The organism is Alcanivorax xiamenensis (assembly GCF_009846745.1).
In the GTDB taxonomy this organism is placed as follows: Bacteria; Pseudomonadota; Gammaproteobacteria; order Pseudomonadales; family Alcanivoracaceae; genus Alloalcanivorax; species Alloalcanivorax xiamenensis.
Window position 1 is genome coordinate 1 of record NZ_AQPF01000011.1, and the last position, 57671, is coordinate 57671.

Here is a 57671-nt window from a genome sequence, read left to right on the forward strand (position 1 = left end):
CGGCGTCCGGCGTCCGGCGTCCGACGGCTCTAACTATCCCTTTGATTCGGCGGCGTCAGCCCGTGCTTGCGCATACGACGGTAGACGGTGGGACGGGATACGCCCAGTTCCCGGGCCACCGCGCTGATCATCCAGTGGTGGCGTTTCAGGATCGACAGCAGGCCGGCGCGTTGCGGGTCGCCATCGTCGTCATTCTCCGTGGTGGCCGGCGTGGTGCCGGGGCCGATCACCTGGGCCAGACATTCTTCCGGCAGATCGTTCACCGTGATCTGTTCGCCATCACAAGTGGCCTCGGCGAAATTCAGGGCGTTCACCAATTGGCGGATATTGCCGGGCCACGGGCAGGCCAGCAACGCGCTCATGGCGTCCGCGCGTAACTGCAGCCGCGGTTGCCCGACGGCGCGGGCCAGCTCACTCATCACCGACACGATCACATGCTGTTTATCCGCCCGCTCCCTGAGCGCCGGCAGCCTTAGCGTGGCGCCGTTGAGCCGGTAGTAAAGATCCTCGCGAAAAGAGCCGTCGGCGATCAATCTGGCCGGATCCCGGTGCGTGGCGGCGATCACCCGGCAGTCCACCGATATCGGCCGTTCCGAGCCCAGCGGCAGCACTTCCCCCTCCGCCAATACCCTTAGCAGCCGGGTCTGTAACGTCAATGGCATGTCGCCAATTTCGTCCAGAAACAGGGTGCCGCCGTGGGCTTGCTGGATCAGGCCGCGCATGCCCTTGGCCCGGGCGCCAGTGAAGGTGCCGGGACTGTAGCCGAATAATTCGCTTTCGATCAGGGATTCAGGAATGGCGGCGCAGTTCACCGCCACGAACGGTTTGTGCCGGCGCGGCCCGGCGTCATGAATGGCCCGTGCCAGCACTTCCTTGCCGGTGCCGGTTTCCCCCAGGATCAACAGGCTCACGTCCCGTTGCCGCAGACGCTTGGCCAGCTTCAGAGTGCGGCGCATGGCGGGATCGTCGGCGGCAAGGCGGTCCAGTTCCGGCACCGGTTCTTCCGGCATCAGTGGCTGCGGCGCGGCCGGCCGGGTGGGGCGGCGTGGCTCGATCAGGCTGCCGAACAGGGTACTGCCCAGGGCCTGCACCCGGAAGGCACGAACCTGATCCTCGCAGGCATAGGGAATCGACCAGATATCCCGAGCATCACAGTCAAACAGCTCCGGCAGGGTGACCTCGCCATCGTCCGTGCGGGTCCGGGCCAGCAACTGCCGGCCAACGCCGTTGGCGGCCAGCACCCGGCCATCACCGTCAAGCGCGAACAGATACTGGCCGTTGACCTGCACCAGCTCCCGCGAGGTGTCGCAGCGGAACACCGTATGGTTGCGGTAATGGCGCAGGAAGTAGGCGTCCTCGATCATGCGCGCGTACAGGCGGATCAAATGCAAGGCGAAGTTCTGGCTGTCCCGTGTCGGCGCGGAATCCAGAGCGGAGATATCCAGCACCGCCAGCAGACGTCCCTGAGGATCGGTGATCGGAGCCGAGGTGCAGGTGAGGCCGATGTGGGTGGCATCGAAATGGTCCTGGCGATGGCAGGTGAGCGCCTCGCCTTCGCGGATGCAGGTGCCCACGGCGCAGGTGCCGGCGTGGTGCTCGTTCCAGTCGGCGCCAAGATAGAGCCCGGCCTGGCGCAGCCTCTGGTCGTGCCGGCGGTCACCAAGGAACTGCACGGTAATGCCGCGCTGATCGGTGAGCAGCAGCACATAACCGAGCCGGGCGATCTGGCCGTACAACTGCTCGACCCCGGCCCGTGCCACATTGAGAAACTCGTCGGCGCTTTCCTGATGTTCCCGCAGGGTTTGATGGGTAACGATGCGGGCCGGCCGGGGCCGCGCCGGGTCCAGGCCGTATTCTTCGATACAGCGTTTCCAGGAGCGGGCGATCATGACGTCGCCGGGGGACACGGTGGGACGGTAACCGCCTCCCGCGTATCGCAGGATGTCGTCGATGTGGCGACGTTGTTGCGCGTGCAGGCTGCTCATTCTCGGGCCTCCGCGGTGGATTGTTGTTCTGCTTTTTGCCTGGGATTCAGACTAGCTCCGCGCTCCCGGCGGCTCCATCCGACTTGAGTACTAAATACACCCCGGGAGCTTTACACCTGTAACGACGGGCGTTGCGCGCCGTTACGTTTGTGATGGCGTCAGGCCTCCGTTCAAGGACCGCTGCCCGAGGCAAAATTCTTATTTAAATCAAGGCCCTGAAACCGATTAACGGCCCATGGGGAAGATTGGCACGGCTCCTGCTCTTGTCCCCGCATCCGTGCCGGCGTTCGCATCGACCGCGACGCCGGTGATGGAACACAAACAACAACAACGCATGCGAGGAGCACATCATGAGCACGACAAATACGCCGAACCGTCAAGTGGAACACTGGCTTGGTGAATGGGAGCGGACGCTGAGCGGTGATGATCCCGTCGCCGCCGCCGGGCTGTTCGAACAGAACGGTTACTGGCGCGATCTGGTTTCCTTCACCTGGAATATCAAAACCGTGGAGGGACACGCCGCGCTGCGCGACATGATCGGCGCCACCATCGCCAACACCCGGCCTTCCGACTGGTGCCTGGCCGGCGATGCCCGTGAGGAGAACGGTGTGGTGGAGGCCTGGATCACATTCCAGACCGCGGTGGGACGAGGCCATGGCCACTTGCGTCTGCGTGACGGCAAGGCCTGGACTCTGCTGACCACGCTAAAGGAACTGCGGGACTATCCGGAGCAACGTAACGCCCTGCGGCCCAAAGGTGCGCGTCACGGCGTGTTCAAGAACCGTAAAAGCTGGCTGGAGGAGCGCCGCGAGGAGGAAGCGGAGCTGGGTTACAGCCGTCAGCCTTATTGTGTGATTATCGGCGGCGGCCAGGGCGGTATCGGTCTGGCGGCGCGCCTGCGGCAATTGAATGTCCCCACCATCGTGGTGGAAAAGAACCCGCGCCCTGGCGATTCCTGGCGCAACCGCTACAAATCCCTGTGTCTGCACGATCCGGTCTGGTATGACCACATGCCGTACCTGCCGTTTCCCGATCACTGGCCGGTGTTTTCGCCCAAGGACAAAATCGGCGACTGGCTGGAGATGTACACCCGGATCATGGAGATCAACTACTGGGGGTCCACTGAATGCACCGGTGCCCGTTATGACGAACAGGCCGGTGAATGGGTGGTGGACGTGAATCGCGATGGTGAGCGCGTCACCTTGCGGCCACGACAGCTGGTGCTGGCCACCGGTATGTCCGGTATGCCGAACGTGCCGGAAATTCCGGGCATGGAAGACTTCCAGGGTGAGCAGCATCACTCCAGCAAGCACCCGGGTGGCGAAGCCTATGCCGGCAAGAAATGCGTGGTGCTGGGTGCCAACAACTCGGCCCATGATATCTGCGCGGCACTGTGGGAGCATGGCGCCGACGTCACCATGGTACAGCGTTCCTCCACCCACGTGATCAAATCGGAAACGTTGATGGATCTGGTATTGGGGCCGCTGTATTCCGAGGAAGCGGTGAACAACGGTATCACCACGGAAATGGCGGACATGACCTTCGCTTCCATTCCCTACAAGGTGATGCCTCAGTTTCACGTCCCGGTGTATGAGCAGGTGGCGGAAAAGGACGCGGATTTCTACCGCCGCCTGCGCGAGGCCGGTTTCATGCTGGACTTCGGCGATGACGGTTCCGGCCTGTTCATGAAATACCTGCGCCGTGGTTCCGGCTACTACATTGATGTAGGCGCCTGCGAACTGGTGGCCAACGGCGATATCAAGTTGAAAAGCGGTGTCGGTATCGAACGTATCAACGCGCATTCGGTGACGCTGACCGACGGTTCCGAGCTGCCGGCGGATCTGATCGTCTACGCCACCGGCTACGGTTCCATGAACGGCTGGGCGGCGCGCATTATTTCCCAGGACGTGGCGGACAAAGTGGGTAAGTGCTGGGGCATGGGCTCGGACACCACCAAGGACCCGGGGCCCTGGGAAGGCGAACTGCGCAATATGTGGAAGCCCACCCGGCAGCCGTCGCTCTGGTTCCATGGCGGCAATCTGCACCAGTCCCGATTCTACTCCCAGTTCCTGGCGCTGCAGTTGAAAGCGCGGATGGAAGGTCTGGACACGCCGGTGTATGGGCAGCAGGAAGTGCATCATCTGGCTTGATTGATGTGCGTCAGCAGCGGGCGGGCCGGTCCCGCCTATGCTGAATCCCGGGATTCATTGAACAGGAACAGCGATCATGGAACTGAAAGGAAAAGTGGCTCTGGTCACCGGCGGTGGCCGGGGTATCGGACAGGGGATTGCCCTGGCGTTGGCCGGAGCCGGAGCGGATGTGGCGGTGGCGGATCTGGATCTGGCCATCGCCGAGGAAACCGCCGCCAAGGTAGAGGCCACGGGGCGGCGTAGCCTGGCGATCTCCGTCAACGTGGCGCAGCCGGATTCGGTGCGTGCCATGGTGGAAAAGGTGGAGGCGGAGCTGGGCGACCTGGATATCGCCGTCAATAACGCCGGTATTATCAGTATTCAGTCCATCGAGGAACTCACCGCCGAGGACTTCGACCGTATCATGGCGGTGAACGCCAAGGGGGTTTTCCTCTGCACCCAGGCCGCGGTGCGGGTGATGCGGCCGCGACGCTGGGGGCGCATCATCAACGTGGCCTCCATCGCCGGCAAGATCGGCTTCCCGGATCTGTCCCATTACACCGCGTCCAAATTCGCGGTGATCGGATTCACCAACGCGGTGGCCAAGGAAGTGGCTTTGGACGGCATCACCGTGAATGCGTTGTGCCCGGGTATCGTCGGTACCGGCATGTGGCGTGGCGAGGACGGCCTGGCCGGGCGCTGGCGTGAAGAAGGGGAAAGCGAAGAGGCATCCTGGGCCCGCCACCAGAAAACGCTGTTGCCCCAGGGCGTGGCGCAAACCCCGGAAGACATGGGGCAACTGGCGGTGTACCTGGCCTGCGCCGAACACGTCACCGGCCAGGCCATCGCCGTGGATGGGGGCTGCACGCTCTAGTTTTTTGTTAGCGGGACATCGCGGTCCATGGGCCGCTGTTGCCCCCATTCGCAGATGCGCCTACACGTAACACGCCGAGGCGCCGATTCGCGAGCAAGCTCGCTTCCCACAGCGGCTTCGTTGCTTCCACCGTGGGAAGCTGGCTCGCCAGCGAATACGGTGTGAATTCTTATGCCCAGCGCCAACCGGCTGGGCACAGTCGATCCGATTAGCCCAGCACCATGATGGCCTGACCGGCATTGATCTGCTGGCCCTCCTGACGGGCGATACGCAGCACCTTGCCGTGCTCCGGCGCGGTCACCTCGATCTCCATTTTCATCGATTCCAGAATCGCCACCACCTGGCCGGCTTCCACGCTGTCGCCCTCGGCGACGTTGAGCTGCCAGATGTTGCCGGCGGTGGGGGATTCCACCGGAATGCCTTCCGGCAGGCCATTGCCGTCATCGCCGTCCAGATGCTGCTGCGACTCGAAATGAATCTGGCCGCTTTCCACCCAGCGTTGCAGTTCCTCGTCGAAAGCCTGGTTGCGTTGCTCGGTGAAGGTACCGATGCTGTCTTCATTACGCCGCAGAAAGTCCTGATAAGCGTTGAGGCTGAAGGTGGTTTCTTCCACCTTGAGCGGGTAGTCGCCTTTGGGAAAGTCCCGGCGGATTTGTTGCAGTTCGTCGGCGCTGACTTCGTAGAAACGAATCTGATCGAAGAACCGTAGCAGCCAGGGTTTGGTGAAGGCCTCGGTGGTGCGATAGCGATTCCACATTTGCAGAGTGCGGCCGACGAATTGATAGCCACCCGGCCCCTCCATGCCATACACACATAAATAGGAACCGCCGATGCCGACGGAATTTTCCGCGGTCCAGGTGCGTGCCGGATTGTATTTGGTGGTCACCAGACGGTGACGGGGATCGTAAGGTGTGGCCACCGGGGCGCCCAGGTACACATCGCCCAACCCCATCACCACATAACTGGCCTCGAACAGAATCCGCTTGACCTCGTCGATGCTGTCCAGGCCATTGATGCGGCGGATGAATTCGATGTTGCTCGGGCACCAGGGCGCGTCCTTGCGCACCGATTGCATGTATTTCCGGATCGCCAGCCGGCAGGCCTCGTCGTCCCAGCTCAGTGGCAGGTGAACGATACGTGACGGCACTTGCAAATCATCCTGTTGCTGCAAGGACAGTTCTGCTTCCTTCAATAGCGTTAACAGGGTGTTGCGCGGCAGCTGCCGTGGATCGAAATGAATCTGCAGGGAACGAATGCCGGGAGTCAGCTCCAGCACGCCGTCAATCCGCTGCTGCTCCAGCCACCGCATCAGGGCGTGAGCCCGGAAACGCAGGCGCAAATCCAGTTCCAGTGGACCGTATTCCACCAGCACATAACGGTCACCGGCGGCTCGGTAGACTACCTCCACACCGGCTTCCTCCTCCGGCAGGCGGTCCAGTACCGGGGTGATCACAGGGGCGGACTTCACCACCAGTTCGGGTGCGTTCAGGTGTTGCAGACAGCGGTCCTGTTCTTCACACAGACGGTCGGCGTCTTCCAGGGAGACCGGTTGAAAGCGGACTTTATCCCCGGCTTTCAGTTGTCCCAGTTTCCACAGGTCGGCTTTGATCACCGTGGCGGGACAGACAAAGCCACCGAGCGACGGACCATCCGGGCCCAGAATCACCGGCATATCGCCGGTGAAATCAATGGTACCCACCGCATAGGCGTTATCGTGGATGTTGGAAGGGTGCATGCCGGCCTCGCCGCCGTCGCTGCGGGCCCATTCCGGTTTCGGCCCCACCAGTCGTATGCCGGTGCGGCTGGAGTTGTAATGGACCTGCCAATCGCTGCTGAAGAAGGTGGCGACGTCGTTGTCGGTGAAGAAGTCCGGTGCGCCATGGGGACCGTAGATGACTCGCAATGTCCAGGTATCGCGCAGCTTCGGCTTCAGCGCGGGTGGCACCTCGATGGCTTGCGGGACCGCGCCGTGCGGGCTCAGATGCAACACATCGCCGGTGCGCAGAGCACGGCCGCCGTGGCCGCCAAACTGACCCAGCGTAAAAGTGCTGCGTGAGCCCAGGTAGGGTTCGCATTGAATGCCGCCAGCCACGGCCAGGTAAGCGCGGGCACCGGTGCCGTTGACCTTGCCCAGCTTCAGCGTCTGGCCGGCGATCACCGTCACCGCCTGGTAGCGGGGCACGGACTCGCCGTCGAGCGTGGCGCCCATATCCGCGCCGGTCAGCGCGATCCGGGTGTCGCGGTTGAAGCGCAGGGTCGGGCCATTGAGCGTGCATTCCAGGCCGGCCGCATTCTCGTCGTTGCCCAGCAACCGGTTACCGAGGCGGAAACTGAGGCTGTCGAACGGGCCGGACGGCGGCACGCCCACCGGCCAGTAGCCGCCGCGCCCGGGATAATCCTGGACGGTGGTCAGGGTACCGCCGGCAAGGACATCCAGGGTATCGGGTTGGTAGCGGAAGTCGTTCAGATAGCGAGTGGTCATGCGGCCTTGCCGGAACGCCGGGTCGGCGAGGATCGCCAGCACATACTCGCGGTTGGTTTCGATGCCTTCCACCAGAGTGTCGCCGAGCGCTTGCTCCAGGGCAGCCAGAGCGCGCTCGCGATCATCCTCGTGAACGATGACCTTGGCCAGCATCGGGTCGTACAGTGGGGATACGGTCAGTCCCGCTTCGATCCAATGGTCCAGCCGCAGCCGTTGGCCGTCCGCTTCAGGAAAACGCACGGTGGTCAGCAGACCAGCACTGGGCTGGAAATCCTTGTTCGGATCCTCCGCATAGAGACGCACCTGGATCGAATGACCGCGCGGCGTGAGATCGCTGGTCAGGTGTTCCAGCGGCGGCAGTTCGCCGGCGGCCAGCCGCACCATCCAGGACACCAGGTCGACACCGTAAACCTGCTCGGTGACGCCGTGCTCCACCTGCAGACGGGTATTCACCTCCAGGAAGTAAAAGCGGTTGGTATCCTGGTCGAGAATGAATTCCACGGTCCCGGCGTTGCGGTAATGCACCGCCGCCATCAGACGCCGTGCGGTGTCGTGCAAAGTGCGCCGAACCGCTTCGGGAAGATTGGGCGCCGGGGTTTCCTCCACCACTTTTTGATGGCGGCGCTGGGCGGAGCAGTCACGCTCGCCGAGCGTCACCGCGTGGCCTTTTCCATCGCCGAACACCTGCACTTCGATGTGGCGGGCGCGCTCAATGTATTTTTCCAGGAACACGCCGTCGTTGGAGAAGTTGTTGGCGCTGAGCCGGCGTACCGTGTCCCAGGCTTTGCGCAGCGATTCGGCATCGTGGCAAATCTGCATGCCGATACCACCGCCGCCGGCCGTGCTTTTCAACATCACCGGATAGCCGATGCCGGTGGCGGCGGCCAGCGCCTGTTCCGGATCGGTCAGCAGACCGGTGCCCGGCAGCAGCGGCACCTGATTGTCTTCCGCCAGCTGGCGGGCGGTGTGTTTGAGGCCGAAGTCCCGCATCTGTTCCGGGGTGGGGCCGATAAAGGCGATGCCTTGGGCTTCGCAACGCTCGACGAAATCCGGGTTCTCACTGAGAAAACCATAGCCGGGATGCACCGCGTCCACCTGACGCTCGGCCATCAATGCCAGTAGTTTGTCCTGGTCCAGATAGGTACTGGCGGCGCTGCCTTCCCCCAGATAATACGCTTCGTCGGCCAGGCTCACGTGGCGGGAATCGGCGTCCGCGTCGGCGTAGACCGCGACGCTGGTGACGCCCAGGGTTTTCAGGGTACGGATGATTCGGGTGGCGATGGCGCCACGGTTGGCGATCAGTACCTTCTTGAACATGATGTCGGCTCTGCGGCGATGGCGGGTCGTCCCGCCGTAAGCGTCCGGCTTCCGGGGTCGTCCCCGGCGCCTTATTCCGATAGTCAGTGCCAGATCAGTACTTCGATGGGCGTGGGGTTGTAGCCGTTGCACGGGTTATTGAGCTGAGGGCAGTTGGAAATCAGCACGGTGATGTCCATCAATGCCTTCATTTCCACGTACTTGCCTGGCGCGGAAATGCCATCGGCGAAGGTCAGCCCGCCGTCGGCGGTTACTGGTACGTTCATGAAAAAATTGATGTTGTGGGTGATGTCGCGCTTACTCAGTCCGTATTCCTCATTTTCGTTAACGGCCCGCATCCAGCTGTCCCGGCAGGCGTGCATGCAGCGTTTTTCCAGCGCGTAACGCACGGTGTTGCTTTCCGTGGCGCAGGCGCCGCCGAGGGTATCGTGGCGGCCGCAGGTGTCAGCGGTGATTTCCAGCATCGGCCGGTTGCGGTTGGAACGCAGCACGGTGCCGGCGGTGAGGAAGACGTTGCCCTGTTCGCGGAGGGTGTCCATGGCGCTGTAGCGCTCGGCGGTGTCCTTGGCATTGAAAAACAGCGTGTCCGCCGCCTGGTTGCCTTCCAGATCGAGGATGCGCAGGGTCTCGCCTTCCTTCAGCACTTTAAGAAAGTAATCGCCGGCGGGGACGGTGTCGCGGAAATGAGCATCGGCGGGCTTCAACTGACTTTCCCGAATCATGATGGTCTCCTAAAGGCCCAGGTGATAGAGGCGGTTGTTTTCGAAAGCGCGGGCGTTTTCCGGACGGAAATTAAGGCAGTAGTCGTCCTGTTCCACCGGTGCCGCGCTGAGCATTTCCACTTGCACGGGTTTGCGCGGGTAGTCGCAAGCGGGGTTGAGCGGGTGCGGGCAGGTGTGCATCACCACCAGCGTGTCCATTTCGAAACGCAGGGTGATTTGCGCGCCGGCGCGGGCGGCGCCGGCGTCGAAACGCAGCTGTCCGTTGTCGTCGGTCGTGACTTTGCTGAACAGATTGAGATTGGCGGCCAGGTCCCGTTCGCCCAGGCCGTACTTGGCCAGTTCGGTGAGGAAGCTGGCGTGGCCGCTCAGGGTCCAGTCGTTGCGGTATTGCTGGTAGGAGTGCTCGCCGTACTTTTCCCGCAGACGGGTCTCGTCCAGATTGCCGCACACGGTGTCGTGCCAGCCGAAACTGTCCTCGACGATGGAGGCGAACACCCGGCCCATGTCGGAGTAGAGACAATTACCGCGGGTCAGTTTGAAGGTGTGCTGACCCTTGAGGGTGTCCGGAGCGTTGTAACGCTCCAGTTTTTCTTCCGGGTTGTAGAACAGCATGCCGACGTTGGCGCCGCCTTCCAGGTCGGTGAGACGCAGGGCCGTGCCCCGGCGCAGACGAAACGACCAGTGCGCGCCGCCGGGCATGGTGTAGTGGTACAGCGGTTCGGTCATGAAAGTCTCCTTGTACGTTTCCAAATCAAAACGGGCGCTAGGCCATGGTGCGGGCGGTGGCGTCCGCCTGCGCCTGAATGGCGGTGAGCGTGCCCTTGTCACAATCTCCCACCGGCAGGTCGTAGGTGATGCGCGCGCCGTAGGCGCCAGGGGCTTGCGGGTCCAGGCGGGTCTTGTCGAACACCCACAGCCGGGTACCGAGATAAAAGCCTTCGGCGAGATCGTGGGTGACCATGAAGATGGTCAGGCCCTGTTGCCGCCACAGATCCAGCACCAGGTGATGCATGTCGCGGCGGATGCCGGGATCGAGCGCGCCGAAGGGTTCGTCCAGCAGCAAAATGCGCGGCCGTTTCATCAATGCCTGGGCGATGGCCAGACGCTGTTGCATGCCACCGGACAGCTCGTGGGGAAACTTGCCGGCGGCCTGGGTCAGCCCCACGGATTCCAGCATGGCCATGGCGGCGTCCTTCAAGGCTTTGCGTTTGCCGCCAAAGGCGCGGCCACTGAGTTTGTGGCGGTGCAACTCGTCGGCCAGCATGACGTTCTCCAGCGCGCTCAGATGCGGCAGCACCGAATAACGTTGGAACACGATGCCGCGGGTCTCGTCCGGCTGATCCGGGATCGGCGCGCCGTCCAGCAGCAGCTCCCCCCGGCTGGGCGATTCGGTGCCGAGCAGCATCTTCAGAAAGGTGGTTTTGCCGCAGCCGGAGGCGCCCACAAGAGTGACGAATTCGCCTTCCTGCACTTCCGCGTCGAGGCGCTCCAGCACCACTTGGTCGCCGTACTCTTTCCACAGATTGTTCATTTCGATGATAGCCATGGGCTTCTCCTCGCTTTGCTCAGTGGCTGCCGTGGAACCAGGGGTAACGCCAGCGGGAATAGCGGGCCAGCAGGAAGTCGATGGCGAACGCCAGCAGGGTGATCCAGAGTACGTAGGGCAGGATCACGTCCATGGACAGGTAGCGGCGTACCAGGAAGATGCGATAACCCAGCCCTTCGGTGGCGGCGATGGCTTCGGCGGCGATCAGGAACAGCCACGCCGAGCCCAATGACAAGCGCACGGCACTGATCAGACGCGGCATGATCTGCGGCCACACCAGGCGCAGGATGATCTGCCAGGTGTTGGCGCCGAGCGTCTGCATCTTGATCACCTGCTCGGCTGGGATCTCCCGGGCTCTTTGCTGCAAGTCGCGAATCAGAAAAGGCGTAATACCGATGATGATCAGCATCACCTTGGCCAGTTCGCCGAGCCCGAACAGAATGAACAGGATCGGCAGGATCGCCATCGGCGGCACCAGCGACAGCCCGGTGATCAGCGGAGACAGGCCCGCGCGGGCATAGGGCAGGGTGCCGGTGACAATGCCGAAGATCAGCCCCATCAAGGCGCTGATGCCGACGCCGATGGTCAGACGGGTGAGACTGGCCAGGGTATCCGCCCACAACAGGTATTCACCGCTGCGCTTGCTGGGCTCGAATGCCATGCGCTGAATGGCGTCGCCCATGGCGCTGAACGACGGCAGCAGCTTGTCGTTGGGGTTGGCTTCCAGGCGGGCATCGGAAGCCAGCAGGTACACCACCAGCAGCAGGGCGAAGGGCAGCAGCCCCAGCGCCCAGGTGGCGACCGGTCCGGGGTGCCGGTTGATCAACTTCTTCATGGCGACTCCTGTGGGCGGTGACGAAGCGCGGGGGCGCGGTTACAGCTCACCCTCGGCGGCCATGGTCATATAGGTCGGGTCGAAGCGCAGTTTGACGTTGCCGCTGTTGCCGTAGACGCCGGCGGGGGTTTCCACGCCAACGAAACCGGCATCCGGAGCGCCTTCGCCGAGCAGACCGTGGTCAAAGGAGAATTCCGCCACTTTCTGCATGGTCTCCTTCAACGCCGGGCTGTTGGTGAAGGCCACCGCGTCTTCGGCCTGGTCGAACAGGCGGGTGGCGTCGAGCTGCGTTTGCAGACCGTCCAGGTCGGTGGCGGCGATATTGGCCAGATGCTGACGGAAGCCGCTGTCATCCAGGTGCCCCATGATTTCGTACCAGGCGCCGGTGAGTGCCTTGCCCAGGGCGGGGTTGGCTTTGAGGGTCTCGGTGTTCACCACCATCAGATCGATGATCTCGCCGGGAATGCGGGATGAATCGAACACCAGGTTGGCCTCGGGGGATTCCTTAATGGTGCCCAGCAACGGATTCCAGGTGGCCAGGGCGGTCACGTCGGGGGTATTGAAGGCGGACACCAGATCGGCGTCGGCGGTATTGACCACGGTGATATCGCGCTCGCTGAGCCCGACGCTGTCCAGTGCCCGGGCCAGTAGATAGTGGGACACGGACAGTTCCACCAGATTGACGCGGCGGCCGTTGATGGCCTCGAGCGTGTCGGCGTCTTTTAACACGATGCCATCGTTGCCGTTGGAGAAGTCCCCAACGATGAGGGCGGTGCTGTCGACACCGCCGGCGGCGGGAATGGTCAGGGCGTCCATGTTGGTCATGGTGCAGCCGTCGAACTGGCCGGCGGTGTACTGGTTGATGGACTCGACGTAATCGTTGATCTGAACCACATCGATATCAATGTCGTACTTGTCCGCCCACTTATCGACGATGCCTTCGGCGGCGCCGTAGTCCCACGGCAACCAGCCCACGTAGATGGACCAGCAAACCTTGAAGCTGTCCCGGGCCTGGGCCGGTGAAGTCAGTGTCAGCGCGAGCAGGGCGGTGGTGCAGACGGTGGTGAGCAAACGGGTCATGTCGGACCTCCTGGGTTACGGACGAAGAGGAATCCAATGACAGGTGTCATCGTGTCCTCCCGGGCTTTTGTCCCGCCGTGTAACCTTCAGCGAAGGTCGACTGCTCTCGGACCAGGCATCGGCGGTGCCGATCGGAACCCTAGCGGTCTATTGGAAGCAAATTGTCGAGTGTGGATGGCCACCGGCCATTCGATTCCTCATGCCGGTATACCAGCAAGAGCGGTGCCAAATCGGTGCAGGCCAGGGATTGCGGGGGATCGTGGGAAAAAAAACGGTGCGGAGGGCTTGCGGATGGGCCGGGCATGGCGCTGGTTTGGTGCGCCATGCCCGAAGGTGGTGCATTCAGGGGCGTCAGGGAGTGCTATCGAGAAACTCCGTCAGGGCCCGCCAACTCTCGCGGTCGGCTTCGGCGTCGTAGGCCAGGGGCATGTCGAAACGCTGACCAAACTGGTCCGCCTCGGGATTGGTGAAGCCGTGTTTGGCGTCGGGGAAGCTGAGCAACTGGTATTCCGCGCCGGCGTTGTTCAATTCCTCCACCAGTGCCGAGACCTGCTCCGGTGGCACCATGGGGTCGGCTTGCCCGGTGGCCACCAGAATGCGCGCCTTGATGTCGCCGGGGCCGGCCGGATTCTGTGTCGCCAGGGTGCCATGGAAACTGGCCACGCCGGCCAGATCATTGCCTTTGCGGGCCTGCTCCAGCACCACGCCGCCGCCGAAACAGTAGCCCACCGCGTAAACCCGCTGATCATCCACGTACTGCATTTTGCGCAGCAGCGTCTTGGCGGCGTTGAAGCGGGCGGTCATCTTTTCCGGGTCGGCCAGCGCCTGCTCCATGAACGCCTTGGCGTCCTTGGGGTGCTGCGCCACTTTTTCGTTGTACATGTCCACGGCCAGCGCCACATAACCTTCCGCGGCCAGTTGCCGGCTCCGGTTGCGGATGTAGTTGTTCAGGCCCCACCATTCGTGGACCACGATGACCCCGGCGGTGAGCCGTTCCTGATCCTCGTCCATGTACAGCACGCCAGTGCCGACGCCACCGGGAAGGTTCACTTTCTGTTCAATGATGTCGGCCTGGGCCAGGGAACCGAGCAGCAGCAGGCTCAGTGCGATCAGGCGGGTCATGAGTTCTCCTTGTCCGGGGTGTCGGCGGTGGTGGCGTCTTCCCAGACCCAGCGTAAAGGCTCACCGAAGTCGTCATGGATCAGCCGGCGGCGCGGCGCGGCGGATCGGGCGCGGCGGACCTTGGGCTTATGCTTGCGGGCGTCGATGGTGGCGGCCAGCCGTGACAAATCGGTGCGTTGAGGCTTGGGGGTGTGACTGAACGGGGATAACGGCCGGGCACCGTGAGAAGGCTCTCCGCTGGTGCCGGGCGGCACGCGCTGGATACTCCCGCCCCGGGACAGAAAACGCTCCATATCCCGGCGCAGTCGCTCGCGCTGCTGTTCCTTGGTGGTACGCACTTTCATGGGGAAGGCGAATCATCGGCGTGGACGACCTTCAAAGATAGCAGCGCGGCGACGGGAAGGCCACCGACGAAGATCGCTGGTGGCGCATTTTCCGGGTTAAAGCGCGGTTCGCGGGCGTTTGGGAATAGTGGTGCTGTCCTCGGCGCCACTGTTGCCGGTGCTGCCACCGGCACGTAGGGGGTGACAGTTTTCAATCACCACCTGACCCTCCAGCAGATTGCCACGGGAGTATTCACGGAAAATGCAGCGGTTGGTTTCCGGGTCGTAATTCTCGATCCACAGGTTATCGCCTTTCCAGGTGGCGGCGATGTGCTGCTGCCCCGCCGGTACGCTCAGTGTCATGGTGCCGCCCAGCCGCTTGACGAAGATCTGCTCAAGCCAGAAGTAATACAACACGGTGCCCGCCAGCCACACCAGCACCGCCAGAATCACCGCCGGCTTCCACTTGCCCATGCGGGCGCCGACCAGGAACAGGCTGAGAAAAATCAGGATCGCAACCAGGACCCAATAGAGGTAAGTAATCATGCGTGTCTCCGCAAATCCTTGTATTGTAGTGTCGCCGCCTTCGCTGGCGGAGCCGGATATGTTTTGATGATAGCAACTGTCGACGCGGGAGATGTAAAACCATGCAACAGTGGTGGGTTTATATACTGCGCTGCGTGGACGGTTCACTGTATACCGGTGTCACCACGGATGTGGAGCGCCGTCGCCGGGAACACAATGAAGGCCCCCGTGGTGCCCGTTATACCCGGGCACGGCGGCCAGTGACCCTGGTTTGGCGGGCGGCGGTGGCGGATCGCGCCAGCGCCTGCCGGCTCGAAGCCCGCATCAAGGCGCAGCCGCGCACCGTCAAGGAGCGGTTGCTGGCCATGGGCCAAGGCAATACAAATGACGTTCAGAGCGTTCTGGACGTCCTCGGTTTGGATACGGAGACCCCGCAATGAAGCATTGGCGTTTTGTCCTGTTGCTGTCGATTCTGTTCGGCGTTACCGGCTGTGGCATCAATAACATTCCCACCTATGATGAGCAGGTGAAGGCGGCCTGGGGACAGGTGGAGAACCAGTATCAGCGGCGCGCGGATCTGGTGCCCAACCTGGTCAGTACGGTACGGGGCTACATGGAACACGAGCGGGATGTGCTGGTGGAGGTCACCGAAGCCCGCGCTAAGGTCGGTTCCATTCAGGCCGATGAAAGTCTGATCAACGACCCGCAGAAGCTGCAGCAGTTCGAGGCGGCGCAGCAGCAACTCGGTTCTGCTTTGCAGCGCCTGATGGTGGTGGTGGAGCGCTATCCGGATCTCAAGGCCAACCAGAACTTCCTGGCCTTGCAATCGCAGTTGGAAGGCACCGAGAACCGCATCGCCGTGGCGCGCCGGGACTACATCACCGCGGTGCAGCAGTACAACACCGAGATACGCACCTTCCCGGGGCGGATCTGGCACGGCATCCTTTACAGCGACATGGAAGTGCGTCCTTCCTTCGAAGCCACCACGGAAGGGGCGGAACAAGCGCCCCAGGTTAACTTCAACTGATGCGACTACTGCTCTGCACTCTGCTGATGCTGGTGCTGCCCACGGCCTGGGCGGCGCCGGAATTCCCCGCTCTGACCGGCCGTGTGGTGGATAATGCCGGCCTGCTTTCTTCCCAACAGGCACGGGCACTGGAGCAGCGCCTGGCCGAGGCCGAGAGCCGCACCTCCAACCAGGTCGTCGTGGTGACCCTGCCGGATCTGCAGGGCTACGCCATCGCGGACTACGGTTATCAGTTGGGCCGGGCCTGGGGGATCGGTCAGGCCGAACATGACAACGGCGCCTTGCTGATTATCGCTCCCAAGGAACGCAAGATTCGCATCGAGGTGGGCTATGGACTCGAAGGTGTGCTCACCGATGCGTTGTCCCACGCCATTATTCAGAACGAAATCCAGCCCGCGTTCCGTCAAGGGGACTACTTCACCGGGATCGAACAGGGGGCAACGGCCATTCTTGCCGCCATCGACGGCGAGTACACCGCCCCGGCGAAAAAAGCCAGTAAAGGCAGCAGTCTCCAGGCGCTGATCTATCTGATCGTGCTGGTGGTGCTGACCATGCTGCTGACCTTCGGCGGTGGCGGGCGTGGCGGTGGGCGTCGCGGTCGGGGACTGTTGGCACCCATCGCCATCGGCGGGATGGGGGGCTTCGGCGGCGGAGGCGGCGGCGGTTTTGCGGTGGAGGCGGCGGCTTTGGGGGCGGTGGCGCCTCGGGAGGCTGGTGATGTTATTGAATGAAGAAAACCAAAACCGGGTGTCCCGCGCCATTGCCGCGGTGGAAAAGGACACCGACGCTGAACTGGTGACAGTGCTGGCCCGGCAGGCCGACAACTATCGCTATATTCCGATGATGTGGGCCGCGCTGCTGTCCCTGCTGGTGCCACTGATCCTCGCCTTCACGCCGATCTGGCTGGCTCCGCTGGAAGTGCTGCTGGCACAGTGGACCACCCTGGTGGTGCTGGCGCTGGTGTTCCGCTGGCCTCCGCTGATGATGCGGCTGGTACCCGCCTCGGTGAAACAGCGCCGCGCCGCGGACCTGGCCCGGCGGGTGTTTCTGGATCAGGGGCTGCACCACACCAAGGGCGGTACCGGCGTCTTGATCTTCGTCTGCGAAGCGGAGCACTACGTGGAAATCCTGGCGGACCAGGGTATTGCCCGCCACGTGCCCAACGAACGCTGGCAGTCCATCGTCGATACCTTCACGGCTCACGTGAAGGCCAGGGATACCCTGAATGGCTTCCTGGAATGCGTGGCCAGCTGTGGCGATGAGTTGATCACCCACGTGCCGGCCACCGAGCAGAAGAATGAACTGCCCAATCATTTGATTGTGCTGTAAGAAACGTGTTGTAAGAAAAAGGCGCCGTAGGGAGGGGACATGGAGAGCGTGGAACTCGTATTCGAAATGACCACCTGGGATTACATCACCATGGTGTTCTGGTGGCTGTTTCCGTTGCTGTTCAGCGTGGGCTATACCTTTGCGTTCCGGCGGCGCCTGTATCTCCACCTTCAGTTTGCCGTACTGGCCACTGTATGCGGGTACACCGGCTATGCGGGTATCCCGTTTGTCTGGGGGCAGTCCGGTCCGGTGGTCAATGCGCTCTCCACCTGGTGGGTCATCTGCTGCCCCTTCGTGCTACACCTGATCCGGGCCTTCCGGGTCCCGGGCAAGGCTCGCGGTTAGACGGAACTGGGTTTCTTGTACTCATATACGAGTAAAAATAGCCTTTAATCTCGTTTCTTACTCATATATGAGTAAAGCTCCCTTCATGGTGCTCCATCTGAGTGCGTGCGCGTTAAGAGGCGAGTCCGGACCGTCAGAAACAAAAAAGGCTGCTCGATTGAGCAGCCTTTCCTGGATATTGGTAGCAAGGGGCGGACTTGAACGGGCAGGCCGCCTGCGTCGACCCCAGCCCAGAAAAAGCAGGGTCGGCCCCTGGATCAGAACCTTGGCCCGCCTGAAACAAAAAAGGCTGCTCAACTGAGCAGCCTTTCCTGGATGTTTGGTAGCAAGGGGCGGACTTGAACGGGCAGGCCGCCTGCGTCGACCCCAGCCCAGAAAAAGCAGGGTCGGCCCCTGGATCAGAACCTTGGCCCGCCTGAAACAAAAAAGGCTGCTCAACTGAGCAGCCTTCCCTGGATATTTGGTAGCAAGGGGCGGACTTGAACCGCCGACCCCAGCATTATGAGTGCTGTGCTCTAACCAGCTGAGCTACCTTGCCATGTTTCAAGGCCGCGAATTGTCCGTGAGCTCCGGGGCGCTGTCAAGAACGAGGAAGTCGATCCGGGCCATTTCGGGAACCAACCGTCTATTTCTTGTTCAGACCTTTTTACATGAGAACGGTTATCAATTATTCTTCGATAATACTTGACTGATTTGGTTGGTCTTTATAGTCTGACTTCCTATTCACGTACCAAAGGTGTGGGTATGCGTTTAACCACCAAAGGCCGATACGCGGTGACCGCGATGCTGGATCTGGCTCTTCATGCGGATGAAGGTCCGGTATCCCTGGCGGATATCTCCGAGCGCCAGGGAATTTCCATTTCCTATCTGGAGCAGCTGTTCGCCAAGTTGCGGCGGCGGCATCTGGTCAGCAGTGTGCGCGGCCCAGGCGGTGGCTACAGGCTGAGCCGGGACAGCGACGATATTGATGTGGCCTCGGTGATCGCCGCCGTGGACGAGTCCGTGGATGCCACCCGTTGTGGCGGCAATGGTGACTGCCAGGATGGCCACATTTGTCTGACGCACCACCTCTGGTGTGATCTGTCGGATCAGATCCAGGATTTCCTGTCGCACATCACCCTGGGCGAACTGGTCTCCCGCAATGAAGTACGGCAGGTGGCGGAACGCCAGAAGATCACGCAAAGCCAACTGAACCGGGTGCCGGTCAGCACGCTTTGATCCCTCCATTATCAACACAGTAATCAACGTCCATGTCGCAAGCGGTTTATCTGGATTACGCCGCCACCACCCCGGTGGACCCCCGGGTGGTGGAGGTGATGGTGCGTTTTCTCGGGCCGGACGGCACCTTCGGGAATCCGGCATCGCGCAGCCATCTTTACGGCTGGCTGGCGGAGGAAGCGGTGGAAAGTGCCCGGCGGCAGGTGGCGGACGCCCTCAACGCCGACCCCAGGGAAGTCGTCTGGACCAGCGGCGCCACCGAGGCTAACAACCTGGCCATCAAGGGCGTTCTGGAGCAGCGGGGCGGGGGGCACGTGATCACCTCCGCCACTGAGCACAAGGCGGTGCTGGACCCCTGCGGCTGGCTGGAAGGGCGTGGCGTCGAGGTCACCTATCTGGCGCCGGAACCGGATGGCCGGATCACCCCGCGGGCGGTGGAAGAGGCGATGCGCGAGGACACCGTGCTGGTGTCGATCATGCACGCCAACAACGAAACCGGCGTGATCAACGACATCGGCGCCATTGGCGCCTTGTGCCGGGAGCGTGGCGTTCTGTTTCACACCGACGCCGCCCAGACCATGGGCAAGTTGCCATTGGATGTTCGGGAAACAGCGGTGGACCTGGTCTCCCTGTGTGCCCACAAGATCTACGGCCCGAAAGGCATCGGCGCGCTCTATGTGCGGCGCCATCCGGATGTGCGGGTCGCCGCTCAGATCCATGGCGGCGGCCATGAGCGCGGCATGCGTTCAGGCACTTTGCCCGCCCATCAGATCGTGGCCATGGGGGAGGCGCTGTCATTGGCCATGGCCGGCCGGGATGAAGAGAACACGCGAATCGCCGCGTTGCGGGATCGCTTGTGGGATGGCATCCGGACGCTGCCCGGCGTGTCCCTCAACGGTGCCGGCGCGCCGCGTTTACCCGGCCATATGAACGTGGCGTTCGAAGGGTTGGAAGGGGAGATGCTGCTGACCGCGTTGACCGGCGTGGCGGTGTCCACCGGGTCCGCCTGCACCTCGGCGTCGCTGGAACCGTCCTATGTGCTCAAGGCGATGGGGGTGTCCGATTCGCTGGCACACGGCTCGCTGCGCTTCTCGGTGGGCCGCTTCACCGATGAGACTCAAATCGACACGGTAATACAGAATGTGACGCAGGTGGTCACCCGCCTGCGTGACGTTGCTGCTCAAAGGGGATAAGCGGCTCTTTTTGTCTGACGGAAGGCTCCGTAACCGGCGTGCTGCTTGCTTAGGTGTTGTCACACCAAAGGACGGAGCCAACCATGCACGGAGTGATCCTTGCTCATCTGCGTCATTTCGTTACCGACCGCTATGGTCAGTCGGTATGGGATGACGTCAATCACCGAGCAGGTCTGACCGACTGCCTGCACGTGCCGATTCAACTTTACCCGGACAATCATCTGGAAGACCTGATGACGGCGCTGCAGTCGGTCACCGGACTGCACCGTGATGATTTGCTGGAGGAATTCGGCGCCTGGGTGATCCCGCCCCTGATCAATATGTACCGGGCGATGATTCCACGGGAATGGGACGCGGTGGCGTTCCTGCTCAACGTGGAGGAACGCATCCATCAGCGAGTCATTCGTCTGAAGAACCCGGAGGCGACGCCGCCGCGCATTGATGTGCGTGAGTTGGAACCACGCGTGCTGCAGGTGGAATACCGTTCCCACCGGGATCTGAGCTTGCTGGCGCTGGGCTGCGTCCACGGCGTGGCGGCGTTCTACGGGGAGAAGGTGGAGATACTGGAATCGGAGCAGGTGGACGGTGTGCGGCGCTTCGTGGTGCGCCTGGAACCCGCCGCCTGAATTCGGCGATGGCCGTCAGGCGGCCATCGCCGCCGCTTCCTGTTTGATACGGGCCACCATGGCGCGCAGGCCGTTGCCACGGGTGGGGCTGAGATGACCGAACAGGTCGATGTCCTGGAAGAAGGCGTCCATGTCCACCGCCGCGATCTGTTCCGGCGAGCGGCGGTTGAGGGCGGTGAGCACGATCGCCGCCAGCCCGCGCACGATGATGGCGTCGGAATCCACCGCCAGATACAGGCGACCCTCGCTGTCATCATAGTCGGTGACCAGCCATACCTGGCTCTGGCAGCCGCGCACGAAGCGGTCTTCGGTGCGCAAGGACTCCGGCAGTTCCGGCAGTTGCTTGCCGAGATCAATGATGTAGCGGTAGCGCTCTTCCCAGTCGCCCAGGAATTCCAGGTCGTCACGGACATCCTCGGCGGTGACGTTCTCACCCAGCTTGATGTCACGGATATTAAAGTCGCTCAAAGCCAATACCTCGTTTCGCTTGTGCGCATCGCTCTTCACGTTGGCACGAGTAAAAGCGTGTATGCGTGGGGCGTGTTGCGTGCAAGCGAGTTACTTCAGAACAATCCCAGTTCCAGTTGGGCCTCTTCGGTCATCATATCCCGGCTCCAGGGCGGATCGAACACCAGCGCCACTTCCACTTTGTCCACATTGGGGACCTTGGCGAGCCGGTCTTCCACATCGCCGACCAGGACAGGCCCCATGCCGCAAGTGGGAGCGGTGAGCGTCATCCGTACCTGCACCACATTCTGGTCGTCCCTGCGAATCACATCGCAGCCGTAAACCAGGCCCAGGTCGACAACGTTTACCGGAATTTCCGGGTCGTAGATGGTTTTCAGGGTCTTCTGAAGATCCTCGTCCCGTACCGTGCCGTCCGCTTCGGGTGCATCGAAGTCCAGTTCCAGAGGCTGCTGGCCGATGGCGTCCGCGTCGGTGCCGTCAATACGCGCCATATTGCCGTTCACGGTCACCGTATAAGTGCCGCCCAGCGCCTGACGCAGATTGACGAAGGCGTTCTTCTTGATGGTGATGCGGGTGCCGCTGGGAACCCGCCGGGCGGGCACATCCCGGCTGACCACCACGGTGCGTTGCTCTGAGGTAGAAGGGGCGCTGGTCAAGACCTTCAGACCTCGTGCACGGTGAAACTTTCACCGCAGCCGCATTCGCCGGTGGCGTTGGGGTTGCGGAACTTGAACAGGCTGTTGACGCCCTCGGTGACGTAATCGATTTCAAGGCCGTTGAGCATCACCAGCCATTTTTCCGGCACGTAGAGCGCAATGCCGTCGATATCGAAGCGCTTGTCGCCCTCGCGCGGTTCGTCGACGAAGTCGAGCACGTACATATAACCGGAGCAACCGGACTCATCCAGATTCAAGCGGATACCGGCGGCGCCGGCGCGCTCGATCTCCTTGAGAGCCTGGCGGCGGGCGGATTCGGTCAGGTGAATTTGCGCCTGGCCGGGCACGAAAGTCTGTACCGTCATGACATCATCACCTATAGAGCATCTATAGAAAGGAACGTACTTTATGGAGCGCCTGGAACAGGACGTCCACCTCATCAAGGGTATTGTAGATCGAAAACGAGGCGCGCACGGTACCGGGAATGCCGAGGCTGTCCATCAGCGGCATGCAGCAATGATGCCCGGTGCGCACCGCCACGCCTTGCTTGTCCAGCAACACGCCGACATCGGCGGGGTGGGCGCCGTCCAACAGGAACGACAATACACTGGCCTTGGTGGCGGCGTTACCGATGATTTTCAACCCCGGGAACGCCTCCGCCTGTTCATGGGCGGCGCTCAACAGAGCGCTCTCATGGGCCGCCAGCGCGTCCCGGTCCTGTTCCTGGAGCCAGCGGATGGCCGCTCCCAGGCCGACCACGCCGGCGATGTTCGGCGTGCCCGGTTCGAATTTATACGGCAGCTGATTCCAGGTGCTTTTCTCGAACGTCACCACTTCGATCATCTCGCCGCCGGTCTGGTAAGGCGGCATGGCCTCCAGCAACTCACGGCGGCCGTACAGCGCGCCGATGCCGGTGGGGCCGAACACCTTATGACCGGAGAAGGCATAGAAGTCACAGTCCAGCGCGCGCACGTCCACCGGGAAGTGAGACACCGCCTGGGCGCCGTCCACCAGGGTGATGGCGCCAGCGGTCCGGGCGGCGGCGATCAACTCCGCCACCGGCGTTACCGAGCCCAGGCTGTTGGAGACATGGGACAGGGCCACGATGCGGGTGCGCTCATTCAGTAACCGGTGGAACGTCTCGGTATCGACACTGCCGTCCTCGCGCAGCGGCACCACTTTGAGACTGGCGCCGGTGGCCAGGCAGGCCTGCTGCCAGGGCACGATGTTGGCGTGGTGCTCCAGGGTGGTGATCAGCACTTCGTCACCGGCTTTGAGCCGCTCGCGGCCGATGCACTGGGCCACCAGATTGATGCCCTCGGTGGTGCCCTTGGTCCAGATGATCTCCTCGCGATCGGCGTTGAGGAACGCCGCCACGGTATCCCGCGCCGCCTCGAAGTCCGCGGTGGCGCGGTCACTCAGGTAATGAGCGCCCCGGTGTACGTTACTGTTGGTGGTCTGGTAGTAATCCCGTATCGCGTCGATCACCCCCCGCGGTTTTTGCGTGGTGGCGGCGTTATCCAGGTACACCAGCGGTTTGCCGTTGGCCTCCTGGTGGAGAACCGGGAAGGCGTCGCGCAGCGCGGGAATGTTCAGGGTCATGCCGCTTCCTCGTTGACGCCGGGATATTGGCTCAATTCCCCCGCCAGCCACGGCTGCACCCACCGCGCCACGCCCTCGTCCGGCAGTGCCAGGATCAGTTCGTTGACGAAGCCCAGGCTCAGCATGCGTTTGGCTTCCGCCAGCGTGATGCCCCGGGATTGCAGGTAGAACTGCTGGGCAGCGTCGAGTTGGCCGACGGTGGCGCCATGGGCGCACTTCACATCGTCGTTGTAAATTTCCAGTTCCGGTTTGGTGTAGATCTCCGCGCCGGGGCTCAGCAGCAGGTTCTTGTTGCTCAGTTCCGCCAGGGTGCCCATGGCGCCTTCATGGATGTGAATGCGGCCATTGAGGATCGCCTTGCCCTTTTCACCGGCCAGACCCTTGAACACCTGATTGGAGGTGCAGTGCGGCACGCGATGTTCCACACACAGCTGATTGTCGATATGGCTTTGGCCGCGGGCCACGAACACGCCCTGCATGTTCAGTTCGGCGCCGCTTTTTTCCAGCAGGGCACGCACGTCGTTACGGCGCAGCCGGTTGCCGCCCATCAGCTGGTAGCTGTCGATGCGGCTGACACCGGTCTGCCGGAACAGCAAGGTGCTGATGTGCAGAGTGTCTTCCCGTTCGCTTTGCAGCCGGTAGTGGGTGAGATGGGCGTTGTCGCGGGCTTCGATCACTGTCACCGCATTGTTCAGCACCGGGCCCTGGCCAATGTAATGCTCGATCAGGGTCAGCTTGCTGCCCGGGTTCAACAGCACTTCCACCCGGGTCTGGCAATGGGCGGGCGCATCGCTGGCGGCATGCAGCAGCAGGTGCAGCGGTGCGCTGATTTCGGTGTTGGCGGCCACTTCCAGAGTGATGGCGTCGGTCAGCGCCGCGCCGTTGTAGAGAGCGAACGGTGTTAGCAACTCGTCACGCTGTCTGGCCCGGCGATGCAGCGTCACGCCTTCCGGCAGCTGGCTCAAGGCCTCCTGCAAGCGGCCATTGCTCATCACCAGACGATGATCCGCCAGGGTCGGCAAGGCATCGGGCAGGGCGCCGCTGGCCTGGGTTTTCAGATGGCCATCGGTGAGCGGGTGCAGGGAGGTGTACTTCCACTGCTCGGTTTTACGGTCGGGGAAAGCGGCGGCCTCCAGGGCGCTCAAGCTGTCACCGCGCAGCGGCGCCAGCGCGTCTCCGGCTTCGGACCGGCGCGCGTTGTCCACCGCCAGGGTCTTCAGTTCCAGGGGCAGGCTCATGCGGACTCTTCCTCGCCGGTCAGCCAGCCGTAGCCTTTCTGTTCCAGTTCCAGGGCCAGTTCCTTGCCGCCGGATTTGATGATGCGGCCATCGGAAAGGACATGGACGTGGTCCGGCACGATGTAATCCAGCAGGCGTTGATAGTGCGTCACCAGTACGATGCCGCGTTCCGGGCTGCGCAGGGAGTTGACGCCACGGGCCACGGTTTGCAGGGCGTCGATATCGAGACCGGAGTCGGTTTCATCGAGCAGGGCCAGACGCGGCTCCATCAGCAGCATCTGCATGATCTCGTTGCGTTTTTTCTCACCGCCGGAGAAGCCTTCGTTAACGCCGCGCTTGAGGAACTGAGCGTCCAGATTGACCTGCTTGCAGGCTTCGCGGGCCTTGCGCAGCAGCGTCACCGAGTCCCACTCTTCCTTGCCCTGGGCCTTGCGTACCGCTTCCAGAGCCGCTTTGAGGAACTCCATGTTGGACACGCCGGGGATTTCCACCGGGTACTGGAACGCCAGGAACAGGCCGGCCTGGGCGCGTTCCTCCGGCTCCAACTCCGCCAGGTCGTGACCGTCCAGAATGGCCTGGCCCCCGGTGATCTCGTAATTGTCACGGCCGGCCAGAACATTGGCCAGGGTGGACTTGCCCGAGCCGTTGGGTCCCATGATGGCGTGTACTTCGCCCGGGTTCACGGTCAGATCCAGACCCTTGAGAATGGCTTTGCCGTTGACGGCGGCGTGCAGATCACGAATTTCCAGCATGTAAATAACGCCTATGTATTAACTGTCTAAGACTTTTCCACAACGCTTCGCTGCGGAGGACGAGGCCTGGGGCCGGTTTTCGCTATTAACTGTTAACTATCAACTGTTAACTAACCAACTGCCCCTTCCAGACTCACTTCCAGTAACTTGCCGGCTTCCACCGCGAACTCCATCGGTAGTTCCTTGAACACTTCCTTGCAGAAGCCGTTGACGATCATGGAGATCGCCTTCTCCGGGTCGATGCCGCGCTGGCGGCACAGGAACAGCTGGTCGTCACTGACCTTGGAGGTGGTGGCCTCATGCTCCACCGTGGCACTGGGGTGCTTGGATTCGATGTACGGGAAAGTGTGGGCGCCGCAGCGATCGCCCAGCAGCAGCGAGTCACACTGGGTGAAGTTGCGCGCGTTCTCCGCCCGCGGGCCCATGCGCACCAGGCCCCGGTAGGCGTTGGAGCTCTTGCCCGCCGAGATGCCCTTGGAAACGATGGTGCTCTTGGTGTTCTTGCCCAGGTGGATCATCTTGGTGCCGGTGTCGGCCTGCTGGGCATGGCGGGTCAGGGCCACGGAATAGAACTCGCCCACCGAGTTGTCGCCGCGCAACACCACGGACGGGTATTTCCAGGTGATGGCCGAGCCGGTTTCCACCTGGGTCCAGCTGATCTTGGCATTGTCATGGGCGACGCCGCGCTTGGTGACGAAGTTGTAGATGCCGCCCTTGCCGTTCTCGTCGCCGGGATACCAATTCTGCACCGTGGAATACTTGATCTCGGCGCCGGGCAGGGCCACCAGCTCCACCACCGCCGCGTGCAGCTGATTCTCATCACGCTGCGGCGCGGTGCAGCCTTCCAGATAGCTCACGTAGCTGCCTTCGTCGGCGACGATCAGAGTGCGTTCGAACTGGCCGGTGTTGGCTTCGTTGATGCGGAAGTAGGTGGACAGCTCCATGGGGCAGCGCACGCCCTTGGGGATGTAAACAAAAGAGCCGTCGGTGAACACCGCGGAGTTGAGCCCGGCGAAGAAGTTATCGCTCTTGGGCACCACGGAGCCCAGGTATTGCCGCACCAGCTCTGGATGTTCCTGCACCGCCTCGGAAATGGAACAGAAGATCACCCCGGCCTCGGCCAGCTTTTCCTTGAAGGTGGTGCCGATGGACACCGAGTCGAACACCGCGTCCACCGCCACCCCGGCGAGCATTTCCTGCTCATGCAGGGGAATGCCGAGCTTCTTGTAGGTGTCGAGAAGCTCCGGATCCACCTCGTCCAGGCTTTTTGGCCGGTCTTCCATGCTTTTCGGCGCGGAATAGTAGGAGATGGCGTCATAGTCCACCTTCGGATAATGCAGGTGGGCCCATTCCGGCTCCGGCATTTCCCGCCATTTGCGGTAGGCTTCCAGACGCCACTCCAGCAGCCACTCCGGCTCTCCTTTCTTGGCGGAGATGAAGCGGATGACGTCTTCGCTGAGCCCCGGCGGCAGGGTGTCGGACTCCACCAGGGTGGTGAATCCGGCCTCGTACTCGGAGCGGATGACTTTGTCCAGTTCGGCTTGGCTGCTCATAATCTCAGAATACCAGAGTAATTTAGTCAGGTATTATACGGGATCCGACGGCGGGGTGGAATCCAGAGTGGCGATGGGATTGATAGGCGGTGACCCCGGGGGGCCTGAAACCGGCGCCAACGGTATCATATTTAACCCCGGATGCGTATAATCCGCCGGTTTCAGGCCCCCGGATCGCGGCGAGGACCGCCCAGGCCGAGTCCACGGGCGCGGCCGGCCGAACGGCGCGGGCGCCCATTCAATGAAAGTAATGCAAATTCATGCAATTCTGGAGAAGACACAGCGATGTCAGTAGAGCGTACTCTCTCGATCATCAAGCCCGATGCCGTGGCCAAAAACGTCACCGGTGAGATTGTCGGCCGTTTCGAAAAAGCGGGCCTGAAGGTCGTGGCCATGAAAATGCTGCACCTGAGCCGTGAGCAGGCCGAGGGCTTCTACGCCGAGCACAAGGAGCGTCCTTTCTTCGGTGATCTGGTGGCCTTCATGACCAGCGGTCCGGTTATCGTGCAGGTGCTGGAAGGCGAAGGCGCGGTACTCAAGAACCGTGACCTGATGGGTGCCACCAACCCGAAAGAAGCGGAAGCCGGCACCATTCGCGCCGACTTCGCCGAAACCATTGATGAAAACGCGGTACACGGTTCCGACTCCACCGAGTCCGCCGCCCGTGAAGTGAGCTATTTCTTCTCCGACGAAGAAATCTGCCCGCGCACCCGCTAAGGTGGTGGGTGGACGCCTCGCCGCAGGGCGGGGCGTGACGCCGCCGCAGGAGGAAGCCATGAGTGTCCCGCAAAAGGTCAATCTGCTCGGTTTCAGCCGTGAGCACATGGAAGCGTTCTTCCTCGACATGGGGGAGAAAAAATTCCGTGCCCAGCAGGTGATGAAGTGGATCCATCACCATCAGGCGGACCATTTTGACCAGATGACCGACGTCGGCAAGGCGTTGCGCCAGAAGCTGACCGAGGTGGCGGAAATTCGTGGCCCCAAGGTGCTGCATGAAGGTATTTCCCGGGACGGCACCCGCAAGTGGGTGTTCGAGGCTGACGGCGGCGGCGCGGTGGAAACCGTGTTCATCCCCGATGGCCGCCGCGGCACCCTGTGTGTGTCCTCCCAGGTGGGCTGCGCCGTGGATTGCGGCTTCTGCTCCACCGGTAAACAGGGTTTTCAGCGCGATCTGACCAGTGCGGAGATCATCGGCCAGGTGTGGCAAGCGGGCCGTGCCTTTGGTCCACGCCGTAATCTGGGCGAGCATCCGATCACCAATGTGGTGATGATGGGCATGGGCGAGCCGTTGTTGAATTACGGCGAAGTGCTCACCGCCATGCGCATCATGAAGGACGACCTGGGTTATGGCATCGGCAAGAAGCGCATTACCCTGTCCACTTCCGGCGTGGTGCCGAAGATCGACCAGCTCAGCCAGGATCTGGATGTGGCGCTGGCGGTCAGTCTGCACGCGCCCAATGATGAGCTGCGCAACGAACTGGTGCCGCTCAATCGCAAATACCCGCTGGCGGAACTGATGGCCGCCTGCAAACGCTACAGCGACAATATTACTCACCGTCACAACACCATCACCATGGAATACGTGATGCTGCGTGACGTGAACGACAAACCGGAGCACGCCCGGCAGCTGGTCAAGCTGCTCAACGGCATTCCGGTGAAGGTCAACCTGATCCCCTTCAATCCCTTCCCCCACGCTGGCTATGAGCGCTCCCGGAAAAAAGACATCCTGGAGTTTCATAAATTCCTTAATGACCATGGCCTGCTGACCACGGTACGCACCACCCGGGGCGACGACATCGACGCTGCCTGCGGGCAACTGGTGGGCACGGTGCAGGACCGCACCCGTCGTGCCGAACGTTGGAAAAAATCGGTGTTTCACCGCACCGAACAGGCCGATGGCAATGCGGCGTCCGTATGATAAAACGACATTTTTCTTTGGTTGTGGTACTGGCCGGAGGCCTTTGGCTGTCCGGTTGCGCGGTGGAGAGCAGTCGTAACAACGTCAAGGTGGACGAGGCGGTCACCAGCCGCGTCGCCGCTGGCCTTCAATATCTTCAGCAGGGCAATCCCAGCGAGGCCCGCCGGCATTTTTCCCGGGCTCTGTCACTCAATGACAACAGTGCCAAGGCACACAATGCCATGGCCTTGTTGTATAACTACGAGCGCGATCCGGAGAATGAGGAGCGTCACTACAAGCGCGCCCTGCGGATCGACGGTGATTACGCGCCGGCGTTGAACAACTACGGAACCCTGCTGTACAGCCAGGGTCGGTACCAGGAAGCGCTCAAACTGTTCGGCCGGGTCGCCAACGACCCCGGTTACGAAGGGCGGGGCAGTGCCTATAGCAATATCGGCCTGTGCCATTTGCGCCTGGACCAGCCAGAGCAGGCCAAGGAAGCCTTTATCAAGGCGCTTCGTCTGCAACCGCGATCGGTGACACCGAATCTGGAGCTGGCGCGGCTGTATTATCAGGAGCAGCGCTACGATCTGGGCTGGGACTACTACCAACAATACACTCAGCGGGTGGGTCGACAGGACCCCGCCGGGTTGTGGCTGGGGGTGCGGCTGGCCCACGAGTTGGGCCGTAAAGACCAACAATCCAGTTATGAGCTTGCGTTGCAGAATCTCCACCGGGGCTCCCGTGAATACCGGCTCTGGCAGGAGTGGCGCGACGCTCAGGAGGCACCTTAATGAGCGAGTCAGGGACGGAACTGCCCGGCGCCCAGTTGCGTCGAGTGCGTGAAGAGCGGGGCATGACCCGCGAGGAAGTGTCCGAGCACCTGCACCTTTCGATGAGCTACCTTCAGGCTCTCGAGGAAGACGATTACGGGCGTTTGCCCGAGCCGCCCTTTATCAAAGGGTATTTGCGCAATTACGCCCGCTTGCTTGGTTTGCCTGGAGAGGAAGTGGCGTCCCGCTTTCAGCAGCATGTGAACCAGAACCATCGGGAGCCAGTACCCACCGAATCCCTGCATGAGCCGCTGAGCGGTGGCCGCGACTGGCGTTGGCCGCTGCTGCTGGTACTGCTGGTATTGTTGCTGCTGGTCCTGGCATGGTGGTTATGGCCTTCCGCCGGCGAGCCCGAGGCGCCCGGTGAGTCTCCGGACACGGTGGAAGAGAGTGTGGTACCGGAGGCGTCACCGACGCCGCCGGACGCCGGGGTCGGGATGGCGCAGCCGCCCACATCGCCGGCGGAGCCCGCTCAGGCCCCCGAGAGCACCACTCCGGAACCTGTCATGGAGCCGTCTTCCAATACGGTGGATAATGGCGAGGACAGTGGGACCGAAGCCGTGGAGCCCCGGGCAGGTGCCCCGGAGCAGACCGGGGAGGACAGCGAAACCGCGGCCGGGCAGGCCGAGACCGGCGGTGACCGGCTGGAGATGGCTTTTTCCCGCGATTGCTGGGTCCGCATCGTGGACGCCACCGGAAAGCGCCTGGTGGAAGGTGTGCAGAACGCTGGCGACCGAGTGTCCCTCAATGGCGAGGCGCCTTATCGGCTGACCGTCGGCGATGCCGCCGCGGTGAGCGAGATGACGCTCAACGGCAAGGTGGAAACCCTTCCCGGCAGCGGGTCCGGCCAGGTGCTGCGTTTCTCTATGCCGTAGCCCCGTTACCGTAGTCCCGTATTAGCATGGCCCCGACAGCCGCCCAAAGCTGTTGAATGCCCGGCCCGCCGCCGGGCCGCGATGAGTCGATCAGACGTTTCAGCTCTTCAGGAGTCAGTATGGAACCGGAAATTTCCATTCAACGCCGCAAATCCCGGCAGATTCATGTGGGATCCGTGCCCGTTGGCGGTGACGCTCCGATCTCCGTGCAGAGCATGACCAACACCGATACCTGCGACGTGGACGCCACGGTGGCGCAGATTCGCCGCCTGGAAGAGGTGGGGGCCGATATCGTGCGGGTTTCGGTGCCGACCATGGACGCCGCCGAGGCTTTCGGCAAGATCCGCAAACAGGTACAGGTGCCGCTGGTGGCGGACATCCATTACGATTACAAGATTGCCCTGAAAGTAGCGGACGAAGGCGCCGACTGCCTGCGTATCAACCCCGGCAACATCGGGCGCGAGGACCGGGTGCGGGCGGTGATCCAGTCCGCCCGTGATCACGGAGTTCCGATCCGTATCGGGGTCAACGCCGGCTCGCTGGAGAAGGAACTGCAACGCAAATACGGCGAACCCACCAGTGACGCGCTGGTGGAGTCGGCGTTGCGGCACGCGGAGATTCTCGACCGCCACGATTTCCAGGAATTCAAAATCAGCGTCAAGGCCTCCAATGTCTTCATGACCCTGCAGGCTTACCGCAAGCTGGCCACCCAGGTGGAGCAACCCCTGCACCTGGGCGTCACCGAGGCGGGCACGTTCCGCTCCGGCACGGTGAAATCCGCGGTGGCGCTTGGCGGTCTGCTGCTGGAAGGCATTGGCGACACCATCCGTATTTCCCTGGCCACCGACCCGGTGGAGGAAATCCGTGTCGGTTTCGATATTCTCAAAAGCCTCAATTTGCGCAAGAAAGGCGTCAACATCATTGCCTGCCCGAGCTGTTCGCGGCAGAACTTCGATGTGATCCAGACCGTCAACGAATTGGAAGCGCGTCTGGAAGACATCAATGAATCCGTGGACCTGGCGGTGATCGGCTGTCTGGTCAATGGCCCGGGCGAGGCTCGCGAAGCGGACGTCGGCCTCACCGGCGGCACGCCGAACAATCTGTCCTATGAAGATGGCCAGAAAAGCCACCATGTGAAACAGGAAGACCTGGTGAGCGAACTGGAGCGGATGGTGCGCGCCAAGGTGCAAAAAATGCGTGACGACGAAGCCAAGGGTATTATCGCGCGTAGTGAATAAACAGCGCCGGAAGCCGGACGCCGGATGCTTGACGCCGAAAAGCGGCAAGTCTCCGGCGTTTGTTGTTTCCGGTCGGGTTTCAAGCGTCGGGCGTGCAGCGCCGGGCGTCGAGCGTTAACAAGGAGAACCGGTGGGCAAGAAGATCACCTCGATTCGCGGAATGAACGACATCCTGCCCCAGCAAACGCCGTTATGGCAGTGGCTGGAGGACAGGGTGCGCGGTGTGCTGGCGGCCTATGGCTACCAGGAGATACGCACGCCGATTCTGGAACAGACTGATCTGTTCAAGCGTGGTATCGGTGAAGTCACCGACATCGTCGAAAAGGAAATGTATACCTTCGAGGATCGCAACGGCGACAGCCTGACCCTGCGTCCGGAAGGCACCGCCAGCTGCGTGCGCGCCGCCGAGGAGCACGGTCTGCTCTACAACCAGACCCAGCGACTCTGGTATGCCGGGCCCATGTTCCGCCATGAGCGTCCCCAGGCCGGCCGTTACCGCCAGTTCCACCAGATTGGCGTGGAAACCTTCGGCATGGACGGACCGGACATCGACGCCGAGGTGATTCTGCTTTCCGCGCGTTTGTGGAAGGCCCTGGGGCTGTCCGATCAGGTCACCCTGGAGCTGAACTCCCTGGGCGACGCCGAGGACCGCGCCCGTTACCGTGACGCCCTGGTGGCCTACCTGCGCGAACACAGTGAGCGGCTGGACGACGATTCCCGGCGCCGGCTGGAACGCAACCCGCTGCGCGTGCTCGACAGTAAGGACGCCGGCACCCGCGAAGTGCTGGAGCAGGCGCCGCGTCTGGAAGACTTCCTCAACGACGACGCCCGCGAGCATTTCAGCAAGCTGTGCGCGTTATTGGAGGCCGCCGGCATCGAGTACCGCCTCAACCCTTATTTGGTGCGCGGACTGGACTATTACGGCAAAACCGTATTCGAATGGACCACCCAGGCGCTGGGCGCCCAGGGCACGGTCTGTGCCGGCGGCCGTTACGATGGCCTGGTGGCGCAGCTGGGCGGCAAGCCGACCCCGGCGGTGGGCTTCGCCATGGGCCTGGAGCGGCTGATTCTGCTGCTGGAACAACAAAATCCGGAACTGCCGGCGCCGGTGGCACTCTATATTGCTGCCATGGGCGAAGTGCAGTCCCAGGCTCTGGCTCTGGCCGAGCGTCTACGGGACCGGCTCCCCGGCATCGGTATCGTCACCCATTGTGGTGGCGGCGGTTTCAAGAGCCAGATGAAAAAAGCCGACCGCAGCGGCGCCCGCTACGCGCTGATCCTCGGCGAGGACGAAGTGGCGCGCGGGGAAGTGGCGGTGAAGCCGCTGCGTGAAGACGCGGAACAACAGCAATTGCCCGAGACCGGGTTGGCCGACTGGCTGGCCGAACATCTCGCAAGATCACAAGCGTAAGGAGAAACAGGGGTGGCCGATTACATCCGTGACGAAGAAGAACAAGCCGAGCGTCTGCGCAACTGGTGGCAGAAAAACGGCGTGGCCACGGTGGTGGTGATCGTACTGGCGGTGGGTTCGATGATCGGCTGGCGGCAATGGCAGCAGCATCAAAGCGTCGAAGCCGGCAAGGCCTCCGGCCTGTACGAGAAAATGATTAGCGCGATGCCGACTGGTGCCGGCGACGGCGATGCCGGCGTGGTGAAAACCAATGCCGAAGCCTTGATCGACCAATTCGCCGGCAGCAGCTACGCCGGTTACGCTCATCTGGCACTGGCCAAGCTGGCGGTACAGAACGGTGATCTGGGCGAGGCCGCCAGCCAACTGCGCCTGGTGGTGGACAAACCCGCCACCAAGGAACTGGAACACGTGGCCCGGCTGCGCCTGGTGCGAGTCCTGATCGCCCAGAACGAGCTGGACGCCGCCGGCAAGGAGTTGGGCCGTACCTGGCCCGAGGCCATGCAGGGGCAGGCCCTGGAACTCAAAGGCGACGTCGCCAAGGCCAGGCAGCAATGGGACGAAGCACGGGACGCTTATGCTTCCGCACTGGAAGCCATGGGCGGCCAGGGGGGAAGTGACCGCGTGCAAATGAAACTGGATGACCTGAACCGTCAATCGTGAGATTTATGCAGCCTCTTAAAGCCTCCCAAGCTTCCGGCGGTCTGCGCCGCTCCCTCACCACGCGCGGCCTGGTGGCCCTGGTGGCGGGCGCGCTGGTACTGACCGGATGCAGCAGTAACCCCAACGCCATCGAGCCCAATGATCTGCCGGACTTCGACAGTGCCTACAAGGTCAAACGGCTGTGGAAAGCCAATGCCGGCGACGGTATGGACGAGACCTCGATGAAACTGAGCCCGGCGGTGACCAGCCAGCAGGTGTTCGCCGCCGACGTACACGGCCAGGTCTACGCCTTCAACCGTGAAGACGGCGATCGCCAGTGGCGTAACAAAACCAAGGATCGCATTTCTGGCGGCCTCTTCGCCGGTTACGGCAAGGTCTACTACGGCACCCGGGAAGGCGAAGCGGTGGCGCTGTCCGCCGAGGACGGCAGCGAATTGTGGCGCCGCCAGTTGAGCAGTGAGATCCTCTCCGCGCCTACCGCCACCGGTTCCCTGGCGCTGTACCAGACCATCGACGGCCGTATCCAGGCACTGGACAGCGAAACCGGCGAGCCGCGCTGGGAGTACGAGACCGCCATCCCCAACCTGATTCTGCTCGGTGGCACGCAGCCGGTGGTGACCGCCGGGCGCGTCTACGCCGCCTTTTCCGGCGGCAAGGTGGTGTGCCTGGATGAACAGACCGGTTCGCCGATCTGGGAGCGCCGGGTGGCCGAACCCACCGGCCGTTCCGAGCTGGATCGTCTGGTGGACATCAACACCAGCCTGATCGTGGAGAACGGCGGCGTGTTCACCGCCACGTTCCAGGGCAAGGTGGCGGTGTTGGACTGGGAAAACGGCCGCCCTTACTGGGCCAAGGACATTTCCAGCCATCAGCGCCTCAGTTCCGATCTGGGCACGCTGTTCGTCAGCGACGATCAGGGCCTGGTGCGCGGCGTCGATCAGCGCAGCGGTACCTTCCTGTGGCAGCAGGACAAGCTGTACGGCCGCCGCCTCACCGGCACCACGGTGCAGGACGACCTGGTGGTGGTCGGTGACTACGAAGGCTATCTGCACTGGATGGACCAGAGTGACGGCAAACTGGTGGCCCGCTATCGCCATCGCGGCAAACCCATTGTTTCCGCGCCGATCCGCCACGACGACGTCATCTACGTGCTCGGCAGCGAGGGCCGTCTGGCCGCTTACCGCCTGGAAGCCCGGGACTGATCCGAACCGGTCAGTCCTGAAAAGGCACCGCGGTCTATGGATCGCTAGTGTCCACAAATTTGGACGGCTCCGCACGAGCGCCGATTCGCTGCCAAGGCAGCTTCCCACACAGGTCCGATCCCTCTGTGGGAAGCTGCCTTGGCAGCGAATCGGCGTGTAAGCGAACCATTTCACAACCGTGGGGCAGCAGTGGCCCACGGATTGCGATACCGTTTGCCGCCCCGCCAGCACCGATTAATTTGGCAACTTCCCCGCTAAGTTAATACCATAGCGCCCCAATATACCGTCAGAGTGCCGCATGAAACCGGTTATCGCCCTGGTGGGCCGCCCCAATGTGGGCAAGTCCACCCTGTTCAATCGCCTCACCCGTACCCGGGACGCCCTGGTGGCGGACTTCCCCGGGCTCACCCGTGACCGCAAATACGGGGACGGCCGCATGGGCGATCGGCCCTATATCGTGGTCGATACCGGCGGTATCGGCGAAAGCGAGGAGGGTATAGACCGGCCAATGACCGATCAGGCCCTGCTCGCGGTGGGTGAAGCGGACGCGGTACTGTTCCTGGTGGACGGCCGCGCCGGCCTGACCGCCGCCGACCAGCAGGTGGCCTCGGAGTTGCGCAAGTTGCCCAAGCCGGTGTTCCTGGTGGTGAACAAGACCGATGGCCTGGACCCGGATTCCGCCATGGCGGATTTCTACGCTCTGGGACTGACTCAGGTGCTGCCCATCGCCGCTGCCCACGGGCGTGGCGTACGCGCGCTGATGGACGAAGTACTGGCGGTCTTCCCCGAGCCGGAGGAAGCCGGTGAAGAGGAAGAACCGGAAGATCCGGACACCGTGCGGGTGGCGGTGCTGGGTCGCCCCAATGTGGGCAAATCCACGCTGATCAACCGTATACTCGGCGAAGAGCGGGTGGTGGTGTTCGACCAGGCCGGTACCACCCGGGATTCCATCGAAGTGCCGTTCGAGCGCAATGGCCGGCCTTATGTGCTGATCGACACCGCCGGAGTGCGCCGCCGGGGCAAAGTCCACGAGACCATCGAAAAATTCTCGGTGATCAAGGCGTTGCAGGCGGTGGATGCGGCCCAGGTGGTATTGCTGGTGGTGGATGCCCGGGACGGCATCAGTGACCAGGATCTGCACCTGTTGGGCTATGTGCTGGAAGTCGGCCGCGCCCTGGTGATCGCCATGAACAAGTGGGATGGCCTGGAAAGCGATCATAAGGACTGGGTCAAGCAGCAACTGGATCGCCGCTTGCAATTCGTGCCCTGGGCTAAAATAAAATTCATCTCCGCCCTGCATGGCACCGGCGTTGGCGACCTGTTCGGGCTGGTGGAGCGGGCTTGGGATTCCGCTTTCATCAAGATCGGCAGCAATGCCCTGACGCGCATGCTGGAAGACATCACTCATTCCCATCCGCCGCCGCGCAGCGGCCGTTTTCGTGCCAAGCTGCGATACGCGCACCTGGGTGGCTCGAATCCGCCGGTGGTGGTGATCCACGGTAACCGCACCGATTCCTTGCCGGTGAGTTACCGGCGTTATCTGGAGAACCGGTTCCGGGAATTGTTGAAGATCGAAGGCTCGCCGATCCGGCTGGAGCTGAAATCCGGTGACAACCCCTACGAGGGGCGCAAGAATCCGCTGACCGATCGGCAGATCCGCCGCCGGCGGCGCATGATGAAACACATCAAGAAATAACTCGAACTCCGATAGAAAAAACGGAGAACGGTTGCCGTCGTGGGGACGGCGCCGCTCGGGATCAAGCGGGGGGAAGCACGGGGTGCGATACCACTGTGGAGTGTGGCTCTGGTCCGCCGCCGTACTGGCAAGTACGGTGGGGCTGAGCCACGCCCAGGAGATGGCCGGGCCGGACATTCCACGGGTCCTGACCCCGGCCCGTCTCGACCAGCCCCTCTCCGAAGCTCCCGCCAGTGTCACCATCATTACCCAGGATATGATCCGCGCCAGCGGCGCCAGGGAGCTGTATCAGGTCATGCGGCTGGTGCCCGGCATGAGCGTGGCCAAGGCCGACGGCAATGTGCCGTCGGTGTCCTATCACGGCACGCAGGCCCGTGATCACCGCCGCATGCTGGTGCTGCTCGATGGTCGCAGCGTTTACCGGCCGGGGTTGGCCCGGGTCAACTGGAATGACCTGGCCATCGCTCTGGAGGACGTGGAGCGCGTCGAGGTGACGCGCGGCCCGGCTGCCGCGGCCTATGGCGCCAACGCCTTCTCCGGGGTGATCAACATCATCAGCCGCGACCCACGCGACAGCGAAGGCCAGGCAGTCCGTCTGCGCGCTGGCAACAACGGTATCCGCGACGCCTACGTTAGTGGTGGCTGGCACCGTGGCAACGGGGCTTTCCGGGTGTCCGTGGAAAGCCGCGCCGACCACGGCTACGACGCTGGCTTGCCACCGATGGAGGGCGGCGATGCCAAGCGCACCCACAACGTTAATGGCCGTGGGGTCTGGGAACTGGACAACGGCGACGTGCTCAGCTTCTACCTGGGGGGCAGCCGTTCAAAACTGGAGCGGGCACCGGAAAGCAGCCTGCGCGGCCTGGGTGACTACCAGGGACTGGCGATACAGCGCGATGACAGCGCGTTCGCCGGCATGGTGTGGGAACGTCAACTCTCCGACTGGCATCAACTGAAAGTATCCGGTTACGCCCAGTATTCCGACGAAGAGCTGCCGCTGACCATGTGCTATTTCGATCCTCTCACCGGACAACACGGCGCTGGCGGCGGCCTGTTTTTCTCGAAGGAAATGCGCGACCTGTATCTGGCCCACGGCGGCGACCTCGACGCCACGCTGGCCGCCGCGCCCACCGACCCGGCGGTGAGGCAGCGTTATGCCACGTTGCTCGGTAGCGGCGCCGACCGCTTTTGTGGCACCAGCTATCTGGACGTGCGCGAGCACCGTTACGATCTGGAAATCCAGGACACCGTTCAAATCAACCGGTGGGCCCGGCTGGTGGCGGGGCTCAACCTGCGTTACGACCGGGGTAGCTCGCAAACCTACCTGAGCGGCACCGCCGACAACGTCAGCCGCCGTGCTTTCGCCAACCTGGCCTTGAAACCGTTGCCCCGGCTCACCGCCAACCTGGGGGGCTACTGGGAATACGATGACCTCAACGGCGAGCACTTCTCCCCGCGGGTCGGTTTGTCCTGGCGATTGATGCCCGGACACCATTTGCGCTGGGTATACGCCCGTGGCCTGCGCGCGCCGGACATCTACGAGGACCAGGCCCATTCCAACGCGCCGATCAGCCGGCTCAACGGGCCCTTCGGTGACCGCACCGCGGACTGGCTGGGTTGGGACCCGGCCTACTTCTTCGTCAGCGAACAGGCCGATGGCAATCTGAAGCCGGAACGCATCCGCTCCCGGGAATGGGGCTACTACGGCCACTTCGGTGACGTGGAACTGGATGTGCGTTATTTCCAGGAGGAACTCTGGGACCTGATCAGCGGCCCCATCAGTCCGGTGAATTTCGACGCCGACAACAGTGGCGAGGTCACCCATCGTGGCACCGAAGCGCAGCTCAGCTGGCGGGCCGGGGCCCGGCACTGGCTGCGTCTCAGCGGCGCTCATATCCACACCCGCGGCAACCGCGCCACGGAATTACGCTTCGCCGCCCGCGACAGCGGTAGTGCCCTGTGGGAATGGCACGCGCTGCGCAACTGGTGGCTTTCCGGTGGCTATTACCTGGCCCGGGACTACAACCATCATCCCTACGAACGAGTGGATCTGCGGCTGGCTTATCGCCGTGCTCTGGGGCCCACCTACCTGGAGACCAGCTTGCTGGTGCAACACTACCTGGAAAACGAACCGGTGGTGTTCGCCGAAAACCAGTACCGGGACGATGAACGGTTCTGGGTGACCCTGGCCTTGCGGTTCTGACCATGACGGAGCGACGCCTTTTCCATCATATCCGCCTCTTCGCCGTCACCGGCGGGGAGCGGATTGATGTCGCACCGTGGGGAGGTCGCTGAGCGTGCGCTGGTCAAGGAAGGCCCGGATTTTGCTCGCTACCCTTGCGTTGTACTCCCTGTCGGCGGCCGCCGACGACCCGCTGCGGCTGCGCGTGATCAGCGACCAGCCGCAGCAACGCGGCGACTTTCTATTGGCCCTGGAACAGGTGTCGACGCCGCTGTCCTGGAATCTGGTGGACAGCGGCGCCGACGTTACCCTGGCTTTGGCGGCCGCTCCGTTTCGGCGCGCGGTGGAAGAGGGTGGGCCGGTGCTCGGCATTTCGGTGCCGCCGGCGGTGGTTGACGAGGCCAGACGCCGGGATTGCCAGTGTAGCGCGATCTGGAGTGGCGTGTCGCTGGAACAACAGTTGCGCCTGATCGAAATCCTGTTTCCCGGAGTCAACCGCGTTGGTGTCTTGTACGGCCCCGACAGTGCCTGGCAGCCTCTGCCTTCGGCGGCCACCGCTTCCCTGCAACTGGATTGGGTATCGGTTTCCTCCGCCGCCGGCATCGGACCGCTGCTGAGAAGGCACTTGCCACAGTGGGATTTGCTGTTACTGCCGGAAGACGAGACGCTGTTCAACGCCGGCACCGCCAAACTCATTTTACTCTCCGGCTACCGCCAACGGGTGCCCGTGGTCGGACCAGGCCGGGGTTTTGTCAACGCCGGCAGTGTCGCCAGTGTCCATTCGTCTTTGCCGGCGCAGGCCCGGCAAGCATTGCGCTGGCTCGACCAATGGCGGCAACAAGGGCACTGGCCGTCACCGGATTTTGTCGAAGACAGCAGTATCAGCGTCAATGAGCATGTGGCGCGCGCCTATAACCTGCCGTTTTGGGAGCCCCGGGCGTTACAGCAAAGATGGGAGGAGCAACCGTGATGGCCCAGGGGGGGATTCGCCGGCAACTGCGCTGGCTCGGTGTGATACCGGCGCTGATCATGCTGGTTCTGGTGCTGGTGACGCTCACCTGGCAGCGCTTGCAGGACGCCGACAACGAAGTGCGCGAGCTGGGCGGTTTCCTGGCCCGCCAACTGGCCGCCACGGCTGAGTACGGTGTGCTCTCCGGCAACACCTCGGAGTTGCGTCGGCACGCCAACATGGCGCTGCAGCGCCCGGACGTTTACTACGTGGCGTTCCGTGACGAGAGCGGCCAGGTGCTGTTGAGCGAAGGCCGGGCCACCAGCGACGGGCGCGGCGAGCTGCTGGAATTCCGTGCCGGCATCTACCGGCAGCCGCTGTCCGCTTCCGAAGCCGACCGCTATGTGGACCCCGGGGACCGGGTCGGCGAAGTGGTACTGGGGCTGGCTCCGGAACTGCTGGCGGTGCGACAGAAAGAAATCCTCACCGCCAGTCTGGTGCCGGCCCTGCTGGCGATGATGGTGGGCCTGGTGTGCGCCGGTTATCTGGCCCGCCGCATCGCCGAGCCGCTGTCCTATTTGTCCGGCCTGGTGCGGGTGATTCGCGGCGGTGATTACCGCGCGCGTGGCGATCATCATCTGCAGGGAGAGCTGTCGGACCTGCAACGGGACATCAACGAACTGGCCTCCGGACTGGAGCGTGCCCGCGCCGATCAGCAACGGGCCATGGGCGAGTTGCGCCAGGCCCATCGCAGCGCGCAGCAGGCCAGCCAGGCGAAAACCGATTTCCTGGCGATGATGAGCCATGAACTGCGCACCCCCATGAACGGTGTGCTCGGCATGCTGCAACTGCTGGAAACCACCCGGCAGAACGACGAACAGCGCGAATACACCCAGGCGGCGCTGGAGTCCACCGGCCACCTGCTGGAAGTGATCAACGACATTCTCGATTTCTCGCGCATCGAAGCCGGGCGCATGGACATCGACCAGACCTTCTTCGCCCCCGGCCCGCTGCTGGAAAACTGCATCGGCACGTTCCGCTACGTTGCCCGCCACAAGGGCCTGTACCTGGAACTGGAAGGGCTGGAGCAACTGGAAGGCTATGACCTGTATTCCGACCCCACCCGGCTACGCCAGATTCTCAGCAACCTGATTTCCAACGCGGTGAAGTTCACCGAGCAGGGCGGGGTGCGGGTGACGATCCAGGCCGCCGCCGACGAGCACGGCCTGATGAATCTGTCGCTGTCGGTCACCGACACCGGCATCGGCATCTCGGACGCCCAGCGGGATCGCCTGTTCGTGGCGTTCTCGCAGCTGGACGCGTCACCGTCACGCCGTTATGGAGGCACCGGCCTGGGGCTGGCCATCGCCCGCCGGCTGGCGGAGATGCTCGGCGGCGATCTGACGGTCAAAAGCCGGGCCGGGGAGGGCAGCTGCTTCACTCTGCGGCTGCGCGTGCGCGCCCGGGTCGCCGGAGAGCAGGCCAGCGACGGCCCGAGCATCGACGATGGTCATCTGCGCGGCCGCGCCTTGCTGGTGGAGGACAACCTGGTCAACCGCATGGTGGCGGCCCGGATGCTGGAAAACCTGGGGCTGGACGTGGTCAGCTGCGGCGACGGCGAAACCGCGCTCAACACCATCCAGGGGGAAAACTTCGACGTGGTGCTGATGGACGTGCAAATGCCGGTGATGGACGGCCTGGAAGCGACCCGGGCGATTCGCCGCTGGGAACGGGCGGCGGGTCGCTCGCCGGTGCCGATCATCGCCCTCACCGCCAATGCGCTGGGCGGGGAGCGGGAACGCTGCCTCGCCTCCGGCATGGACGATCACCTGGCCAAACCTTACCGCCGGCAACTGCTGGCGAAGCTGCTCAGTCGTTATCTGAAGACGGTAGAAGTCGAGTGACAGTGGATTCGAAGCGGCCGTCCGCCAGCCGCGTTTCCACGGTCTGGCCTTCCTCGAGCGCTTTCACCGAGCGCAGCGGCTGGCCTTCGGCCAGCGTCAGCGAATAACCCCGGTCCAGCGTCGCCAGAGGACTGGCGGTGTGCAGCCGCCGGCCCAGGCTGGTGAGCCGCTGCTGCAACTGGCCGTGCTGGTGCCGCAGCGGTACCGGCAGCAGGCCCAGCAGGCGTTGCCGCTGCAGCGCCAGCCGCTGGCGCGGAGACTGCTGCATCACCCGGCCTTTCAGGCGATCCAGGCGCGCCTGCAGCAGTGTCTGTTGGTGCCGCAGCGCCCGTTGCAGACGGGCCTGATATTCATCCACCTGCTGCCGCCGCTGCTCCAGCTCCCGTTGCGGGTGGCGCAGCTGCAGCCGGTGGGCCAACTGGCTCAGCCGCTGACGGCGGTATTGCAACGTGCCGGCCACGGCCCGGTGCTGGCGGCGCTGTAGCTGATCCAGCCGCGCCAGAATGGCGTCGCCGTCCGGGCTCACCAGCTCCGCCGCCGCCGAGGGTGTCGGCGCGCGCAGATCGGCGGCGAAGTCGGTCAGCGCCACATCCACCTCGTGCCCCACCGCCGAGACGATGGGGATCGGACAGGCCGCCACCGCCCGCACCAGGGCTTCGTCGTTGAACGCCCACAGATCCTCCAGGGAGCCGCCGCCCCGGCCGATCACCAGCACGTCGCACTCCGCCCGGCGCACCGCCAGATCCAAGGCCCGGCGCAGCTGCATCGGTGCTTCGTCGCCCTGTACCGCCGCCGGATAGACCAGCACCGGAATGCCGGGGCAGCGGCGCTTCAGCACCTGCACCACATCGCGTACCGCCGCGCCGCTGGGGCTGGTGATCACTCCAATGCGGCGCGGCCAGCGGGGCAGGGGGCGCTTGCGCTCGCTGGCGAACAGCCCTTCCGCCTCCAGTTTCGCCTTGAGCGCCTCGAACTGGGCGCGCAGCGCCCCTTCGCCGGCCTCTTCCATGTGCTCCACCACCAGCTGGAAACCGCCACGCGGCACGTACAGCGTGACACGGGCGCGCACCAGCACCTGCTGGCCGTCGCGGGGCTGGAAGCGCAGCAACTGATTGCGATTGCGGAACATGGCGCCGTTGACCTGGGCGCGGTCGTCCTTGAGGCTGAAATACCAGTGGCCGGAACGGGGACGGGACAAATTGGACAGCTCCCCTTGCAACCAGATCAGTGGGAAACTGCCTTCCAGCAGTCCCTGGGCTTCCAGATTGAGACGGCTGATGGAATAGGGTTCGGTGCGTGATGAAGTCATGCCGCGCAATGTAAGCGCCCCCCGCCGCCGCCGCAAGCGTTGCTCTCCACCAGCCGATTTCAACACCGCTGTGGGAAGCTGGCTCGCCAGCGAATTCATCCGGCTCTCCATGGCCCCATTCGCTGGCGAGCCAGCTTCCCACAGTTGAGAGCGATTTCCCGCCGCGATCCCCGATTGCCGCCAAGCACCGCCTTACCGTATAATGCCCCGCTTAATTTAACGGAGCCTTTGGTCCGGTTTGACGTGGCGGCGCCCCATGACCGTCCGGTGCCGCCCGGCATCTTCGGCCAGGCCGAATCTCCCCCAGCTCCCACGGTGCAATATGCTCAGAATTGCCCAAGAAGCCTTGACGTTTGACGACGTTCTGCTCCTGCCTGCCCACTCGGATGTTCTGCCCAAGGATGTGTCCCTCAAATCGCGCCTGACGCGGGAAATCGAACTGAATATTCCGCTGATCTCCGCCGCCATGGACACCGTCACCGAATACCGCCTGGCCATCACCATGGCCCAGGAAGGCGGCATCGGTATCCTGCACAAGAGCATGCCGGTGGAAGAGCAGGCCCGTAACGTGCGCATGGTCAAGAAATTCGAATCCGGCGTGGTCAAGGATCCGATCACCATCAGCCCGGACGCCACCGTGGCGGAGCTGCTGCGTCTCACCGAAGCCAACAACATTTCCGGCGTGCCGGTGGTGGAAGGCGAACAGGTAGTGGGCATCGTCACCAGCCGTGACACCCGCTTCATCACCGACTACGACCAGCACGTGGCCGACATCATGACCCGCCAGGAGCGCCTGGTAACGGTCAAGGAAGGCGCCAGCGCCGACGAAGTGCAAGGCCTGCTGCACAAGCACCGCATCGAGAAAATCCTGGTGGTGAACGAGTCCGGCGCGCTGCGCGGCATGATCACCGTCAAGGACATCGAGAAAGCCACCCGTTATCCCAACGCCTGTAAAGATAGCCAGGGCCGCCTGCGCGTGGGCGCCGCCGTCGGCACCGGCGCCGGTACCGAGGAACGGGTCGCCGCGCTGGTGGAAGCCGGTGTGGATGTGATCGTGGTGGACACCGCCCACGGTCACTCCCAGGGCGTCATCGACCGCGTTGCCTGGGTCAAGAAGCACTTCCCGGAAGTGCAGGTGATTGGCGGTAACATCGCCACCGCCGCCGCCGCCCGCGCTCTGGTGGGCGCCGGCGCCGACGCGGTAAAGGTGGGCATCGGGCCCGGCTCCATCTGCACCACCCGCATCGTCGCCGGCATCGGCGTGCCGCAAATCACTGCGGTTTCCGACGTCGCCGCTGAACTGGAAGGTACCGGCGTGCCGCTGATCTCCGATGGCGGCATCCGCTTCTCCGGCGACATCGCCAAGGCCGTCGCCGCCGGCGCCCACGCCATCATGATCGGCTCCCTGCTGGCCGGCACCGAGGAAGCCCCCGGCGAAGTGGAACTGTTCCAGGGCGGCTACTACAAAGCCTACCGGGGCATGGGCTCCCTGGGCGCCATGTCCGGCTCCACCGGCTCCTCGGACCGTTACTTCCAGGACGCCGCCGCCGGCATCGAGAAGCTGGTACCGGAAGGCATCGAAGGCCGTGTGCCCTACAAGGGCCCGATGAGCGCCATCGTCCACCAACTGATGGGCGGCCTGCGTGCCTCCATGGGCTACACTGGCTGCGCCAGCATCGACGAAATGCGCACCAAACCGGAATTCGTCAAGGTCACCAACGCGGGCATGAAGGAATCCCACGTGCACGACGTGACGATTACGAAGGAAGCACCGAACTACCCCGTGGGGTGAGCCCACGGGAGCCGGACGCTGGACGCCGGACGCCGGACGCTAAAAATCGGACGAGCCAAGGCTCGCCCGATTTTTGTTTTTAAAGCGTCCAGCCTCCAGCGTCTGGCGTCCAGCGTTTACTCAACCGGCGTCCGGCGTCCAGCGTCCGGCGTCCAGCGGAATTTAAACCATGCAAGACATCCACGCCCAGCGCATCCTGATCCTCGACTTCGGCTCCCAGTACACCCAGCTGATCGCCCGCCGCGTGCGCGAAATCGGCGTCTACTGCGAGATCCGCGCCTTCGACGCCACCGCCGAGGACATCGCCGAGTTCGACCCCAAAGGCATCATCCTCTCCGGCGGCCCGGAATCCGTCACCGCCGCCGAGACCCCGCGCGCCCCCCAAGCGGCCTTCGAACAGGGCGTGCCCGTGCTGGGCATCTGCTACGGCATGCAAACCATGGCCGAGCAACTGGGCGGCGCCGTCGTCGCCGGTGAAAAACACGAATTCGGCTACGCCCGCGTCGCCAAAGCCGACGGCAGCGAGCTGCTCAACGGCATCATCGACCACGAAGAAGCCGGCACCGAATACCTGGACGTCTGGATGAGCCACGGCGACCGCGTCGGCGAAGTGCCCGACGGCTTCGTCGTCACCGCCACCACCGACAGCTGCCCCATCGCCGGCATGGCCAACGACGAAAAACGCTTCTACGGCGTCCAGTTCCACCCGGAAGTCACCCACACCCTCCAAGGCGGCCGCATCCTCGAACGCTTCATCCGCGACATCTGCGCCTGCGACGCCCTCTGGACCCCGGCCAAGATCATCGACGACGCCGTCGCCGCCATCCAGGAACAGGTCGGCACCGACCACGTCATCCTCGGCCTCTCCGGCGGCGTCGACTCCTCCGTCACTGCCGCGCTGCTGCACAAAGCCATCGGCGACCAGCTCACCTGCGTCTTCGTCGACAACGGTCTCCTCCGCCACGGCGAAGGCGACCAGGTCATGGAAATGTTCGCCGACCACATGGGCGTCCGCGTCATCCGCGTCGACGCCGAGGACAACTTCCTCACCCGCCTCGCCGGCGTGGAAGACCCGGAACAGAAACGCAAGATCATCGGCAACACCTTCATCGACATCTTCGACGCCGAAGCCGCCAAGCTCACCAACGCCAACTGGCTCGCCCAAGGCACGATTTACCCCGACGTGATCGAATCCGCCGCATCCAAAACCGGCGGCGCCCACGTCATCAAATCCCACCACAACGTGGGCGGCCTCCCCGAAGACATGAAGCTCAAGCTCGTCGAGCCCCTGCGCGAACTCTTCAAGGACGAAGTGCGCAAGATCGGCCTCGAACTCGGCCTGCCGTATGACATGGTCTACCGCCACCCCTTCCCCGGCCCCGGCCTGGGCGTGCGCATCCTCGGCGAAGTCAAAAAGGAATACGCCGACACCCTCCGCCTCGCCGACCACATCTTCATCCAGGAGCTCCTCGACGCCGGCCTCTACCACAAAACCAGCCAGGCCTTCGCCGTCTTCCTCCCGGTCAAATCCGTCGGCGTCGTCGGCGACGCCCGCCGTTACGAATACGTGGTGGCGCTGCGCGCCGTCGAAACCATCGACTTCATGACCGCCCGCTGGGCGCATTTGCCCTACGAATTCCTGGAGAAGGTCTCCAGCCGGATCATTAATGAGATCCCGGGGATCAGCCGCGTGACGTATGACATCTCGTCCAAGCCGCCGGCTACGATTGAGTGGGAATGATCTGATTTAGCCTGCTAGTAAGGGCTTACTTAAAAGGCCGCCGGCACGGGAGTGTCGGCGGCCTTTTTGCGTTTTGGGGCAACGTGCTGGTGAAGATATCAGGAGGCAGCCTGCGGTGGGATTTGTAAGCGGCTGATTTTTCTGCTTTTATTTCAAGTCATAGGAAATCAAGAAAAGGTATATGGCGCCGGCGCGTTTATTGGGTATTCGAGATGGCGTCCTAACACCTGTTAAAAGGAGAAATCATGCGTCTCTTAAAAGAGTTCGAGGATGACGCTCGAATCGAAAAGCAAGATGGTTCTGTAGTCGGCCCATACAAGGCTTCATTTCCCGGCAAGACTATCTTTATTCTTGATGAGAAGGCAGATGTAGAAGAGGGTGACGTAATTCTTCGTGAGCTGCCCGGCGGTAAAGACGAACGCTGCGTGGTCACTGAAGCTACCTTCTATAAACGTGGTGTAGCTGGCATGGGAGCGCATTACCAAATCAAGTATCGCAAAGGTGGGCAATCTGAAATGCAGAAACCTGGTCACACGATCAATATTCATGGCGCTCAATCAGTTCAGGTAGGCGACCACAACACCCAGAACATTATGAACTCCTTTGAGGCTTTGGTGAAAAAGATTGAATCTGCCGATCTTCCGCCCGAGCAAAAGGAAGAAGCGAAAGGCATGCTCCGTAAACTATTACAGCACCCTGCAGTTGTATCGGTCATCGGTGCTGCAGCCGGGGCTGTTTTTTAATAAGTGCAGGTTGTCGGACAGATACTGCGCTGCGCTCCGTACCTGCCGCAACTGCAAGCGTTAGATTGAATTTTTGAGACTGAAACATATGCCTACGACCACAACATCAAGACTTCCACCGCCAACTTCTTGGGATGAGTTTGAAGACGTCTGTAAAAGTTCATTCTCACTGAGGTGGGCTAATCCAAATTTGGCAAGACATGGACGGCAAGGACAGAAACAAGACGGGGTCGATATCTACGGGGTCGATTCTTTACAAAGCTTTGTCGGCATTCAATGTAAAAATACTATTTCCACAATCAGCCAGCAGCTAATAGAAAGTGAGATTTTAAAAGCAGAAAAATTTACTCCTCATCTGGCTGCGCTTTATATTGCGACAACAGCTGATCGTGATGTGAATATTCAAGCCTTTGCGCGCAAGCTCTCTGAAGAAAGAAGAACCCAATGTAAATTCCCAGTTGATGTGGTTTTTTGGCCAGATATTGTCCATGACCTGTCTAGAGAGAAAGCTGTAATTCGGCAGCATTTTCCTCAATACTTCAGTTTGCCCTCTCAAACACCCGAGCAATTAAAGCGTGAAAAGGACATTGATAACATAAGTGCATTTATTGAAGTAATAGATTTCTCTTCAACATACGAACACTTAAGCTGGGGGGCAAAATACATTCATCTATCTATATTAGAGCAGCTGGAGAATATGAATAATGTTGAGCGGTCTCCAGTCTTTAATTTACATGACCAAGATTTACTTGCTGCTGTAAACGAGCTTATAGGTGAATGGAGTGATTTATGTTCTCTTGTGCGCCAAGCGCCATACGACTTAATCGAACATCAAAACACCTTAAGATTCTGTATGCCGGGTGATTTTTGTAGAAACCAAGAAGAGAATGACATGTTTGAAAAAATAGATGGAAAAATAGGTAATCTCATTTTTTCAATTGATGCATTTTGCCAGTTAATTAACATGGCTTATCTAGAGGTCAATTTGGAACGCTCTAGCTTGAAGGCAAGATCACTATATTGGAAAATCTAATAAGCGCATTTGCGACTGGTTTTCCGCTGCGCTCCAAACCAGCCGCAAATGCGGGCGTTGTACCTAAGGGAAATGATGGCTAAAAATTTCCAGTCACCAGAAGATCTTTCGGGCCAACCCAAGGAAATCACCGCGCTTTTTGAGTCAGAATCTGACCGTGGGGCAATCCTGATTATGGCTGCCTACCTTGAAGAAATACTTGGCTGCAATATCGCGGCATATTGCGTTTCGGAAGATGCCGCAAATGACATATTGGACTTTCGCGGTCCGGCAGGAGGTTTTGACCTTAAAATCAGGCTATCTTTCGCTCTTGGTCTACTTCATGAGGAAGAGAAGAGAGGGCTAGAAGCAATCAGGAAAATTAGAAATACAGCTGCGCATTTTGACCGTAAAAAAGGGTTTGATGTACTTTTTGATACTGAGCGAACTCAGGCGCTAGTCCATAATCTGGCTTCAACTAAAAATATAGACACAAATACTGACAGCCCTTCTGCCGTAAAAAGACTATTCTTTTTATCAGTAAGGCTTTTAGTATCAAAGCTTTTCGCTCGTGGTCTTGAGATAATGCCGCCTCAAAAGCCTACAACTCTAAAAGAGAAGGCTAATCATTTTAGAAAATTGATGGTTGGAACTGAGCTCGGGAATGCCTTGGCAAAAGCTGAGGAAGAAGCTCAAAATGGAAATCTAGAGCCATTTATAAAATTGAATGAAGAGATTAAAAGACAACTAGAAGAAAAATTGGCGAGATCCTCGAATGAGAGTGATAAAGTATAATAAGCCAGTGCACTCGGAGCCATCTGCGTTGCGCAATTGTTGTGGTGTCGCTACGCTCCTTTATGCTACAAAAATTGCTTTACTCCGTTGGCCCGGTGTTTGGGGCGCTAGACCTACAGGACAGACTATGTCGCCACTGGAAAAGATTCAAGACAGCTTCTTTGAGCACATCGGTACAGCAGCCGCACTGATCGTGACAGGGCTAATTGGCTGGCTCTCACTTCAGGTCGCCCCAATCATCGCGCCCGTTATTAAGTCATCCTTGCCGCTAGATGCCGTACTGGCGGTTCTCGGTCTTTCGCTCTTTCTCAATGTAGGGCTAACTATAGCCATCTGGCGAGTTGCTTCAGGCCGCCCATCACTTCGCTTACGGAATGGAATCCTTTGGGATTCGGATAAAAATCCACATTGTCCTGTGTGCAAGAACGGTGGCTTGCATTACGGTGAGTGGAGCTATCAGCTCGGCTACTTTTGCAATAGCTGTAACAAGACATTCGGCCTGACAGATGCATCCGGAAAGGACGTTAAACCCGCCGAAGTTATTGCCACATTGTAGGTCTAACGTCTGAATTAAGCCGACGCTGCTTCGCGATGCGGCTCAATTCAGGCGGTAGAACTTTGCTATTGGATCGGGTCGTGTTGACTTAAACAAGAATGATATTCTGGAGATGTAAGTGATGAATCGCGGTTCTGAATGGCATAGATGGGAGCCGCATATCCATGCGCCCGGCACTATCCTTAATAATCAGTTCGGAGTATCCGACCCCTGGGGGTCGTACCTCTCGACACTCGAAGCTTTGACGCCGAAGGTCGAGGCGATCGCGATCACTGACTACTATGTTACCGACACATACGAGGAAATCCTTCAGCATAAGGGCGCAGGCCGATTGCCCGATGTGTCGCTAATCTTCCCTAACATCGAGCTGCGCCTGGACGTGGCAGCGAAAACGGGTTTCGTGAACGTCCATTTGTTGGTCAGCCCTGAAGACCCTGAACACCTTTCAGAGGTGAAGCGTATCCTGAAGCGCCTTCAATTTCATGCTTTTGGCGACCGCTTTGATTGCACGCGCGATGAACTGATAAAGCTGGGCAAGCATGCAGACACCACCATCAATGACGAAGGCGCTGCACTCCGACACGGCGCTACACAGTTCAAAGTCAACTTCGATCAATTGAGAAAAGTTATCGCCGAGAGCGAATGGGCGAAAACTAACATTTTGATCGCTGTTGCTGGTGGTTCCAGTGACGGAACTTCCGGCGTCCGTCAGGCTGCGGACGCGACCGTGCGTCAGGAGATAGAGAAATTCGCCCACATTATCTTCTCGAGTAGTCCCGCTCAACGTGAATTCTGGGTCGGCCAACGGTCCGTCAGCGTCGAAGAACTGCGCTCGCGCTATGACGGATGCAAGCCGTGTCTCCATGGCAGCGACTCCCACGACCAGGAATCCGTTGGGCAGCCAGTCGACAGTCGCTTCTCGTGGATTAAGGGTGCGCTGACATTCGACGCCCTACGACAGGCCTGCATCGACCCGGAAGGCCGGGCCTATGTCGGCGAGAAACCGCCAAACTCAGCCATGCCGTCGCAGGTCATCTCACATCTACACATTGAGAACGCGAATTGGGCGGCTACGCCCGATATTCCGCTCAATCCCGGCCTAGTGGCCATTATTGGCGCCCGGGGATCGGGTAAAACGGCACTGGCCGATGTGATCGCCGCCGGTTGCGACGCAATAACTCCAGTTGGCTGGGAGGCTGACGAAAACGTCAGCCCATCGTTCCTAGCTCGTGCACGCAAACTGATCGGGGATGCCTCGGCGACATTGACTTGGGGCGGCGGCGCGACGGAGACGCGTGCGCTTGATGGCAGTGACGCGAACGGCCATATGTCGTTCCCTCGTGCGAGATATCTATCTCAGCAATTCGTTGAGGAGCTGTGCTCGGCTAAGGGTGTCTCTGATGGTCTCGTCGATGAGATCGAGCGCGTTATCTTCGATTCCCATTCGCAGGACGGCCGTGAGTGGGCGCTCGATTTCGCCGAGCTCCGCGAGCAACGGACCGCTCGCTTCCAGCAAGCCCGCGAGCGTGAGGCGGAGGCGATCGCCGATATCTCCGACGGCATCGCCACCGAGCTCGAGAAAGAGAGCATCGTGATGAGCCTGAGCAAGCAGGTTGAGCAAAAGAAAAAGTTGATTGCCGGCTATACCGCTGATCAGGCTAAGCTAGTGGTGAAGGGGACCGAAGCGCAGGTCGCAAGGCACGCTCAGCTCAGCGAGGCGGCTCAGAAGCTAAGGACCAAAATACAAGCCTACAACAATCAGCGCCGAACTTTCGTCGCTCTGCAGGACGAGGTTGGCAGTATGCGAGCCACTGGCGCGCCTGAAATGCTCCGTCAGATCCAGGCGCGACACATAAACAGTGGCTTAGATGCCAATCAGTGGGACGAGTTCTTGTTGATCTACAAGGGCGATGTCGACAACAGCCTCACAGCCTACATCTCATGGGCCGACGGCGAGGTTCGCAAACTCAACGGTATTCCGCCATCGCCCGGCGCTCCCAATGTAGCCCTGATTGCCGATGACGCAGACCTCGCGATGCTTCCGCTTGCGCAGATCGTTGCAGAGATGACACGACTCGAGGCTCTATTCGGCGCGGACAAGTTAGTTCGTGAGCAATACGCAGCGCTTACAAAGCGGATTGCGCAAGAGAATTCGGCCCTTCAGACCTTGGATGCACGGCTCACTGACGCCAAGGGCGCGGCAGCGCGACGGAAAGACCTGCAAACTGAACGCGACGACACCTATGGCCGCGTATTCGAGGCCATCATAAACGAGCAGAACACGCTGGCTGACCTGTATGCGCCACTCATGGAGCGCCTTTCCTCATCATCGGGCACGCTTAAGAAGCTGAGTTTTTCAGTTCGCAGGATTGCCGATGTCCAGACTTGGGGGGCGTTTGCCGAAGAGGAACTCCTCGACCGGCGCAAGGCGGGGCCTTTTTACGGGCGCGGCTCGTTGATTGCGGCCGCGACGGCCGAACTCAAGCCTGCGTGGGAAACCGGCTCTGCCACTAAGGTCCAGGCTGCCATGACGGCCTTTATGGGAAAATACCTGAAGGACCTCTTATCGCACGCGCCATTTTCCCCGGCACAGCAGACAGAATTCCGTGCTTGGTCGAAGCGGTTCGCACACTGGCTTTTCGGAACCGAACACATCGCAGTCCGCTACGAGATTTCCTACGACGGTGTCGACATCCGCAAGTTGTCACCAGGCACCCGAGGGATCGTCCTGTTGCTGCTCTACCTCGCACTGGACGATTCCGACGACCGACCGCTGATTATCGATCAGCCAGAGGAAAATCTCGATCCAAAATCGGTCTTTGACGAGCTGGTGGCGCTTTTCATCGCGGCGAAGGCCAAACGACAGGTAATCATGGTGACACACAACGCTAATCTTGTGATCAACACCGATGCGGATCAGATCATCGTGGCCGAAGCCGGTCCGCATCTCTCTGGTGGTCTACCGCCCATCAGCTATGTAGCGGGTGGGCTAGAGGACGCTGCGATCCGCAAGGTGGTTTGTGACATCCTTGAAGGTGGCGAGGCCGCTTTTCGGGAACGGTCGAGGCGGCTTCGTGTCCGTCTCGGTCGATAGGTTGGACTATGATGGCAAGTCCGTCCGCGACAAATACAACACCGCAGCGGTCCTTGGGGGGTATGCTGAATAAATCAGATTACGGTGGGGGGGCTAACAATTGGCTGCAAAGTAGCCGATTTCCCGTCGCTTCACGGCTCCAAACCGGCGCTTGAGCCGGGTGCCATGTGCCAACTAACGCGGCGGTGCCTTCACTGCAAAGCCTAACGTGTCGTTTGACTCAGATGTTGCGTGTTATTGGCTTATAGGAGTTGTCGTGGACTGAGGATAAGCTGCGTTTCGCGGCACCCCGCCTGTTCGATCCCCAGAGTCGGACCTAACGGTATACCAGTGGAGTCCATCGTTATATCCCGCCGCTGGCGGAATTGAACAAGTCGCCGCTCGGAACTGGCTTGCCTGTCGGTCTTTTTTTGAACTTTAGGCACGAAGGCTATCAGCCGATAAGTGTTTATTGGAGACGGCGGGGTATGGAATAGGAATCCATGGTTTCAATCTATGTGGGTAAACAAGACAAAACCAGGCAAATCAGTGACTGGCGTATACGTTGGAGCGAGAAATATAGCTCGCTCCAACTGACGTGTTACTTCCCTTCAAAAAAGACTTTCACTCGCCCTCTTAGCGAGTGCCGGGTGGTACCCACCCGTGAGCTGGGGAAGGCGCTTCTGAGAAAGTCCGGTAGCTCGGTGGTCCGGCCCATTGAAAAGGCCACCATTTACGGTGATCGATATGCGGTCGTGTACTATCCGGGTACCGAAAGGCCCTACGTCCACAATGCCGATGAGGTGGCCTTCGTCCCGCCGACTGAGATGAAGGAATCGCCGGTCTTTGAGTATCTAACCGACGTGGCGAGCGCCAGGCAGGATCGCGCGGGCTCGCAGACACAGCACGACATGGCAGCCAATATCGTCCGTCAGCTGGAGAAGCTTCCCGCCTGCGCGGATACTGCCTTGCACGCCTACTGCACCGGACATAATGGCGCCCAGGAGCCGGGTGAGGGGCTGATCTTTCCCTTCGGCCTTAACGAAAGCCAGCTGACGGCTGTGGAACGGGCGTTCAGCGCGCAGATCAGCATGGTTGAAGGACCACCAGGTACCGGCAAGACGCAAACCATCTTGAACATCCTGGCCAATATCCTGCTTCGTGGTAAGACGGTGGCAGTGCTGTCGAATAACAACTCGGCGGTCAGCAACGTCTATGAGAAGCTGGAGAAGTGCGGCCTGGACCACCTGGTCGCCAAGGTAGGGAGCAGAGAGAACCGGGAGGCCTTCTTCAGCGCACTCCCACCCTGGCCAATCGCTAAACCTCAGCCCGAGCCGGCGCCGACTCTGGATAACATTCAGACGGTGCTCTCGACCCTGAAGCAACATCTCCACGACCAGAACCGAGCGGCGCAGCTTCAGGCGGAGATTGACGAGATAAAGATTGAGCGCGGCCACTTACAGCAATGGATGCAAGAGAACCTGATTGAGCCGGCCACCTCACTGGGGAAGTACGGTTTGTCGCCACGCCAGACCACGGATCTTATGGCTTACCTCTCTTACCTGGGAGACGCACCGGTCCGGCTAAAAGACCGTATGGTACTGCTGTTCAAGTTCAGGATTTTCCGTGTCCGACCCTTCGCCGAGGACGTTCGCCTGTCGGCTTTTCATGCCCTCCAGATGCACTACTACGATCAATCGCTACGGGAGAGGCAGGCCGAATGGGAGGCCTGCCGGAAGTCACTGGCGCGCGCCCGGTTCACGGATTTTCTGGACGCTTTGACGACCCAGTCGATGCGCTACCTCAAGCATCACCTGAGCGAGAGAGCACCGAAGCAGCAGGCCTTCGACGCGCGAACCTACCGAAAGCAGTTCGACGCCTTCGTCCGCCGTTTCCCGATCCTTGGCAGCAGCACACACTCCATTGTTAATTCCATCGCGGAAGGCGCCATCCTCGACTACGTGATCATTGACGAGGCCTCCCAGCAGGACATCATCCCCGGCATACTGGCACTGGGCTGCGCGAAGAACCTGATCGTCGTCGGGGACAGCCGCCAACTGGCCCACATCCCCACGGAATCGGGCATTCAAGCTCCGGCGGATGAATACGACTGCGAGCGCAACAGCCTGCTGGATTCGTGCATCGGCGTCTTCAAGGACTCACTGCCCAGAACCTTGCTGAAAGAGCATTACCGCTGCCACCCGCGCATCATCCAGTTCTGCAACCAGCAGTTCTACGACAACGCCCTGGTGCCGATGACGGAGGATAGAGGGGAAATGCCTCTGCGCCTGGTGATCACCGCCAAGGGCAACCACGCTCGACGCAATACTAATCTCAGAGAGGTGGAATCCCTGCGGAAGGTGCTGGATGACGAGGCACCGTCCGGCGGTGCTTGGGTGGATAAGGAGGGGCGGGGCTTCATCGCGCCATTCCGCGCCCAGGTCAGGCTCTCGGAAAATCATCTGACCGCGGATTTTATCAGGGACACGGTCCATAAGTTTCAGGGACGTGAATGCGACGAGATCGTCTTTTCCACCGTGCTGGACAAGAAGCAATCCAACCAGCGGCGGCTAGAGTTCGTCGATGACCCCCGCATGGTCAACGTGGCGGTGTCCAGGGCCAAGAACCGGTTCACTCTGGTGACCGGAGCGGACGTCTTCACCGTGAACAACGCCCACATCGCCGCCTTGGTGCGCTACATCGAGTACTACGGCCAGGACGAGCATGTGAGTAGAGCGCCGGTGGTATCGGCATTCGATCTCCTGTACCAAGAGTACGACGAATCCCTGGCGCGCCTTAACGCCAAGTTGCGGCCAGAGGATTCCCAACATAAGTCCGAGCAGATCGTGGCGCATCTGCTCCGCGAAGCACTATCCGATACTCGGTACCATGGGCTCATGTACCACGACCAGGTCTTGCTGAGTCAGGTGGCGTCATCGGCTAACCTCGAGTTGACCGCGCGTGAGAAAGAGTTCATGGCCAACGGCGCCAGCTGCGATTTCGTGCTGTACTTCAAGGTAGGGAAGCGCCCTTTCGGCGTGATCGAAGTCGACGGCGGCTCGCACGACGAACTGGAGCAAGCCGAGCGGGATGCCCTGAAAGACAACATCCTCAATGAGAGCAAGCTCCCCATCCTCCGCCTGCGTACCGTTGAAAGTGGCATCGAAGAGAAAATTGAGAGCTTTATAAAGGCATCAGTCGGCATGCATGCCCATGATGAACCACCTCTATCGGTTGGTTCGTAGGTGTCTAAACCGAGCTCGCCGGCGTGTTCATGATCTTGCTCCTATTGCGCAAATTCTAGGTTGCATTAAGTGGGGCGGTCGGAAAGCTGGAAACCGCAACAGGTACTGCTCCGACTATTTCCTGCAAGCAGGTGTACCTCCGTGCGCGGTACTGTCAGTATGGTCAGTGTGGCTGATTGCGGCAAGGAGGTTGTGTGAGTGACATTGTCATTTTTGAGGAGGACGCCGGTCCGGTGGAGGTTCGCCTGGAGAGCGAGACGGTCTGGCTCTCTCAAAAGCAGATGGCGGAGCTGTTTGGGAAGGACCTGCGTACCATCAGCGAGCACGTTGGCAACGTGTACGAAGAGGGTGAGTTGGGCCGTGAGGCAACTATCCGGAAATTCCGGATAGTTCGCCAGGAGGGCAAGCGGCAGGTTCGGCGCGCGATTGATCACTACAACCTCGATGTCATCATTTCCGTGGGCTACCGTGTCAAATCTCAGCGTGGCGTGCGCTTTCGCCAATGGGCCACCCGCGTCCTCCGCGAACATCTGACCCAGGGCTACAGCCTCAACGAGCACAGTCTGGCCCGGCAGGGCCTCGCCGAGCTGGAGCAGGCCGTGGAACTGCTCGGCCAAACCCTTGCCCGGCAGGAGCTGGTCTCCGACATCGGTCAGGAGGTGGTCGGTCTGATCCTCGGCTATGCGCGCACCTGGCGCTTGCTCCAGGACTACGACGAAGGTGCTCTGGGCGTGCCTCCCGGGGCCCGCCAGGCCCGCGGTGTGCTGGGCGTGGATGAAGCCCGCTGTGCCCTGGATGCGCTGGCCGGCGAACTACGCGATAGGGGCGAAGCGAGCGACCTTTTCGCCCGGGACCGGGACGATGGCTTGGCCTCTATCCTCGGGAACCTGGAACAAAGCATGTTCGGCGAGCCCCTCTACGGCACCCGCGAGGAGCGCGCCGCGCACCTGTTGTATTTCGTGATCAAGAACCATCCCTTCTCGGACGGCAATAAGCGCTCCGGCGCCTTCCTGTTCCTGCTCTACCTGCGCCAGGAAGGCATGCGCCTGACCTTGAACGAACAGGGCCTGACCGCCCTGACGCTGCTGATCGCCGAAAGCGACCCGAAGGCCAAGGATCTGATGGCTCGGCTCGTCATGAACCTGATTGCGGATGACAGCAATGTGGCCAGCAAGGATGAGACGAGTACCGAATGAAGGAAGTCCCGCTCAGGGTCAAGCTCATGGTTGGAACGGTTTCATGGCAAAAAAAGCGACCCCCGGCGCCCGTAAAACCCCGGCCAGCCCCCTCACCCGGGGCCACAAAAAGAAAGCCCGCACCCGGTGACAACTGCTGGACGCCGCCCTGCGCATCTACGCCCGCGCCAGCCTCGGCGGCCTGGCCCTCAACACCCTCGCCGAAGAAGCCGGCGTCTCCAACGGCACCGTCTACAACGACTTCCGCTCCCGCGAACAAGTCCTCGAAGCCGTCGGCCTGGAACTCGCCGTCCAACTCTCCGAACAGATCCTCACCGTCAGCCAAGCCGTCGAAAGCGGCGCCGAACGCCTCAGCATCGCCGTACGCACCTTCATGAATAAAGCCCGGACCGACCCCGACTGGACCCGCGCCCTC

General features: G+C 61.4%; 50 protein-coding genes, 1 tRNA gene and 1 riboswitch (1 of these 52 running past the window's edge). Of the genes, 32 read left to right on the top strand and 19 right to left on the bottom strand.

Features of this window, described 5'->3' with window-relative positions; genetic code table 11:
• Nucleotides 1-29: 29 nt before the first annotated feature.
• Nucleotides 30-1985: a sigma-54-dependent Fis family transcriptional regulator gene (locus A6D6_RS09125; protein ID WP_159660539.1), complete on the bottom strand. Its 1956-nt coding sequence runs from the start codon at nucleotides 1983-1985 to the stop codon at nucleotides 30-32.
• Between the two features lie 350 nt (nucleotides 1986-2335).
• Between A6D6_RS09125 and A6D6_RS09130 the strand changes: the two genes are divergently transcribed.
• Together A6D6_RS09130 and A6D6_RS09135 are read left to right on the top strand one after the other, a co-directional pair.
• Nucleotides 2336-4135 carry a flavin-containing monooxygenase gene (locus tag A6D6_RS09130; RefSeq protein ID WP_159660540.1) on the top strand — a complete coding sequence of 600 codons (1800 nt, stop codon included), beginning with the start codon at nucleotides 2336-2338 and terminating at the stop codon, nucleotides 4133-4135.
• A 76-nt stretch (nucleotides 4136-4211) separates the two neighbouring features.
• Entirely contained in the window at nucleotides 4212-4988 is a 777-nt protein-coding gene (locus A6D6_RS09135) for an SDR family NAD(P)-dependent oxidoreductase (protein WP_159660541.1), read from the top strand.
• A 208-nt stretch (nucleotides 4989-5196) separates the two neighbouring features.
• Here the strand turns inward: A6D6_RS09135 and uca are convergent, their stop codons facing one another.
• The 9 genes from uca to A6D6_RS09180 all read right to left on the bottom strand — a co-directional run bounded on the left by uca (nucleotide 5197) and on the right by A6D6_RS09180 (nucleotide 14961).
• Entirely contained in the window at nucleotides 5197-8787 is a 3591-nt protein-coding gene (gene uca / locus A6D6_RS09140; RefSeq protein ID WP_159660542.1) for an urea carboxylase, read from the bottom strand.
• A gap of 83 nt (nucleotides 8788-8870) precedes the next feature.
• Nucleotides 8871-9509, bottom strand: coding sequence for an urea amidolyase associated protein UAAP2 (locus A6D6_RS09145; protein ID WP_133490351.1), 639 nt, complete (start codon nucleotides 9507-9509; stop codon nucleotides 8871-8873).
• A 9-nt stretch (nucleotides 9510-9518) separates the two neighbouring features.
• Nucleotides 9519-10235, bottom strand: a complete 717-nt coding sequence (locus A6D6_RS09150; RefSeq protein WP_159660543.1) for an urea amidolyase associated protein UAAP1 — start codon at nucleotides 10233-10235, stop codon at nucleotides 9519-9521.
• Between the two features lie 37 nt (nucleotides 10236-10272).
• Complete coding sequence (locus A6D6_RS09155; protein ID WP_159660544.1) at nucleotides 10273-11055, bottom strand: ABC transporter ATP-binding protein; 783 nt, start codon at nucleotides 11053-11055, stop codon at nucleotides 10273-10275.
• Nucleotides 11056-11074: 19 nt separating this feature from the next.
• The gene (locus A6D6_RS09160; RefSeq protein WP_159660545.1) at nucleotides 11075-11890 is read right to left on the bottom strand and encodes an ABC transporter permease; all 816 of its coding nucleotides are present in this window, start codon (nucleotides 11888-11890) and stop codon (nucleotides 11075-11077) included.
• Nucleotides 11891-11929: 39 nt separating this feature from the next.
• Nucleotides 11930-12970 (bottom strand): putative urea ABC transporter substrate-binding protein, encoded by a 1041-nt coding sequence (locus A6D6_RS09165; RefSeq protein WP_133490355.1) that lies wholly within the window; start codon nucleotides 12968-12970, stop codon nucleotides 11930-11932.
• Nucleotides 12971-13024: 54 nt separating this feature from the next.
• Nucleotides 13025-13124: riboswitch (guanidine-I (ykkC/yxkD leader) on the bottom strand.
• 197 nt (nucleotides 13125-13321) lie between these two features.
• Nucleotides 13322-14092, bottom strand: a complete 771-nt coding sequence (locus A6D6_RS09170) for a dienelactone hydrolase family protein (protein ID WP_133490356.1) — start codon at nucleotides 14090-14092, stop codon at nucleotides 13322-13324.
• Nucleotides 14089-14436 carry a hypothetical protein gene (locus tag A6D6_RS09175; RefSeq protein WP_133490357.1) on the bottom strand — a complete coding sequence of 116 codons (348 nt, stop codon included), beginning with the start codon at nucleotides 14434-14436 and terminating at the stop codon, nucleotides 14089-14091. The genes A6D6_RS09170 and A6D6_RS09175 overlap by 4 nt, the downstream gene beginning before the upstream one ends.
• A 96-nt stretch (nucleotides 14437-14532) precedes the next feature.
• Nucleotides 14533-14961, bottom strand: a complete 429-nt coding sequence (locus A6D6_RS09180) for a hypothetical protein (RefSeq protein ID WP_133490358.1) — start codon at nucleotides 14959-14961, stop codon at nucleotides 14533-14535.
• A 101-nt stretch (nucleotides 14962-15062) separates the two neighbouring features.
• Here A6D6_RS09180 and A6D6_RS09185 point away from each other — a divergent pair, with 101 nt between their 5' ends.
• The 5 genes from A6D6_RS09185 to A6D6_RS09205 are packed head-to-tail and all read left to right on the top strand — an operon-like array spanning nucleotide 15063 to nucleotide 17641.
• Nucleotides 15063-15380 (top strand): GIY-YIG nuclease family protein, encoded by a 318-nt coding sequence (locus A6D6_RS09185; RefSeq protein ID WP_133490359.1) that lies wholly within the window; start codon nucleotides 15063-15065, stop codon nucleotides 15378-15380.
• Nucleotides 15377-15967: a LemA family protein gene (locus A6D6_RS09190; RefSeq protein WP_133490360.1), complete on the top strand. Its 591-nt coding sequence runs from the start codon at nucleotides 15377-15379 to the stop codon at nucleotides 15965-15967. Before A6D6_RS09185 ends, A6D6_RS09190 begins: the two co-directional genes overlap by 4 nt.
• A complete protein-coding gene (locus A6D6_RS09195; RefSeq protein ID WP_236564052.1) occupies nucleotides 15967-16698 on the top strand; it encodes a TPM domain-containing protein in 732 nt (243 codons plus the stop codon). The genes A6D6_RS09190 and A6D6_RS09195 overlap by 1 nt, the downstream gene beginning before the upstream one ends.
• The gene (locus A6D6_RS09200) at nucleotides 16685-17296 is read left to right on the top strand and encodes a TPM domain-containing protein (protein WP_022995328.1); all 612 of its coding nucleotides are present in this window, start codon (nucleotides 16685-16687) and stop codon (nucleotides 17294-17296) included. Before A6D6_RS09195 ends, A6D6_RS09200 begins: the two co-directional genes overlap by 14 nt.
• Nucleotides 17297-17335: 39 nt before the next feature.
• Nucleotides 17336-17641 (top strand): hypothetical protein, encoded by a 306-nt coding sequence (locus A6D6_RS09205; protein WP_159660546.1) that lies wholly within the window; start codon nucleotides 17336-17338, stop codon nucleotides 17639-17641.
• A gap of 461 nt (nucleotides 17642-18102) precedes the next feature.
• Here A6D6_RS09205 and A6D6_RS09210 read toward each other — a convergent pair.
• A tRNA-Met gene (locus A6D6_RS09210) sits at nucleotides 18103-18179 on the bottom strand.
• A 206-nt stretch (nucleotides 18180-18385) separates the two neighbouring features.
• Here A6D6_RS09210 and iscR point away from each other — a divergent pair.
• From iscR to A6D6_RS09225, 3 genes are all read left to right on the top strand, one after another.
• The gene (gene iscR / locus A6D6_RS09215; RefSeq protein WP_022995330.1) at nucleotides 18386-18859 is read left to right on the top strand and encodes a Fe-S cluster assembly transcriptional regulator IscR; all 474 of its coding nucleotides are present in this window, start codon (nucleotides 18386-18388) and stop codon (nucleotides 18857-18859) included.
• Nucleotides 18860-18891: 32 nt separating this feature from the next.
• Nucleotides 18892-20052 (top strand): IscS subfamily cysteine desulfurase, encoded by a 1161-nt coding sequence (locus tag A6D6_RS09220; protein ID WP_159660547.1) that lies wholly within the window; start codon nucleotides 18892-18894, stop codon nucleotides 20050-20052.
• 83 nt (nucleotides 20053-20135) lie between these two features.
• Nucleotides 20136-20678, top strand: coding sequence for a heme NO-binding domain-containing protein (locus tag A6D6_RS09225; protein WP_159660548.1), 543 nt, complete (start codon nucleotides 20136-20138; stop codon nucleotides 20676-20678).
• A gap of 15 nt (nucleotides 20679-20693) precedes the next feature.
• On the opposite strand, the gene A6D6_RS09230 is transcribed toward A6D6_RS09225, so the two are convergent.
• From A6D6_RS09230 to sufB, 7 genes are all read right to left on the bottom strand, one after another.
• The gene (locus A6D6_RS09230; protein ID WP_159660549.1) at nucleotides 20694-21146 is read right to left on the bottom strand and encodes a SufE family protein; all 453 of its coding nucleotides are present in this window, start codon (nucleotides 21144-21146) and stop codon (nucleotides 20694-20696) included.
• A gap of 95 nt (nucleotides 21147-21241) precedes the next feature.
• Nucleotides 21242-21802, bottom strand: a complete 561-nt coding sequence (sufT, locus tag A6D6_RS09235; RefSeq protein ID WP_133490366.1) for a putative Fe-S cluster assembly protein SufT — start codon at nucleotides 21800-21802, stop codon at nucleotides 21242-21244.
• Nucleotides 21803-21807: 5 nt separating this feature from the next.
• Nucleotides 21808-22167 (bottom strand): HesB/IscA family protein, encoded by a 360-nt coding sequence (locus tag A6D6_RS09240; RefSeq protein ID WP_022995335.1) that lies wholly within the window; start codon nucleotides 22165-22167, stop codon nucleotides 21808-21810.
• A gap of 22 nt (nucleotides 22168-22189) precedes the next feature.
• A complete protein-coding gene (locus A6D6_RS09245) occupies nucleotides 22190-23404 on the bottom strand; it encodes an aminotransferase class V-fold PLP-dependent enzyme (RefSeq protein ID WP_159660550.1) in 1215 nt (404 codons plus the stop codon).
• Nucleotides 23401-24642, bottom strand: coding sequence for a Fe-S cluster assembly protein SufD (gene sufD, locus A6D6_RS09250; RefSeq protein WP_159660551.1), 1242 nt, complete (start codon nucleotides 24640-24642; stop codon nucleotides 23401-23403). The genes A6D6_RS09245 and sufD overlap by 4 nt, the downstream gene beginning before the upstream one ends.
• On the bottom strand, nucleotides 24639-25394 hold the full coding sequence (gene sufC / locus A6D6_RS09255) for a Fe-S cluster assembly ATPase SufC (protein ID WP_055100164.1): 756 nt from the start codon (nucleotides 25392-25394) through the stop codon (nucleotides 24639-24641). Before sufC ends, sufD begins: the two co-directional genes overlap by 4 nt.
• A gap of 110 nt (nucleotides 25395-25504) precedes the next feature.
• On the bottom strand, nucleotides 25505-26947 hold the full coding sequence (sufB, locus tag A6D6_RS09260) for a Fe-S cluster assembly protein SufB (RefSeq protein ID WP_159660552.1): 1443 nt from the start codon (nucleotides 26945-26947) through the stop codon (nucleotides 25505-25507).
• A gap of 285 nt (nucleotides 26948-27232) precedes the next feature.
• On the opposite strand from sufB, the gene ndk reads away from it, so the two are divergent.
• The 12 genes from ndk (at nucleotide 27233) to A6D6_RS09320 (ending at nucleotide 41794) form a co-directional block, all read left to right on the top strand.
• The gene (ndk, locus tag A6D6_RS09265) at nucleotides 27233-27664 is read left to right on the top strand and encodes a nucleoside-diphosphate kinase (protein WP_133490371.1); all 432 of its coding nucleotides are present in this window, start codon (nucleotides 27233-27235) and stop codon (nucleotides 27662-27664) included.
• Nucleotides 27665-27722: 58 nt separating this feature from the next.
• Nucleotides 27723-28865: a dual-specificity RNA methyltransferase RlmN gene (gene rlmN / locus A6D6_RS09270; protein ID WP_133490372.1), complete on the top strand. Its 1143-nt coding sequence runs from the start codon at nucleotides 27723-27725 to the stop codon at nucleotides 28863-28865.
• Nucleotides 28862-29638 carry a type IV pilus biogenesis/stability protein PilW gene (gene pilW / locus A6D6_RS09275; RefSeq protein ID WP_159660553.1) on the top strand — a complete coding sequence of 259 codons (777 nt, stop codon included), beginning with the start codon at nucleotides 28862-28864 and terminating at the stop codon, nucleotides 29636-29638. The genes rlmN and pilW overlap by 4 nt, the downstream gene beginning before the upstream one ends.
• Nucleotides 29638-30552, top strand: a complete 915-nt coding sequence (locus A6D6_RS09280; protein ID WP_133490374.1) for a RodZ domain-containing protein — start codon at nucleotides 29638-29640, stop codon at nucleotides 30550-30552. Before pilW ends, A6D6_RS09280 begins: the two co-directional genes overlap by 1 nt.
• Nucleotides 30553-30671: 119 nt before the next feature.
• The gene (ispG, locus tag A6D6_RS09285; RefSeq protein ID WP_022995344.1) at nucleotides 30672-31790 is read left to right on the top strand and encodes a flavodoxin-dependent (E)-4-hydroxy-3-methylbut-2-enyl-diphosphate synthase; all 1119 of its coding nucleotides are present in this window, start codon (nucleotides 30672-30674) and stop codon (nucleotides 31788-31790) included.
• A 130-nt stretch (nucleotides 31791-31920) separates the two neighbouring features.
• A complete protein-coding gene (hisS, locus tag A6D6_RS09290) occupies nucleotides 31921-33201 on the top strand; it encodes a histidine--tRNA ligase (RefSeq protein ID WP_159660554.1) in 1281 nt (426 codons plus the stop codon).
• A gap of 12 nt (nucleotides 33202-33213) precedes the next feature.
• Nucleotides 33214-33861, top strand: a complete 648-nt coding sequence (locus tag A6D6_RS09295) for a YfgM family protein (protein ID WP_236564053.1) — start codon at nucleotides 33214-33216, stop codon at nucleotides 33859-33861.
• Nucleotides 33862-33866: 5 nt separating this feature from the next.
• Nucleotides 33867-35063, top strand: a complete 1197-nt coding sequence (bamB, locus tag A6D6_RS09300) for an outer membrane protein assembly factor BamB (protein WP_133490377.1) — start codon at nucleotides 33867-33869, stop codon at nucleotides 35061-35063.
• Nucleotides 35064-35361: 298 nt separating this feature from the next.
• Nucleotides 35362-36759, top strand: coding sequence for a ribosome biogenesis GTPase Der (gene der / locus A6D6_RS09305; protein ID WP_159660555.1), 1398 nt, complete (start codon nucleotides 35362-35364; stop codon nucleotides 36757-36759).
• An 82-nt stretch (nucleotides 36760-36841) separates the two neighbouring features.
• Nucleotides 36842-38962 (top strand): TonB-dependent receptor plug domain-containing protein, encoded by a 2121-nt coding sequence (locus tag A6D6_RS09310; protein ID WP_236564054.1) that lies wholly within the window; start codon nucleotides 36842-36844, stop codon nucleotides 38960-38962.
• A 121-nt stretch (nucleotides 38963-39083) separates the two neighbouring features.
• Nucleotides 39084-39911, top strand: coding sequence for a type 1 periplasmic-binding domain-containing protein (locus A6D6_RS09315; RefSeq protein ID WP_133490379.1), 828 nt, complete (start codon nucleotides 39084-39086; stop codon nucleotides 39909-39911).
• Nucleotides 39911-41794 carry an ATP-binding protein gene (locus A6D6_RS09320; RefSeq protein ID WP_236564057.1) on the top strand — a complete coding sequence of 628 codons (1884 nt, stop codon included), beginning with the start codon at nucleotides 39911-39913 and terminating at the stop codon, nucleotides 41792-41794. The genes A6D6_RS09315 and A6D6_RS09320 overlap by 1 nt, the downstream gene beginning before the upstream one ends.
• Here the strand turns inward: A6D6_RS09320 and xseA are convergent.
• A complete protein-coding gene (gene xseA / locus A6D6_RS09325; protein WP_159660602.1) occupies nucleotides 41760-43103 on the bottom strand; it encodes an exodeoxyribonuclease VII large subunit in 1344 nt (447 codons plus the stop codon). The genes A6D6_RS09320 and xseA overlap by 35 nt on opposite strands.
• A gap of 322 nt (nucleotides 43104-43425) precedes the next feature.
• Here xseA and guaB point away from each other — a divergent pair, with 322 nt between their 5' ends.
• From guaB to A6D6_RS22205, 10 genes are all read left to right on the top strand, one after another.
• A complete protein-coding gene (guaB, locus tag A6D6_RS09330) occupies nucleotides 43426-44895 on the top strand; it encodes an IMP dehydrogenase (protein ID WP_159660556.1) in 1470 nt (489 codons plus the stop codon).
• A gap of 169 nt (nucleotides 44896-45064) precedes the next feature.
• Complete coding sequence (guaA, locus tag A6D6_RS09335) at nucleotides 45065-46636, top strand: glutamine-hydrolyzing GMP synthase (RefSeq protein WP_159660557.1); 1572 nt, start codon at nucleotides 45065-45067, stop codon at nucleotides 46634-46636.
• A gap of 245 nt (nucleotides 46637-46881) precedes the next feature.
• Entirely contained in the window at nucleotides 46882-47379 is a 498-nt protein-coding gene (locus A6D6_RS09340) for an RIP homotypic interaction motif-containing protein (protein WP_159660558.1), read from the top strand.
• A gap of 88 nt (nucleotides 47380-47467) precedes the next feature.
• Nucleotides 47468-48412: a hypothetical protein gene (locus tag A6D6_RS09345; protein WP_159660559.1), complete on the top strand. Its 945-nt coding sequence runs from the start codon at nucleotides 47468-47470 to the stop codon at nucleotides 48410-48412.
• A gap of 72 nt (nucleotides 48413-48484) precedes the next feature.
• Nucleotides 48485-49186, top strand: a complete 702-nt coding sequence (locus tag A6D6_RS09350; protein WP_159660560.1) for a hypothetical protein — start codon at nucleotides 48485-48487, stop codon at nucleotides 49184-49186.
• A gap of 127 nt (nucleotides 49187-49313) precedes the next feature.
• Entirely contained in the window at nucleotides 49314-49742 is a 429-nt protein-coding gene (locus A6D6_RS09355) for a hypothetical protein (protein ID WP_159660561.1), read from the top strand.
• Between the two features lie 121 nt (nucleotides 49743-49863).
• Nucleotides 49864-52836, top strand: a complete 2973-nt coding sequence (locus A6D6_RS09360) for a TrlF family AAA-like ATPase (RefSeq protein WP_236564058.1) — start codon at nucleotides 49864-49866, stop codon at nucleotides 52834-52836.
• Between the two features lie 482 nt (nucleotides 52837-53318).
• Nucleotides 53319-56060, top strand: coding sequence for an AAA domain-containing protein (locus A6D6_RS09365; RefSeq protein WP_159660563.1), 2742 nt, complete (start codon nucleotides 53319-53321; stop codon nucleotides 56058-56060).
• 194 nt (nucleotides 56061-56254) lie between these two features.
• Nucleotides 56255-57256, top strand: coding sequence for a virulence RhuM family protein/type II toxin-antitoxin system death-on-curing family toxin (locus A6D6_RS09370; RefSeq protein WP_236564055.1), 1002 nt, complete (start codon nucleotides 56255-56257; stop codon nucleotides 57254-57256).
• Nucleotides 57257-57629: 373 nt separating this feature from the next.
• Nucleotides 57630-57671, top strand: the beginning of a protein-coding gene (locus tag A6D6_RS22205; RefSeq protein WP_236564056.1) for a hypothetical protein. It continues 288 nt past the right edge of the window; 42 of the gene's 330 nt are visible here — the first part of the coding sequence; it begins with the start codon at nucleotides 57630-57632; its stop codon lies beyond the right edge, outside the window.

Excerpts from the sequence above, each read along its gene's own strand:
- A6D6_RS09125 (WP_159660539.1), bottom strand. The coding sequence starts at position 1,985 with ATGAGCAGCCTGCACGCGCAACAACGTCGCCACATCGACGACATCCTG.
- A6D6_RS09130 (WP_159660540.1), top strand. The coding sequence starts at position 2,336 with ATGAGCACGACAAATACGCCGAACCGTCAAGTGGAACACTGGCTTGGT.
- A6D6_RS09135 (WP_159660541.1), top strand. The coding sequence starts at position 4,212 with ATGGAACTGAAAGGAAAAGTGGCTCTGGTCACCGGCGGTGGCCGGGGT.
- uca (WP_159660542.1), bottom strand. The coding sequence starts at position 8,787 with ATGTTCAAGAAGGTACTGATCGCCAACCGTGGCGCCATCGCCACCCGA.
- A6D6_RS09145 (WP_133490351.1), bottom strand. The coding sequence starts at position 9,509 with ATGATTCGGGAAAGTCAGTTGAAGCCCGCCGATGCTCATTTCCGCGAC.
- A6D6_RS09150 (WP_159660543.1), bottom strand. The coding sequence starts at position 10,235 with ATGACCGAACCGCTGTACCACTACACCATGCCCGGCGGCGCGCACTGG.
- A6D6_RS09155 (WP_159660544.1), bottom strand. The coding sequence starts at position 11,055 with ATGGCTATCATCGAAATGAACAATCTGTGGAAAGAGTACGGCGACCAA.
- A6D6_RS09160 (WP_159660545.1), bottom strand. The coding sequence starts at position 11,890 with ATGAAGAAGTTGATCAACCGGCACCCCGGACCGGTCGCCACCTGGGCG.
- A6D6_RS09165 (WP_133490355.1), bottom strand. The coding sequence starts at position 12,970 with ATGACCCGTTTGCTCACCACCGTCTGCACCACCGCCCTGCTCGCGCTG.
- A6D6_RS09170 (WP_133490356.1), bottom strand. The coding sequence starts at position 14,092 with ATGACCCGCCTGATCGCACTGAGCCTGCTGCTGCTCGGTTCCCTGGCC.
- A6D6_RS09175 (WP_133490357.1), bottom strand. The coding sequence starts at position 14,436 with ATGAAAGTGCGTACCACCAAGGAACAGCAGCGCGAGCGACTGCGCCGG.
- A6D6_RS09180 (WP_133490358.1), bottom strand. The coding sequence starts at position 14,961 with ATGATTACTTACCTCTATTGGGTCCTGGTTGCGATCCTGATTTTTCTC.
- A6D6_RS09185 (WP_133490359.1), top strand. The coding sequence starts at position 15,063 with ATGCAACAGTGGTGGGTTTATATACTGCGCTGCGTGGACGGTTCACTG.
- A6D6_RS09190 (WP_133490360.1), top strand. The coding sequence starts at position 15,377 with ATGAAGCATTGGCGTTTTGTCCTGTTGCTGTCGATTCTGTTCGGCGTT.
- A6D6_RS09195 (WP_236564052.1), top strand. The coding sequence starts at position 15,967 with ATGCGACTACTGCTCTGCACTCTGCTGATGCTGGTGCTGCCCACGGCC.
- A6D6_RS09200 (WP_022995328.1), top strand. The coding sequence starts at position 16,685 with ATGTTATTGAATGAAGAAAACCAAAACCGGGTGTCCCGCGCCATTGCC.
- A6D6_RS09205 (WP_159660546.1), top strand. The coding sequence starts at position 17,336 with ATGGAGAGCGTGGAACTCGTATTCGAAATGACCACCTGGGATTACATC.
- iscR (WP_022995330.1), top strand. The coding sequence starts at position 18,386 with ATGCGTTTAACCACCAAAGGCCGATACGCGGTGACCGCGATGCTGGAT.
- A6D6_RS09220 (WP_159660547.1), top strand. The coding sequence starts at position 18,892 with ATGTCGCAAGCGGTTTATCTGGATTACGCCGCCACCACCCCGGTGGAC.
- A6D6_RS09225 (WP_159660548.1), top strand. The coding sequence starts at position 20,136 with ATGCACGGAGTGATCCTTGCTCATCTGCGTCATTTCGTTACCGACCGC.
- A6D6_RS09240 (WP_022995335.1), bottom strand. The coding sequence starts at position 22,167 with ATGACGGTACAGACTTTCGTGCCCGGCCAGGCGCAAATTCACCTGACC.
- A6D6_RS09245 (WP_159660550.1), bottom strand. The coding sequence starts at position 23,404 with ATGACCCTGAACATTCCCGCGCTGCGCGACGCCTTCCCGGTTCTCCAC.
- sufD (WP_159660551.1), bottom strand. The coding sequence starts at position 24,642 with ATGAGCCTGCCCCTGGAACTGAAGACCCTGGCGGTGGACAACGCGCGC.
- sufC (WP_055100164.1), bottom strand. The coding sequence starts at position 25,394 with ATGCTGGAAATTCGTGATCTGCACGCCGCCGTCAACGGCAAAGCCATT.
- sufB (WP_159660552.1), bottom strand. The coding sequence starts at position 26,947 with ATGAGCAGCCAAGCCGAACTGGACAAAGTCATCCGCTCCGAGTACGAG.
- ndk (WP_133490371.1), top strand. The coding sequence starts at position 27,233 with ATGTCAGTAGAGCGTACTCTCTCGATCATCAAGCCCGATGCCGTGGCC.
- rlmN (WP_133490372.1), top strand. The coding sequence starts at position 27,723 with ATGAGTGTCCCGCAAAAGGTCAATCTGCTCGGTTTCAGCCGTGAGCAC.
- pilW (WP_159660553.1), top strand. The coding sequence starts at position 28,862 with ATGATAAAACGACATTTTTCTTTGGTTGTGGTACTGGCCGGAGGCCTT.
- A6D6_RS09280 (WP_133490374.1), top strand. The coding sequence starts at position 29,638 with ATGAGCGAGTCAGGGACGGAACTGCCCGGCGCCCAGTTGCGTCGAGTG.
- ispG (WP_022995344.1), top strand. The coding sequence starts at position 30,672 with ATGGAACCGGAAATTTCCATTCAACGCCGCAAATCCCGGCAGATTCAT.
- bamB (WP_133490377.1), top strand. The coding sequence starts at position 33,867 with ATGCAGCCTCTTAAAGCCTCCCAAGCTTCCGGCGGTCTGCGCCGCTCC.
- der (WP_159660555.1), top strand. The coding sequence starts at position 35,362 with ATGAAACCGGTTATCGCCCTGGTGGGCCGCCCCAATGTGGGCAAGTCC.
- A6D6_RS09320 (WP_236564057.1), top strand. The coding sequence starts at position 39,911 with ATGGCCCAGGGGGGGATTCGCCGGCAACTGCGCTGGCTCGGTGTGATA.
- xseA (WP_159660602.1), bottom strand. The coding sequence starts at position 43,103 with ATGACTTCATCACGCACCGAACCCTATTCCATCAGCCGTCTCAATCTG.
- guaB (WP_159660556.1), top strand. The coding sequence starts at position 43,426 with ATGCTCAGAATTGCCCAAGAAGCCTTGACGTTTGACGACGTTCTGCTC.
- guaA (WP_159660557.1), top strand. The coding sequence starts at position 45,065 with ATGCAAGACATCCACGCCCAGCGCATCCTGATCCTCGACTTCGGCTCC.
- A6D6_RS09340 (WP_159660558.1), top strand. The coding sequence starts at position 46,882 with ATGCGTCTCTTAAAAGAGTTCGAGGATGACGCTCGAATCGAAAAGCAA.
- A6D6_RS09345 (WP_159660559.1), top strand. The coding sequence starts at position 47,468 with ATGCCTACGACCACAACATCAAGACTTCCACCGCCAACTTCTTGGGAT.
- A6D6_RS09350 (WP_159660560.1), top strand. The coding sequence starts at position 48,485 with ATGATGGCTAAAAATTTCCAGTCACCAGAAGATCTTTCGGGCCAACCC.
- A6D6_RS09355 (WP_159660561.1), top strand. The coding sequence starts at position 49,314 with ATGTCGCCACTGGAAAAGATTCAAGACAGCTTCTTTGAGCACATCGGT.
- A6D6_RS09360 (WP_236564058.1), top strand. The coding sequence starts at position 49,864 with ATGAATCGCGGTTCTGAATGGCATAGATGGGAGCCGCATATCCATGCG.
- A6D6_RS09365 (WP_159660563.1), top strand. The coding sequence starts at position 53,319 with ATGGTTTCAATCTATGTGGGTAAACAAGACAAAACCAGGCAAATCAGT.